The sequence below is a fragment of the Micromonospora sp. WMMC241 genome (assembly GCF_027460165.1).
Taxonomy (GTDB): Bacteria; Actinomycetota; Actinomycetes; order Mycobacteriales; family Micromonosporaceae; genus Micromonospora; species Micromonospora humi.
This window is the reverse complement of record NZ_JAPZBF010000001.1, coordinates 6,483,752-6,539,119: the sequence shown is the minus strand read 5'-3', so window position 1 is coordinate 6,539,119 and position 55,368 is coordinate 6,483,752. Positions and strand designations below refer to the sequence as shown.

Here is a 55,368-nt window from a genome sequence, read left to right as displayed (position 1 = left end):
GTGCGGAAGTAGGCGCGTGCCGGGACCTCCGTCCCGTCCTCGGTGCGCACCCGCTCGATCACGAGGCCGTGGTCGCGTCCGCTGTGCGCCTCCGGCCCGCAGACCACCACGACTCCCTCACCCTCGGGGCAGAAGATCCGGCCGGGCGTACCGCCGTATCTCTTGCGGGAGACCGAGGCGGAGGTCACCCGTAGCCTCGTGGCGCCGTGGTACGCGAAGGCGTTCGGGTAGGGATCGCTCTGTGCGCGTACCAGGTTGGCCAGCCGGTCGGCCGGCCAGTGCCAGTTGATGCGACTGTCCTCGACGGACCGCTTGTGGAAGAAGGTCGCCTCGCTCGGATCCTGTCGGATCCAGGTGGTCGTTCCACCCTCGATGAGGTCGAGGGCGGCCAGGGTGATCTCGGGGAAGATCTCGATGGTCCGCGCGAACAGGTCGGTGACGGTGTCCTTCTCGCGAACCGGCACGCGCTGCTGCAGCACGATGTCCCCGAGGTCGAACTCGTCGTTCATGAAGTGGACGGTGACCCCCACCTCGCGCTCGCCGTTCAGCACCGCCCAGTTCAGCGGGGCGAAACCACCGTACCGGGGCAGCAGGGCGTCGTGGATGTTGATCGCGCCGTGTCGGGCCAGGCCGTACACCCGGGACGACAGCCAGGTGCGCCAGTCGGACGAGACGATGATGTCCGGAGCCAGCTCGTCCATCCGTTCGACGACCTCGTCGTCGTTGGCGTACTTACGGACGAGGAGGGGCAGTTGTCGTTCCGTCGCGAGACCCGCGACGGAGTCGCTCCAGATGGTCTCGTACGCGTGGTCGCTCTCCGGGTGGGTGATCACCTGGACGACCTCGTGCCGCGAGTTCAGCAGCGCCTGCAGGACCCGGTGTCCCCAGGTCTGGTAACCCATGAAGACCACTCGCATGTGCTTCTCCGTTCCTGTCGTCAGGCCGTCCGGCCACCGGTCAGGGGCAACGACCACACGTACGCGAAGGCGGCGCCCGCCCGGTGGTCGAACTCGTCCCCGGCTTCGTACGTGGCCAGGCCCCGGTTGTAGCGGGAGTACGGCGACTCGCGGCTGACCACTGTGCAACCGCCCTTGTAGAGGTCGAGGACCACCTCGCCGGTCACCGCCGGTTGCAGGGTCGCGACGAAGGCGTCCAACGCGCGGCGCAGGTCGCTGAACCAGTAGCCGTAGTAGACGAGCTCGGCGTAGCGCAGCGCGAGGCCCTGCTTCTGGTGCAGCGTCTCCCGGTCGAGCACGAGCGACTCCAACTCGGCGTGCGCGGTCATCAGCACGGTCGCCGCGGGCGCCTCGTAGATGCCCCGGGTCTTGAAGCCCACGATGCGGCTCTCGGTGATGTCGATCCGGCCGATACCGTGCGGCGCGGCCAGGTCGTTGAGCTGCCGGACCAGGTCCGCGAGCCGCAGCTCGACACCGTCCAGGCTGACCGGCACACCCTCGGCGAACCCGATGCGGACCCGGGCGGGCTCGTCCGGCGCGTCGCGGGGGTCACGGGTCAGCTGCCAGGCCTCCACGGGTGGCGGCAGCGTGATGTCGTCGAGCTCCCCGCACTCGATGCTGGTGCCCCAGACGTTGGTGTCGATGCTGTACGGCTTCTCCTTGCCGACCGGCACGGGAATCCCGTGCTTGTCGGCGTACGCCAGCTCGTCGTCCCGGCTGCCGAGTTCCCAGTCGATGACCGGTGCCAGCACCTTCAGCGTCGGATCGAGCGCGGTCACGCTGGTGAAGAAGCGGACCTGGTCGTTGCCCTTGCCGGTGGCGCCGTGCGCGACCGCGTCGGCACCCACCTCGTGGGCGAGTTCGACCATGCGCTGCGCGATGAGAGGCCGCGACAGCGGGGCGGCCAACAGGTACTTGTTCTCGTACCGGGCGTGCGCCTGGAGGGCGGGCAGCGCGAAGTCGGCCAGGAACCGGTCGGTCAGCGGTTCGGCGTGGACCGCCGAGGCGCCGGTCCGCAGGGCGCGGTCCCGCACGTCGGGGACGGACTCCAACTGGCCGATGTCGGCGCAGAAGGCGACCACCTCCGCGTCGTACCGGTCGCGCAGCCAGTGCAGTGCCACGGAGGTGTCGAGGCCGCCGGAGTAGGCCAGCACGATCTTCATCGCTGCTCCCTGTCGGTGTGGGCGGCGAGGGCGCCGTCGAGGGTGGCGGCGAGCGCCTTGTCCAGCGGTGCGCCGGCCGCCACCTCCGCGGCGCAGCGGAAGGTCGCGCTCCGGGCGGCGGCGATCGCGTCCCGGCGGGCGCCGGCCCAGGCGCGGTGACCGGCCGCGCCCTCCCGGATCTCCTCGGCGATGCCACGGACGCTGACCGCGGAGGTGCCGCCGGCGCTGGTGTAGCCGTTGACGGCGTTCCTCGGCGCCAGAAGGTCCCGCAGTACGGGGACCGGCACGGGGTGCCCCTCCTCGGCGACGAGCTGGGACACCAGCTCCACGTCGCGCAGGGTGGCGCCCCGGCCGATCAGCTGGCCGACCACCCGGCCGGCCACGTGGTGGGATTCGCGGAACGACAGGCCGACGTCGGACACCAGGTGGTTGGCGAGCTCGGTGGCGGTCGAGAAGTTGTCCCAGCACAGCTCCTCGCCGCGCTGCGGGTCGAAGCGCAGCGTCCGGGTCTGCGCCTCGACGATGCGGAGGGCGGAGAGGTACGTGTCGATGCTCTGCCAGAGGAAGGGCTTGTCCTCCTGGAGGTCGCAGCTGTATCCGAGCGTGACGCCCTTGACCGCGGTGAGCAGCTGCACCAGGACGCCGGCGGTCCGCCCGGCCCGGCCACGCACCAGCTCCGCGACCACCGGGTTCTTCTTCTGCGGCATGATGGAGCTGCCGGTGGTGAAGGCGTCCCCGACCTCGCAGAGCCGATACTCGTGGCCGCTCCACATGACGATCTCCTCGGCCATCCGGGAGAGGTTGTTGCCGCCGAGGGCGAACGCGGCCGCCGCCTCGATCATGTGGTCGCGGGCGCTTGTCGCGTCGAGGGCGTGGGTGAGCACCCGGTCGAAGCCGAGCAGTCGGGCCACGGCGTCCCGGGCGAGGTCGAACGAGGTGCCGGCGAGCGCGCAGGCGCCCAGCGGCGACTCGTTGACCCGGTCGAAGGTGTCCCGGAGCCGCCGTACGTCGCGCAGCAGGGCGCTGGCGTGGGCGGTGCGCCAGAAGGCCACGCTGACCGGTTGCGCGGCCTGGCTGTGGGTGTAGCCGGGCAGGACGGTGGCCAGGTCCTCGTCGTCGACGTCGGCGAGCAGGTCGATCAGGTCGAGGTTGGCGGTCACCGCCTCCAGCAGCACCTCGCGCAGGTACATGCGCGCGTCGGTGGAGACCTGGTCGTTGCGGGACCGCGCGGTGTGCATCCGCCCGCCGACGTCCAGGCCGAGCTTCTCGATCACCATCTGTTCGATGTTGAGGTGCACGTCCTCGTACTCCGGGCGGAGCGTGAGGGTGCCGTCGTGGTGTTGCCGGTCCAGGCTCGACAGGGTCTCCACGAGGGACCGTGCCGCCTCCTCGGGCACGATGCCCTGCCGGGCGAGCAGCAGCACGTGGGCGACGTTCTGCCAGAGATCGTGGGGGACCAGCCGCACGTCGATGTCCACGGTGAGGGTGTAGTCCAGCACCTCGGGTGTGATGTCCTCGGCGAAGCGACCGCCCCAGAGCTTCTGTGTCATTTTCGTGTTGCCTCTCCGGCCGTTTCCGGCCATGGTCAGGACCGAGTGAGGATTGTTTTTGCGCAGGCGTCATCGATTCCGTGCGGATTCCGCACAGAAGTGAGCCGGGAAAGGAGAGTGGCGGCGTTCGGTGAAAGTCAGGCAGCCATATACTAATGGCGTATATCGATCAGCTCCCGCATCGTGGGAGATGCGGACCAAGGTTCGTGCCGCGACTGCCGTGCAGGTTCTTTCGCATCAACACCCCGTGTGTCGCGCTCGTGCCCGCCGCCGCCGACGTCAGGGTCGGTCTCCTGGGGGCGGGCGGGCTTGATCACCTCATCGCTGATCGTAATGCCGCGGTGGCCTTCGGCAACCGCCCTCTCGGAGTGTGAGACGTCGGCATCTTTACTCGGAGTTCCAAATCACGCAGCTGAAAGCGTGAATATCCGGAATTGTGTAGCTCGTGGATCGCCGCTTCGTCGGGCTTCCCCATTGACAATTTCTGACCACGTGTCGAGCATGTGAGCGGCCCGTCCCAATCGGACCGGGTAATGGTGCCGTCGACGCTCACGAAGGGACCGGAGCCGGATGACGCTGACAGAGGACACCCGCACCCACTTCACCATCGACGTGTCCGCCGGGGTGGCGGTGGTGGAGTTCTCCGAGGGGCACCGCCACAACATGTGGTCGATGCCGCGGATGCGGGCGCTCACCGCCACGATGCGCGAGCTGGGTGACTCGGACGTCCGAGCGGTCGTGCTGTTCAGCGGCGCCGGCCGGTCGTTCGGGGTGGGCGGCGACTTCCACGAGACGTCCACCTTCCGCGGCGGCGCGGAGGTCGACGACTGGATCGACCACATCACCGACCTCTACGTCGCCTGCCTACGGGTGAACCGGCCGGTGGTGGCCGCTGTCGACGGCTACGCCATCGGCATCGGCCTGCAGATCGCGTTGACGGCCGACTACCGGCTGGGCAGCGACCGGAGCCTGCTCAAGATGCCGGAGTACCAGCTCGGCATCGCCTGCACCTTCGGCGGGTTCATGCTGGAACGGTCCGTCGGGCGGGCGGTGATGCAACAGATGCTCATGTCCTGCGAGGAGTGGCCGGCGGAGCGGAGCCTGCGCGACCACCTTCTGCACGAGGTGGCCCCGGTCAGGCGGCTTCGCGAGGTCGCGGTGGACCGGGCCCGCAGGTTCGCCGACTATCCGACCGCAGGCTTCCGCAGCACCAAGCCCTTCGTCAACGCCGAGTACGTCGCGGGCCTCGAACGGCTGCGGGTCATCGGCAAGGAGGCGCACCGCGCGGCGTTCGCCGCCGGGGAGGCACAACGCACCATGCGCCAGGTCATCGGCGCCGACCGCTGAACGACGGACGGGAGCAGGCCGGATGGCGACAAGCAGATGGATCGTGGTCGGCAACGTCGACCTTCCCGGGCTGGCACATCTGGCCGAGAGACATGAGGTCGGCGACCTCGCCGTCTACCGCGCCGGCGTCTCCGGCAGTTGGCCGAGCCACCCACCCGTGACGTGCGACGTCAGCACGATGTCGCTCGTCGCTGCGCCGGCTGCGCCGACGGCGCCGGCGGCCGGGGAGCCGCCCCGCATCCGCATCGACGAGGACGGCGTGACGGTCGGCGCCTCGGTGCTCAACGAGGACCCGGTGCACGTGGCGGTCAACCGGGCCCGTGGCCGCTTCGCCTACTTCACCGACCCGCTCCTCGCGCCGCTGATCCTGCCGGCCCTCGGGCTGCCCGTCGAGGTGCGCGACGACCCGCCGACGGTGGGCGGCGACGAGACGCCGCTGCGGCACGTCCACCGGGTCCCGTTCGGGGCGGTGCAGGAGACGCGGCGTCACCGCGACGGCTGGACGACCCGAACCACCACGCCCGACGATCCTCTCCGGCATCTGCGCCGCCCGACCCGGACCGACGGGCAGGCCGCCGGCCGGGCACAACTGGAGGCGCTGCGGGGCGAGATCCGGCGGATCGCCGCGGGCCGGCCGGCCACCGGGTTCGCCACGCTGCTCTCCGGCGGCATCGACTCCGGCAGCGTGACCATGCTGGCCGCGGCCGAAGGGCTGCCGGTCACGCCGTACAGCGCGGGAACGCCCTGGGGCGACGAGTTCGACGACGCCGCGGAGCTCTGCGACCACCTCGGTCTGCCGCTGAAACGGATCGACCTGTCCGAGGAGCGGATCCTCGCCGCCATCCCGCAGGCCGTCCGTGGGCTGTGCGTCACCACGCCGGAGGTGGTGGAGGTGGCGCTGACCGCCACCGCCCTGTACGGCGGCGCCGAGATCGCCGCGGGCGAGGTCGTGCTGACCGGGTACGGCAGCGATCTGATCAACGCGGGCCTCTACCGACCGTTCCGCGGCCCCGACGAGCTGATCGACCAGACGTTGGACTCGGTGCACCAGACCCGGTTCACCAACGAGCTGTCCAGCCGCCTGCCGCTGGCGTACGGGCGGGAGGTCCACCATCCCTTCTGGAGTTGGCCGGTCATGCGGGTGGCGCTGGACACCGCGCCCTCCGCCAAGGTGCACGGCGGGCGGGAGAAGCACCACCTCCGCCTGGCGATGAGCGAGCACGTGCCGCACCAGGTCGCGTGGCGACGCAAGACCGCCGTGCACCACGGCGGAGGCCTGCAGGCCGGGGTGACCAAGCTGCTGACGGCCGACGCTCCCGGAGTCGATCGGGAGGCCGTCTACCGGGCCTGTTTCCGGGAGCTGGTCGCGGCGGCGGCGGACGGCAGTCCGGACGGCTGGGACCCATTGCGCCTGTACGAGCGCGCCGTGGCCGCGGCCCGTCGCTGACCCGGCCGGCGGGCCGGAGCGCCGTCCGCAGACCTTCCACCCGCAGAGGAGACGATCATGAGCCTCACCCCGTCCGGGCTGGGCACCGTACTCGACCTCGGTCCCGGCGAGGAGCTAGCCGACGCCTGCCGGCGCGCGGCGACCGGCACCGGTGTCGCGCTGGTCCGCGGCCTCGACCTCGACGAGCGCCGCTTCCAACGGTTCGTCCACGACCTCGGCGACACCGTCGACCACAAGTTCGGCGAGGGGCGCGCGGACCTGCTCCAGCTGAACGCCTCCGCGGAGGACGGCAAGGTGGTGACCGGGCGGGGACCGCTGCCGCTGCACACCGACGGTCTGCTCGTCGGGGAGCGGACCGACCTGATCGTCCTGTACGCGTCGCGGTTCGCCGACCGGCCCGGATCCGGCGAGACCACCGTGTGCGACCAGCTCTCCGCCTGGCGGGAGATGCCGGACGACCTGCGGGAGGTCGTGGAGCGGACCGGGTTGGAGTATCTGGTCGAGGAGCGGGGCTACTTTCCCACCGTCCCGGCGGACTGGTACGAGATCCCCACCGTGCGCGACTACGGCCGGGTTCGCTCCCTCAACCTGACCCTGCGGTTCCCGCCGGGTGTCCCCCGGGGCTGGCAGGTGCGGGTCAAGGGCACCGACGAGGCCACCTCGGAGCGCTTCTTCGCCCGGCTCGGCGAGTTCCTGCACCGCCCCCGCTACCTCTACCAGCACTCGTGGCGGGTCGGTGACCTGCTCGTCATCGACAACCAACGGACCCTGCACGGGCGCACCGCGATCAGCGACGAGGGCGTACGTCTGCTGCTGCGGGGTCAGGTCACCCTCGCCGCGACCCGGGTCGGCCGATGAGCGTGCTGTACGACGCCGTCCGGCAGGTCGCGGCGGAACGCGGCGATCGTGTCGCGGTGCGTGCCGCCGACGGCCGGGAGATCTCGTACGCCGAGCTGATCCGGCTGGTCGACCGGCTGACCCACGGCCTGTTGACGGTCGGGGTGGCACCGGGCGACATGGTGGCCACCCGGCTGACGAACAGCCCCGGGTACGTGGGTCTGATCCTCGCCCTGGCCCGGTCGGGCGCGGTGCACGTGCCGATCAGCGTGTCCGCCGGGCCGGACTCGGTGGACTGGTCGGTCGGTCGCAGCACGCCGCGGCTGTTGGTCGCCGAGCCCGGCCACGTACCGCCGACCCGTCGGGTGGAGACGGTGGTGCTGGACGACCTGCTCGCCGGCGGCGCGGCACCGGGCGCGACGAGCGTGCCGAGCGGGCGCGCCGGGCTGTTCCGGCTGCTGGAGACCACCGGCTCCACCGGGTTCCCGAAGCTGGTCGGCTGGCGGCAGGACGACCTGCTGGCGGACCGGACGGCCTGGCTGTCGTACCTCGGGATCACCGCGGACGACGTGTTCCTGACCATGCATCCGTTGGACGTGGCGCACGGCGCCGACGTACACCTGTTCCCGGCGCTCCTGGCCGGTGCGCGGCTGGTGCTGTCCGACCCGGAGGCCCCGCCGCACCACCTCCTCGACGACCTCGACCGGTCGGGCGCCACGGTGTTCAGCGCGCTGCCCCGACACTACGAACTGCTCGCCGGGCACGGCCCCCGGGACCTGTCCCGGCTACGCCTGCCGCTCTGCGGCGGGGCGTACCTGAGCCCGGAGGTCGTCACGCGGGCCCGGGGCAGCCTCGGCATCCGGATCCGGCGGATCTACGGTTCGACGGAGTTCGGCATCGTCCTGGGCAACCTCGACGACGTGCCGCAGGAGGACCGCGGGATGCGTCCGCTGCCCGGGGTGGTGGTGACCCTGGAGCCGCTGGTCGCCGGCGTGCCCGAGGTCGGGGAGATCCTCGCCCGGTCACCGCACACGAGCACCGGCTACCACGGGGACGCGGCGGCGACCGCGCACGCCTTCCAGGACGGCTGGTACCGCACGGGTGACGTGGCCGAGCGCACTCCTTCGGGGGAGTTCCGGGTGCTCGGCCGTGCCGCCGACGCGCTTGCCGCCGACGGGGGCGGCTTGCGGTTCGCACCGCAGGTCGAGGCCGCGCTGCAGGCGTGCGGGCCGGTGGGTGAGGCCGCCGTGCTGCCGCCGCTGCCCGGATCGGAACCGTTCGTCGTGGTCACCGGCGTGTCCGGGGTCGACGCCGCGGCCGTGCGGTCGGCCGCGGAGGGCGTGCTGGGGGAGCAGGGGCTGGCGATGCCGGTTCGGGTGGTCGAGCGGATTCCGCACACCCCGGTCGGCAAGCTCGACAAGCCCCTCATCCGGCGGCGTCTCGGTTAGGGGTACGACCCGGCCGGGTGTTGTATGCAAGTCCGTACTTGCCTATTGTGGTGGGCGTGGGCGACGTCTACCAGGCACTGGCCGACCACACCCGCCGCCTGATCCTCGACGAGCTGACCGAACGCGACGGTCAGACGCTCTTCGAGATCTGCGGCCGGTTGGCGACCAGGCACCAGGTCGGCTCGTCCCGGCAGGCGATCTCCCAGCACCTCGACGTCCTGGAGGCCGCCGGCCTGATCGTCACGCGGCGGCAGGGTCGCTACAAGTTCCACCACCTCGACACCCGCCCGCTGCGGTCCATCGCCGAGCGATGGCTCAGGTCCGAACCCACCGAGGAGACGCCATGAGGATCAACCTGACGAGCGTGTACGTCGACGACCAGGAGAAGGCGCTGCGCTTCTACACCGAGGTGCTGGGCTTCCGGAAGAAGACGGACGTGCCGACCGGCGAGCACCGCTGGTTGACCGTCGTCTCGCCGGACGCGCCGGACGGCGTCGAGCTGCTGCTGGAGCCCGACGCGCACCCGGCCGCCAAGGCGTTCAAGGAGGCGCTGGCCGGCGACGGCATTCCGCTCACGCAGTTCGCGGTGGACGACGTCGCGGCCGAGCACGAACGGCTGCGCGGCCTCGGGGTGCTGTTCACCCAGGAGCCCGTCGACATGGGCCCGGTGGCGACCGCGGTGTTCGACGACACCTGCGGCAACCTGATCCAGATCGCGCAGTACAAGTAGCGGCGTCAGCCCAGCCGGTCGAGCAGGTCGCGGCTGCGGCTCACCACCAGCGCGGTCGCCTCCGCGTCGTACGACGGGAGCGAGCGGTCGGTGAACAGGTGCCGGTCGCCGGGATAGACGAACAGCTCACCCCGCTCGGGTCCGACGATGGACACCAGCTCGCGAGCGGCGTCGACGTCGCCCTCCAGCCCGAAGAACGGGTCCCGCTCCATGCCGTGGACCTGCACCGCCACGCCGTCGGGCCAGGGGCCGATCGCCCACTCCCCGGTGACCGGCAGGCAGGCCTCGTAGAGCAGGGCGGCGCGGGCGCCGGGCCGGGTCTGGGCGAGGCGCTGGGCGATGGCCGCGCCCCAGGAGACGCCGGCGTAGACCAGGTCGGGACGTAGCTCGGCGGCGATCCGGTCGGCGTGCTGGTCGAGGACGTCGGCGCCGATCCGCTTGGTGAGGGCGGAGCCCTCCTCGACGCTCCCCGGCAACTCGCCGTCGAAGAGGTCGGGGACGTGCACGGTGTGCCCGCCGGCGCCGAGCGCGTCGGCGAGGGCGCGGACGCCGTCGGTGCGCCCCTGCAGGTGGTGGAAGAGGAGGATCTCGGCCATCTCTAGACTCCTGACTGTCGGACCAGAATCATCGAACGAACCAGAATCTTAGAACGGTCGAGAAATGTCGGTCAATCAGCGGATCCCGGACTACGACCTCGACGACCTGCTCGTGGTGACCGCACCGGAGCAACTGCGCGCGCTCGCCGACCCCCTGCGCGGCACCATCCTGGAGTTGCTCCTGGAGCGCGCCGCCACGGTGAACGAACTGGCCGCCGCGGTCGACCGACCCAAGAGCAGCGTGGCCTACCACGTGAACCAACTGGTCGACGCCGGTCTGCTGCGGGTGGTGCGGACCCGCCGGGTCCGGGCCATCGAGGAAAGGTTCTACGGCCGGGCGGCCCGCACCTTCTACGTCGGCGCGCTCCACCGGCCGGAGGACAAGCAGGTCGTCGCGCGGATCAACGGACTCGCCGAAGCCGCGGCCGAGGCGGCCGCCGCGCACGCTGCCGACGAGCTGCGATGCACGCTGGTGCACGCGCGCATCCCGATCGAGGACGTGCGGGAGTTCTGGGCCGAGGTGCAGGCACTGGCCCGGCGGTTCGCGCAGATCCCCCGCGCCGGCGACCAGGTGTACGGCTTCGCCGCCGGGCTCTATCCGACCGACGCGCCCACCCTGCCCGATGCGGATCCCTCATCCGAGGCGCCGGCAGCCGGCGGGGGCGCGCCGGAGCGGGAACCGGGCGCAGGCTAGCGTCGGAGCGTGAGCACCGGATCCCCCCGCGTCCTGCCCGCCGGCAGCGGCATCGACGAGGCCGCCGCCGTCCTGCGCGCCGGCGGGCTGGTCGCGTTCCCCACCGAGACGGTCTACGGACTGGGCGCGAACGCGTTGGACGCCCGCGCCGCCGCGCGGATCTTCGAGGCGAAGGCCCGGCCCAGCTTCGACCCGCTGATCAGCCACCTGGCCGACGCCGCCGACCTGCCCGGGCTGGTCGGCGCGGTGCCGCCGGCCGTGGCCGCGCTGGTCGAGCGGTTCTGGCCCGGCCCGCTCACGCTGATCGTGGACCGGCCCGCCGCGATCCCGCCGATCGTCACCTCCGGGCTGGAGACGATGGCGGTGCGGGTGCCCGACGAACCGGCCGCCCGGGCACTGATCGCCGCCGCCGGGGTGCCGGTCGCCGCGCCGAGCGCCAACCGGTTCGGGCAGCTCAGCCCCACCCGGGCCGAGCACGTGGTGGCCGGGCTGGGCGGCGCGGTGGACGTGGTGCTCGACGGCGGACCCACCCGGTGCGGCATCGAGTCGACGATCGTGGACGCCCGGGGCGAGCGGCCCGTGGTGCTCCGGCTCGGCGCGCTGCCGGTCGAGGCGCTCGTCGAAGCGGTCGGCCCGGTCGAGGTACGCCAGGGCAGCTCCGGCCAGCCGGTCGCGCCCGGCACGCTGGCCGCGCACTACGCCCCGCGTACCCCGTTGCGGTTGGGCACGGCGGTCGACCGCGACGGCGGCCGGCGTGGGTTCCTGGCCTTCCGGGAAGCACCGGCGGACGGCGACTGGGCGGCGGTGGAGGTGCTCGCGCCCGACGGTGACCTGACCGCGGCGGCCGCGCGGCTCTTCGACGCGCTGCACCGGCTCGACGCGGCCGGGGTGGCCGGGATCGTGGCCGAGCCGGTGCCCGACGAAGGGGTCGGGCGGGCGATCAACGACCGGCTGCGAAGGGCCGCCGCGACCTGGCACTAGCGGGCCGGTCAGTGCGCACCGGGCTGTGGCAGGCGATCCACCAGCCGGGTCAACGCGCCGTTGGCGAACGTCGCACCGAGCGCCGAGCCGGTGGCGATGGTCCAGCCCACCGGGCCCAGCGGGGTGCAGCCGAAGAACTGGCTGACCCCGGGCGTCTGCACCACCAGGACCAGCACGCCGACCGACGCGGCGGTGGCGGCCAGCACGGTCGGGCTGGTGCCGCCGGCCAGCACGGTCTGGCCGAGCTGGGTGCCGATCAACGAGGCGAGCGCCACGGTGCCGGCCCGGCGTCGCGTACCTGTCCACCGGGCCAACGTCCAACCCGCTGTCGCGCCCAGCGTGGTCGCCGCGGCCCGCAACCCGATCTCCCGGGTCATGGTGGCGCCCAGCGACGAGTCCGGCCCCTCCCGCAGCAGATGGTCGGTGCGGTCCTCGGCGGGCGGGCGGACCGCGATGGCCAGCGCCGGCGCCAGGTCGGTGAGCAGGTTGACCAGCAGCAGTTGCCGGCCGGTGAGCGCGGACCGGCCGGTCGAGGCGGCGGTCAGCACGCTGAACGCGATCTCGCCGAGGTTGCCGCCGACCAGGATGCTCAACGCGTGCCGGACCGACGACCACATGGCCCGCCCCTCCACCAGCGTGGCGATGATCGTCTCCAGCCGGTCGTCGGTGACCACCAGGTCGGCGGCGGCGCGGGCGGCCGGGGTGCCGCGCTGGCCGAGCGCGATGCCGACGTCGGCCAGGCGGATCGCCGGGGCGTCGTTGGCGCCGTCACCGGTCATCGCCACGGTCCGGCCCCGGCGCTGCAACGCCTGGATGATCCGCACCTTGTGCGCGGGCGTGCAGCGAGCCACCACGTCGGTGGCCATCAGCCGCTCGGCGAGCGCGGCGTCGTCGAGCCGGTCCAGGTCGGTGGCGGTCACCACCCGCTGCTGCCCGTGGTCCGGGCTGATCGTCGCGGCGATCGCCTCGGCGGTGGCCGGATGGTCACCGGTGATCATGACGGTGTGCACGCCCGCCTTCCGGATCCGCTCCACCGCCGGCCGGGCGCTCTCCCGCACCCCGTCCGCGAGCGTCAGGAAACCCACGAAGACCAGGCCGTCCACCTGCTCGTCGGTGACCGCGTCGGTGGAGACACGGCACTCGGCCAGGGCGAGGATGCGGTGCCCGGCACCGGCCCGGGCAGCAAGCATCGCCTGCACCTCGTCCCGGCCGGCCGCGTCCAACGGCCGGTCGCCGGCGGCGGTACGCCGGGACGCGCAGCGCGGCAGCACCGACTCGGGTGCGCCCTTCACGCTGAGCAGCGACCCGTCCGCGGTGCGCCCGACCGTGGCGCTGTAACCCCGGGACGGCTCGAACGGCAGCCCACCGGTCGCGGTCCAGTCCGCCGCCCCGGTGCGCTCGGTCACCCCGGCCGCGTTCGCGCCCCGGCGTACCGCCCGGTCGGTCTGCTGCGGCAGCTCGTCCGGGTCGGCCGCGGCCGGGGTGGCCCGCAGCCCCGCCGCCAGCGTCGACCGGAGCGCGTCGTCCAGGCGGTCCGCCGGGGCGTACCTGTCGTCGCCGGTGCCCACGCCGGCCAGCAGCAGCTTCCCCTCGGTCAGCGTGCCGGTCTTGTCGAAGCAGAGCACGTCCACCCGACCCAGCGCCTCGATCGTGCGCGGGTTGCGCACCAGCGCGCCGTGCTCGGCCAGCCGCCGCGCGGCCGCCAGCTGCGCGGCGCTGACCAGGAACGGCAGCCCCTCCGGCACCGACGCCACGGCCAGGTTCGCGGCGGTCGCCGCCGTCTCGGCCAGGGGTACGCCCCGCAGCAGCCCCGCCCCGGCGACGGCGATCGCCGAGCCGGCCGCCAGCGGTACGGCGGTGCTGGTCAGCTTGCCGAGCCGGGCCTCCACCCCGCTGGCCGGCGGGGCCTGCCGGGCCAGGGCCAGGCTCCGGCCCGACTCCGTCTCCGCGCCGGTGGCCACCACCACGGCGGTGCCGTGCCCGGCGGCCACCGTGGTGCCCTCGAAGAGCATCGAGTGCCGCTCGGCGATCGCCGCCGCGACCACCGGTTCGGGGTTCTTCGCCACCGGCAGCGACTCGCCGGTCAGCGACGACTCGTCGGCCTCCAGACCGTCGCTGCTGAGCACGCGGCAGTCCGCCGGTACGGCGTCGCCGGAACCGACGCTGATCACGTCGCCGGGCACCAGGTCCTCGGCGGGCACCACCCGTTCCGCGCCGTCGCGCCGCACCCGGGCGGTCACCGCCGAGCGGGACAGCAGCTCGGCCAGGGAACGTTCGGTGTTGCGCTGGTGCACCGCGCCGATCAGCGCGGAACCGCCGACCAGGCCGCCCACCAGCGCCGCGTCGACGAGTGAGCCGAACGTGGCGGACAGCACCGCCCCGGCGGCCAGCACCGGGGTGAGCGGGTTGGACAACTCGTCGACGAACGCGCGGAGCAGCCCGGCCGGTCCGTGCCCGTCGCCGGTCTCCGCGCCCCGGCGGCGGCCGGCCTCCTCGCCGGTCAGCCCGGTCGGACGGGAGCCGAGCTGCGCCAGGACGGTCTCCACCGGCATCAGGTGCCAGGCGGTGAGCGCGGGCGTCGGGGTGCCGGTGCGGTCCGGCAGCCGGTGGGCCCGGAAGACGCCGTGCGCGAACGCGACCGCGGCGGCGCCGTTCACGGCTGCCATGGTCCGGCCGGGCAGCTGCCGCCGGTCGGCGGTGAACGCGCCGAGCGCGCCGAGCCCGCTGCCGGCCATGGCGATCCGGATGTTCTGCCCGGTCATCCGGCGCGCCACCCCGGCGGCGTCGACGAGCAGGGCCGGGATTCGCAGGTCGTCGCCGACCAGCAGGTGCGCGCCCCACGGGGGCAGGTCGTCCGGCCCGGACACGCCGACACCGCAGTCGGCGGCGGCGAGCGCCCGACGCTCCCCGGAGACCACCAGCACCACCGCGCCCTCGCGTTGCAGGTCACGGACCGCGTCGCCGAGCCCGGTCCCGCCCGGCACCCGCCGGTCGGCGAAGTCGTACCGGCCGTCCTCGGCACCGCCGATCACCAGCCGGAATCCGGCCTGACGGGCGGCGGACACCAGCGCGTCCACCCCGGGGGCGGGTTCCGGCTCGACCCGCAGCACGGCGACGAGCCGACCGTCCCGGGCCAGGCCGAGCAGCCGTCCCCCGCCGGCGCGCAACCGCTCGCTGTCCGGGCTGTCACCGGGGTCCTCCGCGTCGAGGCGGTCCAGGGGCCCGATCCGCCACCCGTCGTCGGCCCGTACGGCGTCCGGGTCGGCCGGGTCGAACAGCGCGAACGCGCGGGCGGCCACCTGCCCGGTGTCGGCGCCGGGCAACGGCGCCAGGTCGGCCAGCACACCCCGGTCGGAGCCGAGCACCGCGGCGTCCAGCAGCACGGTGTCGATCCGGTCCAGCTCGCGCAGCACGCTCCGGTCCATGGCGATCACGCCGCGCCGGGCCAGCATCCGGCCCAGCTGTGCCGCGTACCCCTCGCGACCGCTGCCCGGCGCCTTGGGCAGCGAGGAGAGCGCCAGTGCGGCAGCCCGCTTGCCGCCGGCCACCGGAACCGCCGCGGCCCCGGCCACCGCGCCGGCGGCGAGCATCCGCTGGACGTAGCGCTCGGCCGGCCCGTGCGGGACCGGGCAGGGCCGCTCACCGTCCGGCACCCGGGCGACCGCCCGGTCCGGGTCGCCGGTCAACCTCGGCTCGGCCCGGCTCCAGGCGGCGAGCTGGGCCCGCGCCTCGCCCCACTGCACCACCCGCTGCGCCCCGTCGAGCACGATGCCGGCCCAGCCGCCGGTGAGACCTTGCACCACCGCCTCGGCGAGCGGGAAGAGCACCTCGGCGCGGGGGTCGGCACGCAGGCCCCGATCGGCCAACGCGTGCAGCTTCGGGTGCAGGTCGACCGCGTTCAGCAGGCCTGCCACCTCACCGGGTACCGGGGTGAACGGCAGGATCCGGGTGGCCGCGGAGATGGTCAGGCCGAGCGCGTCGGAGGCGAGCGCGCCGAGCGTACGAGGGGTGCGGGGGCCCTCCTCGGGCGGATGCGGCGGCGGGATCTCCGGGTCCGGCTCGTACGGGCAGGTCCGCTCGGCGCGGGTCACCGTGTCGATGAGGTCGCGCAGCTTCGGTGCCGGCTCCCGGGTCGCCACCACCACCCGGCCGGACGGCGCGTTCACCCGGGCCCAGGCCACACCCGGCACGGCCTCCAGCGCCGCCTCGACCTGCCGGGCCAGCCCGTCGCCGCCGTCCTGGCAGACGCCGTGCACCTCGATGTGGTGCCGGCCGTCCCGCGACCACACCCGGCGCCGGGTCAGCCCGGTCAGCCGGGCCAGCCGGGCGGCGGCGGCGCCCACGCTCCCCGCCGCCTCGGTGACACCGGGCGGCACGGCGGCGCCGGGCAGGGCCGATCCGACGGTACGCGCGACCCGAGCCATGGCGTCCGGCACGGCGGCCGGCGACAGCAGGAGACCGGCGAAGCCGTACGCCATCTCGCCTCCCGGAGTCGTCCCGGCGGCCCGACTTCCCGGCGCGGCGTCCGTTATGCCCCCGGGGTGGGGGAAGTTTCCCCACTGACCGGGGCATGGACGCCGGGGGCGGTGGAATGCCGGTGGGGTCGATGCCGTCGTCGTTACCGGGGAGGCAGGGATGAGCACGTTGACGCGACACCTGAGCGGAGCGCGGGAGACGGTCCGGGCGTACAGCCGACGGGTGGACGTCCCGCTGCTGGGTGAGGTGGCCGTGCCTCCGCCGGACAAGCTGGCCTACTACGCCGGTGTCGGCGTGCTCGCCGCTCTGCAGGTGATCGAGTGGCCGCTCGCGCTGGTCATCACCGCCGGGCACGTCCTCGCCGACCAGCACGCCTCCGGCCTGGCGAAGGGCATCGGTGAGGCGTTGGAGACCGCCTGACGAGACCGGGCCCACAGTTGACCTCAACCGCGGTTGAGGTCACAGGCTGGAGCCCATGACGACCACCGCCACCGCGCCCGACGCATCTCCGGTCGACCTGTGGTCGCCGGGACTGCGGGCGATGACCGTGGGCAGCGTCGCCCTGGTGTCGCTGCTCGCGTTCGAGGCCCTGGCGGTCGGCACCGCCATGCCGACGGTCGCGCGCAGCCTGGGCGGGCTCGGCCTGTACGCGCTGGCCTTCGGTGGGCCGTTCGCCTCCGGGGTGGTGGCGATGGTGGCCTCCGGCATCTGGTGCGACGCGCGCGGTCCCCGCCCGGCCATGTGGCACGGCGTGGCCTGGTTCGTCGCCGGCCTGGCGCTGGCGGGTGCCGCCACCAGCATGGGTGTGCTGGTCGCCGGGCGGGTGGTGCAGGGCTTCGGCTCCGGTCTGCTCTCGGTGGCGCTCTACGTGATCGTCGGGCACGCGTACCCGGAGCGGTTGCGGCGGCGGATGTTCGCCGCATTCGCCGCCGCCTGGGTGGTGCCGTCGCTGGTCGGGCCGGCGTTGGCCGGCCTGATCGTGGAGCACCTGGGCTGGCGGTGGGTGTTCCTGGCGGTGCCGGCGGTGGCGGTGCCGGCGGTGTTGCTGGTCCAGCCGGGGCTGCGGTCGCTGGCCGGCACCGTACCGACCCGACCGTCGGCCGGGGCGCTGGCCCGGGTGGCCTGGGCCTGCGGGGCGGGGGCGAGCGCCGCACTGCTGCACCACGGGGGGCAGCAGCGCGGCGTGCTCGCCGCCGCGCTCATCACGGTGGCGTCGGCCGGGCTGCTCACCTGCGTACCCCGGTTGTTGCCGCCCGGGTTCCTGCGGGCGGCGCGCGGGTTGCCGACGGTGATCGGCCTGCGCGGCCTGGCCTCGGCGGCGTTCGTCGGCGCGGAGGTGGTGATCCCGTTGATGCTCTCCCGGGAGCGTGGCTTCTCGCCGACCGGCGCCGGGCTGGTGCTGACCGTGGGGGCGCTGTCCTGGTCGGTGGGTTCGTGGATCCAGGGCCGCATCGCCGCGCCCCGCTCCACCGCCACCCTGCCCCGGGCCGGGCTGGCCTGCATCGCCGTCGGCACGGCTGGCGTCGCGTCGGCGTTGCTGCCGGGGATCCCGGTGGCGCCGGCGGTGCTCGCCTGGGCGGTCGCCGGCCTGGGCATGGGGCTGCTCTATCCCTCGCTGTCGGTGCTCACCCTGGAGTTGTCCGCCCCGGCCGAGCAGGGCCGCAACTCCTCGGCGCTGCAACTGGGCGACTCGCTGGCGGCGGCCACCGTGCTGGCGCTGACCGGGGCGGTGCTGGCGAGCGGCTCGTCACCCGGCCCGGCGAGCTACGCGGCCACGCTGGCCGTCGCGGCCGGCTGCGGCCTGCTCGGCCTGCTGCTGGCCGGTCGCGTGACGCCCCGGCCGGCCGGCTGACGGGCGATGCGCGACGGCGGCGTGGCGTGCCAGGCGGCCGTCGTGTTCACGCAGCGTGACGCCATCGAAAGAAGGCATCACTTTTCGGCGTCATACCCCTCGGTCATATTTATGACTGATAGGTATGACGCGCAAAGGTAGACCCTTCTGCTGAGCGAACCCGGTCGTCGCAACGTGCGCGCCGGCGGCCCGCGCCGGCAGCCCGTTCCCCGCGGCCGGTCACGATCCTGCGCGGTGTTCCGTCCCCTGTCCGGCCGGAGTCGACAGGCTTGGACCGGCGGCGAAGCGGACCGCCGCGCGGCGATCGAGCGGGAGGATGGGGCGATGCGGGTGTTGGTGACCGGGGCGACCGGACGGCTCGGGCGGGTGGCGGTGCCCCGGCTGCGGAACGAGGGGTTCAGCCTCCGGGCGGTGAGCCGCCGGCCCGATGCCAATGCCGGTGACAGCGACGGCGGCGGGGACGGCGTCGAGTGGATGGCCGCCGACCTGGCCACCGGCGCCGGGCTGGCCGAGGCGGTCGCCGGGACGGACGCGGTGCTGCACCTGGCCTCGTCACCGAACCGGCGCACCTACGAGATCGACGTACTCGGCACCCGCCGGCTGACCGTGGCCGCCGGCCACGCCGGGGTGCGGCACCTGGTGTACGTGTCGATCGTCGGCGTCGACCGGGTGCCGCTCGGCTACTACCGGCACAAACTCGCGGCCGAGCAGGTGGTGGCCGCCGGGTCGGTGCCGTGGAGCGTGCTGCGGGCGACCCAGTTCCCCGGCTTCCTGGCGGAGCTGCTCGCCGGCGCCAGCCGGTTGGGCCCGGTGCTCGGGGACCCGGCCGTGCTCGCCCAGCCGGTCGACCCCGGCGAGGTGGCGGACCGGCTCGCGGTGCTGCTGCGCGCCGGGCCGTCGCACCGGGTGGAGGACTTCGGCGGCCCCGAGGTGCTCCGCTTCGACGAGGCCGCCCGGGCCTGGCTCGCGGCCCGCCGGTCCCGCCGGCCGCTGCTGCCGGTCCGGATCCCGGGGCGGCTCGGGCGGGAGTTGCGCGCCGGCGCCCTCACCACCACCGCCACGCCGACGGGCACCCGCACCTGGGCGGACCACCTCGCTCACACGTACGGGGGAACGGGTCGAAGATGAGCGCCGGTCGCGTCCCGGTCGGCCTAGCGTGGCCTTCATGCTGGTCTTCGTCGCCACCGTGGTGCTCTACGTCTTCGGCTTCGTCTTCCTCTACGGCGTGATCCGGGTCGGCGTCCGGCACGGGATCCAGGACGCCGAGGCGAACCGCCCCGAGGCGCCGCAGCGGCGCCAGCTCACCGGGGTGTAAGGCGGGGCCCCCTGTTAACGGATTCGGTAGAGGAGGGGGCCCCTCTTAACCGTGCCGAGCGGGCGGCCGGCGCAGGTGCGAGGATCGCCCCGTGATGGGAACGTTGAAGACCGAGCCGGCCCGTGCCCGGCTGGACCTGTTGGCGCCGCCGGTCGCCGCGGCGGTGGAACGGTGGCCGGACGAGGCGCCTGTCGACGTGGACGAGGTGCTGGTCGCCCCGATCGACGCCGAGCTGGCCGACACCGCGGCCTTCTGCGCGGCGTACGAGGTGGGGCTGGAGGAGTCGGCCAACTGCGTGGTGGTCGCCGGCAAGCGTGGCGGCGAGACCCGCTACGCCGCCTGCATCGTGCTCGCCACCACCCGCGCCGACGTGAACGGCGTGGTCCGCAAGCTGCTCGACGTCCGCAAGGCGAGCTTCGCGCCGATGGCCGAGGCGGTGGAGCTGACCGGCATGGAGTACGGCGGAATCACCCCCATCGGGTTGCCCGAGGAGTGGCCGATCCTGGTCGACGCGCGGGTCATCGCCACGCCGCACGTGATCATCGGATCGGGCGTACGGCACAGCAAGATCGCCCTGCCCGGGCCGGCGCTCGGCGCGCTGCCCGGGGCGAGGGTGGTGGAGGACCTGGCCAGGCCGGCCTAGGGCCTCACCCGCATCGATCTTGTTCCACGTGAAACATCACGCGGACGCCTCCCGCTGGGCCACCTCGCGCAGCGCCGCGAGCAGCGTCTCCGGCTCCTGGGCGCCGGTGACCGCGTACTTTCCGGCCAGCACGAAGGTCGGCACGCTGGAGACGCCGAGCTGGTGCGCGGCGCTCAGCTCGGCCGCCACCTCGCGACGGCCCAGGTTCGACTCCAGATAGCCGCGCGCCTCGCTCTCGTCCAGGCCCACCTCGGCGGCGAGTGCGACAAGCGCGTCGATCGAGCCGACGTCGAGCCCGTCGGAGAAGTGCGCCCGATAGAGGCGCTCGACCATCTCGGCGGCACGACCCCGCTCGGCGGCGAACCGCACCAGCCGGTGCGCGTCGAAGGTGTTCGCCGCCACCGCCCGGTCGAACCGTAGGTCGAGACCGGCGCCCGCGGCGATCCCGGACACGTGGGCGGCCATCTGATCGGCCTTGTCCCGGCCGCCGAACTTGTCGCCCAGTGCGTCGAGCAGCGGCCTCGGCTCGGCCACCGGCGTCGGGTCGAGCTGGAACGGCCGGAAACTGACGGTCACCTTGCCGTCGTACGACTCGATGGCCTGCTCCAGGCGGCGCTTGCCGATCCAGCACCAGGGGCAGGCGACGTCGGCGTAGATCTCGATCTCCATGACCAGCAACAACCCGCAGGTCAGGCGATCTGTTCCCGGACCTGCCGCTTGAGGCGGCCCAGGATGGCCGTGCCGCCGCGGACCCGCAGCGGGCTGATCGCCTGGGCCAGGCCCATCCGCTGGTAGAGGTCGTCCGGCACGGCCAGCACCTCCTCGGCGCTCGCGCCGGCCAACCCCTCGGCCAGGATGCCGGCGAACGCCCGGGTGGTCGGCGCCTCCGGCGGGCAGTCGAAGACCGTGCTCACCGTCTTGTCCGCGTTCACCTCGGCGCGCAGGAAGAACGCGGTCTGGCACTCGGGGACCTGCTCCAGTTCCTCCCGGTCGACTCCCTCGGGCAGGGGCGGGATCACGTCGGCGAACTCCAGCAGCATCTCCAGCACGACGTCGCGCGGGGCGGCGGCGAACTCGTCGACGATCTCGGCCAGCTTGGTCGGCATCTCGGGCATGCGTCGAGGCTATCCGGCCGCTGCCGGGCAGGAGCGGGGTGTTAAGCGGGGGCCCCTCCTCTACCAGAGGCGTTAAGAAGGGGCCCCGCCTTTCACGAGTTGGGGGCGGCCTGGCTGATGTCGCTCAGCGCGGAACTGGGGTCCAGCTGCATCGCCAGGTCACCCAGGGAGACGATGCCGACCAGCTTCCGCTCGTTGTCGCAGACCAGCACCCGCCGGATGTTGCGCTCGCGCATCAACGCGGCCGCCTCGCCCGCCGTGCAGTGCTGCTCGATCATGACGACCTCACGGGTGATGATCGACCCGATCGTGGTGGTGCCCGGGTCGGCCCGTTCGGCCACCGCCCGCACCACGATGTCGCGGTCGGTCAGCACCCCGGCGAGCGTGGCGCCGTCGGTCACCACCACGTCGCCGATGTCCGACTCCTTCATCACCCGGGCCGCCTCGTCCAACGGGGTCTCCGCCGGGAGATAGACCACCTGCTTCGTCATCACGTCACTGACGCGGTACATGAGAGCCTCCGAAACGCCTCGGTCGATCCTTCTGCGGTACCCGGTGGCGCAATCGCTACACCCCGTCGCGGCGCGTCGCGCCCACCTCGTCGAGCAGGCGCGCCACGACGTCCTCCACCGACAGTTCGGTCCGCTCGCCGCCGGCCCGGTCCCGCAGCTCGACGTACCCCTCGGTCAGGCGGCGGCCGACCACGACGGCGCGCGGGATGCCGATCAGTTCGACGTCGGTGAACTTCACCCCGGCGGAGACGTGGGCCCGGTCGTCGACAAGCACCCGCAGGCCGGCGGCGGCGAGGCGCGCGCCGAGCGCCAGCGCCGCGTCGAGCTGCGGCCCCTTCCCGGCCGACACCACGTGTACGTCGCACGGCGCGACAGCGGACGGCCAGACCAGCCCTCGGTCGTCGTGGTGCTGCTCGGCCACGGCGGCGACCGCCCGGGACACGCCGATGCCGTAGCAGCCCATGGTCGGCCGGACCGGCTTGCCCTCGGGGCCGAGCACGTCGACCGCGAACGCGTCGGTGAACCGGCGGCCGAGCTGGAAGATGTGCCCCACCTCGATGCCGCGCCGCAGGGTCAACTCGCCGTCGTCGCAGGCCGAGCAGCTGTCGCCCGGTCGGACCTCGGCCGCCTCGATGGTGCCGTCGGGCACGAAGTCGCGCCCGCACACCACGTCGGTGGCGTGCCGCCCCGGCTCGTTCGCCCCGGTCAGCCAGGTGGTGCCGGTGACGACCCGCGGGTCCACCAGGTAGCGGACGCCGTGCTTGGCCAGGATCTGCGGCCCGAGGTAGCCGCGGACCAGCTCCGGGTGGGCGGCCCAGTCGTCGAAGACGGCGACCGTGGACGGGTGCAGTGCCGCCTCGACCCGCTTCAGGTCCACCTCGCGGTCACCCGGCAGGCCGACGACCAGCAGCTCGGCTCGCTCGGCGCCGGGCCGGCGGACGGTCAGCACCACGTTCTTCAGGGTGTCGGCGGCGGTCCAGCCGGTGCGGCCGGCGAGCGCGCGGTCGTTCGCCAGGTCGACCAGGGACGCGATGGTCGGCGTCTCCGGGGTGTCGTGCACCTCGATCGGCGGGTGCGCGTCCGGGTCTCCGGCCGCCGGCGCGCGGGTCACCACCGCCTCGGTGTTGGCCGCGTAGTCGCAGCGGGTGCAGCCGACGTAGGTGTCCTCACCGACCGGCGTGGCGGCCAGGAACTCCTCCGACGCCGAGCCGCCCATCGCGCCGGACATCGCGTGCACCACGGTGAAGTCCAGCCCGAGCCGGGTGAAGATCCGCTGGTACGCCTCGCGGTGCCGGTCGTAGGCGGCCTGGAGCCCGGCGGCGTCCAGGTCGAACGAGTAGGCGTCCTTCATCAGGAACTCGCGCCCGCGCAGCAGCCCGGCCCGGGGACGGGCCTCGTCCCGGAACTTCGTCTGGATCTGGAACAGCGTCACCGGAAAGTCCCGGTACGACGTGAACAGGTCCTTCACCAGCAGCGCGGCCATCTCCTCGTGGGTCGGCGCGAGCAGGTGCTCGGCACCCCTGCGGTCGGCGAGCGTGAAGATGTCGTCGCCGTACTCGGTCCACCGCCCGCTGGTCCGGTAGGGCTCCGCCGGCAGCAGCGCCGGGAAGTGCACCTCCTGGTCGCCGATCGCGGTCATCTCGTCCCGGACGATCGCAGTGATCCGGTCCAGCACCAGCTTGCCCAGCGGCAGCCAGGTGTAGCCGCCCGGTGCGGCGCGGCGGACGTAGCCGGCGCGGAGCAGCAGCCGGTGGCTCGGGACCTCCGCGTCGGCCGGATCCTCGCGCAGGGTCCGGAGCAGCAGGGTGGACACGCGTAGCAACATGGCCGCAGCGTACGGCGACCAGGCGCGACCGGGCGATCTCATTCCGCCAGGTCCTGTCGCGCTGGTCGCCGGTTCGGGTGCACCCGTGGTCGTCGGGGCGACAACAAGTGCACCCGAAGTCGGGCGACCGTCGTAGTCGTCGGGTAAGAAGGTCGCATGGAAGATCGTCCCCGGTTCTCGTTGACGTCCACCGTCCTCGACGCGCCGTCCGCGCAGGAACTCGCCGTCTTCTACGAGCGGCTGCTCGACTGGCCCCGGCGCGAGGACGAGCACGACTGGGTGGTGCTGGCCCCGCCGGACGGCGGTGCCACGCTGGCGTTCCAGGACGAGCCGGCGTATGTGCGTCCGGTGTGGCCGGCGGGCCCGGGTGACCCGCCGATGATGCTCCACCTCGACATCAAGGTCGACGACCTCGACGTGGCCTCGGCGTACGCGGTGTCGCTCGGTGCCACGGTGGCCGACTACCAACCCCAGGACGACGTGCGGGTGCACCTCGACCCGGTCGGCCACCCGTTCTGCCTCTATCTCTGACCGATCAGCCGGACCTCACAACGGACACCGCCCACCTTGGCGAGTCGGGCGTCACCGGTCACCAGGGGGCAGGCTGCCAACTCCGCTGCCGCGACGTACGCCGCGTCGTAGGTGGAGACGTTTGCTCGGAGCTGCCACATCCGCTCGACCAGCGTGGCGGTCGGGATCTCGTCGATGACCAGCCATTGCAGGGCGTCGACCGCCTCCTGCGCACGTGCGGCTCCCAGCTTCCGCCCGAGGGCCTTGCCCCGGATGACCGACATGACCTCGATCAGCAGGTGCCCGGGTGATGCCCAGTGCGGGTCGGCGATCAGCTCGGATCGTGCGGCGTCGCCCATCGGACCGTCGTCCACGAGGGCGTCGGCAAGGGCGGACGCGTCCACCACGATCATGCAGCGTCGCCCCGGCTTTCGCGCCGGCTCCGCTCGCTTCCGCGCTGGCTGCGCTCGTCGGCCAGGTCGGCCGCGCTCTCCCCCGGCAACGACCGGGTGCCGTCGGACCGCCCGCCGAAGCCGTCCAGGATCGCGCCGTTGCGCAGCCGTCGGGCCTGGGTCTCCACCAACTCCAGCAGGTAGGCCTGGAGCGACTGACCACGCGCCCTGGCCTCGGCGGCGAGCGCGTTCCGAACGTCTTCCGGCACGTCTCGGATCTGTAGCGCAACCATGCATTCATTATGCATGCACGCGCGTTGCTCCGGGGCCCGGCAGTATTCTGCCGGGGTGACCGCCACACCGTCGGCTCGCGCGGTGAGCCAGTACGCGACGACGACAGGCAACCTCACCGCCCGCATCGCGTTGCACGCCTACGGCACCAATCCGCAGGGCTGGTTCGCCTGGCTCGGCGAGCGGCTTCCGCTGGCCGGGGACGTGCTGGAGGTGGGCGCCGGCACCGGCGAGCTGTGGCGTCGCGTGGGCAGACCCGAGACCGGCCTCCGGCTCACCCTGACCGACTTCTCACCAGCCATGTGCGACCGGCTGCGCGAGGTGCCCGGCGCTCGGGTGCAGCGTTGCGACGCCACCCACCTGCCGTACGCCGACGCCGCCTTCGACGCGGTGATCGCCAACCACATGCTCTACCACCTGGACGATCCCGACGCGGCGCTGGCGGAGTTCGCCCGGGTGCTGCGACCCGGTGGGCGGCTCGCCGTCGCCGTGAACGGTCGCGACCACCTCGCCGAGCTGGACGCGCTCGGCCTGGTCATCGACCGACCCGAGCTGGCCGTCGGCGCCCACCGGAACGACGTCACCGCCGAGACGACGCCGGCCCGGGTCGCGGCCCACCTCACCGACGTGACGGTCGAGCGCTACCCCGACGAGCTGGCGGTGCCCGCAGTGGAACCGGTCCTCGCCTACGTCGCCAGCATGATCGGGCCACTCACCGCCGCGCAGGAGTCGGCCGCCCGGGACGTGGTCCAGGCTCGCATCGACGCGGAGGGCGCCTTCCGGGTACGCAAGCACACGGTGCTGATCAGCGCGGTGCGCGACTCCCACTGACCCGCACGAAGGCGCGCCAGGCATCGGGGGTGAAGGTGAGGACCGGTCCGCTCGGGTCCTTGCTGTCGCGCACCCCGACCACGCCGACCAGGTCGTCCGCCACTTCGACGCAGTCGCCCTGCGTGCCGCTGCGGGTGGACTTCCGCCAGATCGCGCCCATCAGCTCCATGACGACATCACTTCCTTCATCAGCTCGGCCGACTGCTGGCGCGGAAGTGCCTCACTCCGCACGCTCTCCCACCTGGACAGCAGGGTAGCCACATCCTCGTCGTTGTCGACCACCACTCCACCGAGCTGGTTCTCCAGATGACCGACCCAGCCGCCGTCGATGCTGCGGGCCAGAGCGAAGGGACCGACGAGCCCGACGTGCATGGTGACCTGGGTCGGCACGATGTGAATATCGATGTGGGGGCGCTCGCTGCACTCGATGAGATGCGTGATCTGCTCGGCCATCAGCCCACGGAACGCCTCGTCGGCCCGGCGTAGGACGGACTCCTCGACAACCGCGATGTACTTCGGATGGTCCTGGCTGGAGAGGATCGACTGGCGGTCCAACCGCACCCCGAGTCGTCGTTCGACCTCGTCGTCGCTGATGAGGTCATCCGTGCGGATCATCGCCCGTGCGTAGTTCTCGGTCTGCAGCAGCCCGGGCACCAAGGTCGGCTGGTAGGTGCGCAACTGCTGGGCCTGGCGTTCGGCTTCCAGCCAGGGGCGGAACCAGCTCGGCTGGCCGTCCCGCTCGGCGAGCTTGAGCAGCGAGGTCAACAGCCCGCCGGTGCCCAGCACCTCGTCGGCCCGTTTCAGGAAGAACCGGTCCAGCGGCCGCTGGCCCAGCTCCACCGCCGACACCTGGGAGTTGGAGAAGTGCACCAGCTTCCCGAACTCCTCCTGGCTCAGCTCGGCCTTGAGCCGCAACCGTCGCAGTTGCGCGCGGATCAGCTCGGCGGTCGGCTCGTTCTCCACCCGGTCTCCTCGATCGCAGGCCGGTTTCTCGGCACCTTCCCGGACCGGCCCCGGCAACTTCCGAGCGTAGTGGCGATATCAGCAGACTGTCACGTATGAATCTTCCCGTGCCTCGGCTCGGGCCGTACCCGGACCGGCCGCGCCCCTATCCGCCCGACCACCCGGCGCACCTGCCGATCCGGCCACTGTGGCTCTGCCGCGCCTGCGGCGCACCGTGGCCCTGCGCCCAGGCCCGTCTGCTGCTCAAGGTCGAGTACGCCGACCAGCCGGTCGACCTGGCCGTCTACCTCTCCGGGCTCTACTACGAGGCCACCCACGACCTGTTCCGCCTCGACCCGCACGGCGGCCCGACCCCGCGCGACCTGTTCGACAGGTTCGTCGGCTGGGGCCCGTACCGGCGCGGGGTCGTCGGCCCGGCCTGAGGACCCGGTCCCCGTCGATAGGATCCACCGTCGTGGCAGCGCGTAGACACGTCGTGTCCGGGGACTTCGAGCTGACGATGGACGAGCTGCGCGTGGTGGCGCGTTTCGTGGTCGAGGACGCCGAGAGCGTGCTGCCGGTCTTCGAGCGGGCCGTGCCGGGCGATCCGCGTCCCCGTGCGGCGATCGAGGCGGCGCGGGTGTTCGTCGACGGCGCGGATCGGACGAAACTGCAACGGGTGGCGTCGGTCGACGCGCACCGGGCGGCCCGGTCCGCGCCCGACGAGGCGGCCCGCCTGGCCGCGCGATGCGCCGGTGACGCGGCCGCGGCGGCGTACCTGCATCCGCTCGCCCAGGCCAGCCAGGTCGGGCACATCCTGCGGGCCGCCGCGAGCGCGGCGCGGATCGGTGAGCTGGCGGCCGGCGGCGACCCGGCGGTCGGGGACGCCCTGCTGGACCGTGCGCGACGGCGGGCCACCCCGGTGCTCGTGGACGTGCTCCGCCGCTATCCACCGGTGACCGGTGGCGGCAGCCGGGTCGCCCGGCTGATGAGCACTCTGGACGATGCCCTGCGACGGACGCCGACCGGCGACGAGGACGAGGAGGACGACTCGTGATCCTGCCGAAGGTTCGGGATCCCCGCTTCACCACGATCCGTCGTGGCGGGACGCTCACCGACGACGACCACCGCCTGCTCGCGCTCTGGGCCGCCGACTGCGCGGAGCACGTCCTCGGCCTGTTCGAGGCGGTCCGGCCCGACGATCCACGGCCGCGTGCGGCGATCGCGCACATCCGGGCCTGGGTGCGGGGCGAGGTCACCATGATGGTGTCCCGCGCGGCGGGCGGTCATGCCATGGGCGCGGCCCGGGACCTGCGGGGAGCGGCACGCCACGCCGCGTACGCCGCCGGCCAGGCCGGGGCCGTCGCCCACGTGGCCGCGCACGAACTCGGCGCCGCCGCGTACGCGATCAAGGCGGTGCGGGCGGCGGCGCCCGAGGGCCGGGCGGACGCGGCGGGGCGTGCGGAGTGCCGGTGGCAGCGCGACCGGCTCCCGGCGGCGATCCGTGAGCTGGTTCTCGACGACCAGCGCCTGCGCAACGACATCTGCTGGTCGGTGTTCGACTGCTGAACCGAGGAAAAGCCGACACCCGGCGACGGCAACCATCGGGCGGCGGGGTGACGTCTGGAGGGCATCGACCGACGCACCACTGACCCGAAGGATCGGCTCGTGTGGACCCTCTCCTGAGTGAGTTCGACTCGTTCGTGCGCACCCGCACGCCGGCGCTCCTGCGCTCGGCCTACCTGCTCACCGGTGACCAGCACCTGGCCGAGGACCTCGTCCAGTCCGCCCTGGCCCGCACCCACCGCTCGTGGGGCCGGCTGCACGACAGCGGCAACGCCGAGGCGTACACCCGCAAGATCATGTATCACCTGCAGGTCTCCTGGTGGCGACGCCGTCGGGTGGCCGAGGCGATGCCGGGCGACCTGCCCGAGTCACGCGGAGGCGACTCGGGACCCGACCACGCCCAGCAGATCACGCTGCGGCTCACCCTCCGGGCCGCGCTGGCCCGGCTCTCCACCAAACAGCGGGCCGTGCTGGTGCTGCGGTTCTTCGAGGACCGCAGCGAGGTCGAGGCGGCGGAGATGCTCGGCGTCACGGTCGGCACGGTCAAGAGCCAGACCTCGAGGGCGCTGACCAAGTTGCGCACCGTCGCCCCGGAACTCGCCGACCTGTACGTCACGGAAGGATCCGCCCGATGAACCAGGACCGCCTGCGCCTCGACCTGGCCGACCTGGCCGACGAGGTCACCCCGGTCGACCTGCGGGACCGGGCCCTGCGTACCTCCCGCCGGCTCGGCATCCAGCGGGCCGTCGTCACCTCCGCCGCCGCGCTGGCGGTGCTGGCCGCCGCGACCGGGACCGCGCTCGCGATCCGGCCGGACGGCCAGGCACCCGCGCCGGCCGTGCCGTCGGTGACCAGCACCCCACCGCCGTCCGAGGCCAGCCCTCCGCCGAGCGTGGAGCCGTCCCGCACGGCGAGCGCAAGCCCGAGCACCACCACCACCGGCGGCGGCCCGGCCGCGGTCACCGTCGGGCGGCTCTTCTACGGCCCGACGCCGACCGGCGACGACACGTCGGCCGCCGGGTACCTCTGGTCCTACGAGCCCGGCTCACCGCCGACCCGGCTGGCGAAGCTCCCCCGTCTCGCCGCGATCCTCAACGCGGCCGTCTCGCCCGACGGCAGGCGCGTCGCCTGGGTCGACCCGGACGACAACCTCCGGGTGGCCGACGTCGACGGCGACAACCCCCGGAAGCTCACGCCGGGCGGCCACCGCCAGGTGGAACGGGACTGCTGGACTCCGGTGTGGTCCCCGGACTCCCGCCGGCTCACGATCTCGGTGGTCCTGCGGCCCGAGCCGGCTCCGGCGTGGGAGAAGGGCGTCGTCGAGCTGAACACGGGCAAGTACACCCGACTCGCCGAGATCAAGGGCTGCCACCCGCTGTGGTCGGCCGACGGCAAGGTGCTCGCCTACGCGGACGGGGAGGGCCGGGTCGCGGTGAACCGCCCGGACGGCTCGGCGGAGAAGCGGATCCCCGGCGTGGGCGGGTCGGGCGCCCGCTCGTCCTTCGACGTCGCGAGCATCTCCCCGGACGGCTCCCGGCTGGCGCTCCTGCTGCGCAAGCCGGACGAGCCGGCCGGAGACGTGGCACGGGAACTCGACGCCAACGCGGTGATCGACACCCGTACCGGACGACAGGTCGACCTGCCGCTCGGCGGCCGGACGCTGCACCAGGCCTGGTTCGGGGCCGACGGCAGGCTGGTGGCCCGGGTAGACGCCGGTGACCACAACGTGCTCGTGCTGATCGGCGCGGACGGCCGCAAGATCAGTGAGAGCCGGGAGCCGGCCGCGCTGAAGGACCAGCAGATCCTCCAGCTGGCCGACTGACGATCGGCGGTGGGGCGGGTCGCCGGGAGGTGGCCCGCCCCACCGCCGGTCAGCGCAGCACCGTGATCGCGGCGTCCGCGCCGACGTGCTTCCACGGCACCAGCACCACGGTCCCGTCCCGTTCCAGCACCGTCGCGTCGCTGCCTTCGGTGCCGGCCGACCTGGGGCCCTCGGCCAGCACCGACACCGTCCCGGAGGCCCGGTCGACCCGCACCAGACGCGGCGCGAGGTCCCGCCGGTCGCCCACCTCCCAGGCCAGCAGGCCCGCCTCGTCCAGGCGGATCAGCTCCACCTCGCTGTCGGTGTGCCCGGCCGAGACCCAGCGCCGCTTCCCGGTGGCCAGGTCGATCGCCACCACCTGGTTCGCCTGGCGCGCCTTGCCCGCCACGTTCGCCGCCTCGGTGGGCAGGTAGAGCGTGTCGGCGTCGGCCAGGTAGGGCCGCACGGCCGGGCCCTCGACCGAGTTGGAACGGTTGACCGGCAGGTCGCTGAACCGCGTACCGTCGACGGGGTTGCCGAACGTGGCCCGAGGCCGGCCGGCGGCGTCCCGGGCGGCGAACGTCGCGTCGTTCAGGCCGGGCAGGCTGACCAGCGGGTCGACGCTGAGCACGCCGGCGCTCGCGGTGGGCAGCCGCTGCTGCCAGCGCACCTTTCCGGTGGCCGGGTCCAGGCCGAGCAACGCGCCCCGGTCGCCGTCGCACCGCGCGGTGACCACGGCCAGGTCGCCCGCCGCCCGGGTGTCGGCGAGCCGGCAGTCCCGCCCCGGCAGCAGCCGGTCGGCGTCGCTGCGCCACAGCCGCCTGCCGTCGGCCAGCGAGTAGCCGAGGACCCGCTGGTCGGCGCGGACGACCACCTGACCGCCGGCCACCGACAGGTCCGGCGCGGCGAGCGTGTCGCGGCCCTCCCGGCGTTCGGCGGGGAACGCCGCCTGCCAGGCCCGGGCGCCGGTGGCGGCGTCGAAACCGACGAGCGTGTCGCAGGAGTCGGCGGAGCCGAGCGCCACCACGCCGCGCCCCCCGGCCAGGGTCTGCGCGGCGCCGCAGAGCGAGCTGCCCGGGGGCGCGGGCACGCCCCACGCCTGCCCGCCGTCGCCGAGCCGGTAGGCGATGACGCCGTCGGGTTGGGCCCGGACCACCGCGTCGCCGACCAGCCAGGCACCGAACATGTCCTGCCCGTCGAACGTCTTCAGGCCGTTGCGCTGCCGCTCGGGGAAGTCGAGCACCCAGGCGGCGCGCAGCGTGCGCCCGCCCTCGGCCGGGCCGCCGACCAGGCGGGACACGCCGTAGGCGGTGCCGGCGGCGACCGCCAGCACGGCCACCAGGCCACCGGCGAGGAGCAGCGCGAGACGCCCGCGCCGCCGTGGCGCCGCCGGCGGCACGCCCGCCGGCCCGGGCCAGCCCGGCGGCGGGTACGCGGGTGGCTGCTGCTGGTGCTGGTACGTCATCAGTCGTCTCCGATCCCGCTCAGCGCGCCTGGGCGCGGACGTCGTCGGCCCAGCCGGCCTGGAACTCGTCGAGCGACACGCCCAGCACGTCCCGGGCGGCCCGGTCGGTGGGGGTGCCCGCGTAGACGGCGTCGACGAAGCGGAACAGCTTCGGCTCGCCGTACTTCGCCGCGAGGTGGTTCATCGCCGTGTGCCCGAGCCAGTAGTGGAAGCTCAGCAGGTCCGGGTTGTCCCAGTCGCCGTTGTCCGGCAGCTTCCCGTTCCACCCGCGCAGCATCCGCCGGGCCGGTGCGGTGCGTTCGCTGTCGCCCAGCGGCCGGCCGTGGAACGCCACGTACTCGGCGAAGCCCTCCACCACCCACTCGTCGAGCGTGTCGAACGCGTCCACCTCGGCCAGGTTCGTCCGGGGCGACACCAGCGAATGCGCCACCTCGTGCCGGAACACCATGCCGGCGTCGTCGCCGCCGGTGCGGGTGAAGTAGGACGTGTCGGTGTCCACCACCACCCGGGTGCCGCCGACGGTGAACGTCCCGTCCTGGCGTTCGGCCGCCACCATGGGCATCGAGAAGCCGGCCTCGGTGGCCTTCTCGGTGCCGATCCGATAGAGCGAGCCCATCTCGGCGCGGCCCTTGGCGAGCGCGATGACGAAGCCGTTCGGCGCCGGGCCGGGCAGCCCACCGGCCCGCCACACCGCCAGGTCGTGGACGGCGGCGGCCTCGGCGGTCGGGGCGTACCGCTTCGCCAGCGCGGCCCGGGTGGAATCGGCGATGACCAAGGTGTGCGGCGTCCGCTCGACGTGGATCTCCGGCCACCTGTCCCACGGGCCGGGGTAGTGGACCGTCTTCGAGCTGCCGTTCGCGGCGGCCGGCGCGCCGGTGACCGCGGAGACCCGGATCGGCGCGTCCCTGGCGGGGCGGACCACCGTCCAGCGGTACCACTCGGTGACCGGAGCCAGGTCGAAGCCGTCGAGCTGGTGCACGAAGGAGACGTCGAGCTGGAACGTGACGCCCTGGCCGAACGCGTCGCCGGTCCGGCCCTGCTTCTCGACGGTCTCGTAGCGGGCCACCGACAGCGGCAGCTTGGCGAGGTTGCGGAAGAGCCGGGTCTGCGCGGCGACCAGGTCCTTGCGGGCCGGGTCGAAGGCGGCCAGCCAGCCGTCGAGGTCCCTGGCGGCCAGCGCCTTGCCGTGCCGGTCGAGCAGGGCGGTCAGCTCGGCGTCGGTGACCGTGACGCCGTTGGCCGCGGCCGCCGCCTTCCGCGCCGGGCCCTCCTCGTCGTCGTCGCGCAGCCCGAGCCCGACCCCGACGAGCGCGCCGGCGCAGACCGCCAACGCCAGCGCGCCGGCCGCGAGCCCGATCCAGAGCTTGCGGCGGGAGCGCGGCGGCGGTGGCGGTGGCGGGAACGCCGGCCACGGTTGCCCGGGTGCGGGAGGTGGGCCGGGGTGGGCGGGCGTGGGACCGGGGCCCGGCGGTGGCCAGCCCGGCGCCGGTGGCTGCGCCTGCGTCATGCGGATCCTCGCTCGTGCCGTACGCGGGACCGGGCGGGCCGCGCGCCCGACCGGATGACGGCTGACATCATCCCCGGTCCGGCCGGCGGATTCTGCCCCACCTGCACGTGCCGGGGGGTTTGTCCGCCCGGGCGGCTGTCGGGAACCGGACGTCGAGACGTCCGCCACGTCCGGCCCCGCGGGCGGGCGGGACCGGCACCGACGGTGGAAGACTGAGCGACGCATTTCCGCGGGGACGTCTGAGGGGAGGCGCCGTGCGCTGGCGCAGCTTCGTGGCGGTGGGCGACAGCTTCACCGAGGGCATGGATGACGCGTATCCGGACGGCAGCTACCGGGGTTGGGCCGATCTGGTCGCCACCCGGCTCGCCGCCGAGGCGGGTCCCGACTTCGGCTACGCCAACCTCGCCATCCGGGGTCGGTTGTTCCCGAACGTGGTGGCCGAGCAGGTGCCGTCCGCGCTGGCCATGAAGCCCGACCTGATCACGTTCGCGGCCGGCGGCAACGACGTGCTGCGCCGCAGCTTCGACCCGGACGTCTTCGTCCCGCGCTTCGACAAGGTGGTCGAGCGGCTGCGGGCCGGCGGCAGCGACGTGGTGCTGTTCCGGTTCGCCGACGTGATGGCCAGGCTGCCCGGGCAGCGGCTGGTGGCCCCCCGGGTGACGCTGCTCAACCAGGCGGTCGGCGAGGTCGCCGCGCGGCACGGGGCGATCCTGGTCGACCTCTACTCCGACGAGGCCTACCTCAACCCGATGCTCTGGAGCACCGACCGGCTGCACCTGTCGGCGGCCGGGCACCGGCGGGTCGCCGCCCAGGTGCTCGACGCGCTCGGCGTCGGCTGCGAGGAGGAGTGGCTGATGGTGCCGCCGCACCCGGCGCCCACCCCGTGGCTGGCCGCCCGCGCAGCCGACCTGCGCTGGGCCGGTCAACACCTGGCCCCGTGGATCAAGCGGCGGCTGACCGGCCGCTCCTCCGGCGACTTCGTCACCGCGAAGCGGCCGGTCCTCGGGCCGGTCGACGGCTGACCGGTGCGCACCGTCCACGCCGCCGACCTGTTGCGGCTCACCCTCGACGAGGAGCCCCGCGGCGGTCTGGCGGTGCTGGTCGGCGGCGACCGGGTCGAGGCGGTCGCGCCGCTGGCGGAGCTGACGGCCGCGTACCCCGGGGTGCGGGTGCGGCGGTGGGCCGGCACGCTCGGGCCGGCGCCGGTGCACGACGGCCCGCTGCCCCCGGCGCCCACGCCGCGCGAGCGGGTGCACGCGCTGTTCCGGCTCGGCGCCGCCGCGGTGCTCGACGCGCACCTCACCGACCCGGCGCTGCGGGCCGCCGCCGCCCGCAACGAGGTGGCGGTGCTGGGCGCCGCCCGGCCGGCGGCGCTTGTGGTCGGCGGCCGGGCCGACCTCGCGGTGTTCGACCCGGACGGCTCCTGCCGGGCGACAGTGGTCGCCGGCCGGCTGGTGCACCGCCGCGCCTGACCCGCCGCCGCGTCCCGGCGACCCGGCGTACCTTGGGGATCATGCCTGTGCCGAGCGATCCGCATCCCCAACTCCAGTCGTACGCCGACCCGCAGCGCCTGGTCACCACCGAGTGGCTGGCCGAGCACCTGGGCGACGAAGGGCTCGTGGTGGTCGAGTCCGACGAGGACGTGCTCCTCTACGACACCGGCCACCTCCCCGGCGCCGTCAAGGTCGACTGGCACACCGAACTCAACGACCAGGTCACCCGCGACTACCTGGACGCCGCGAGCTTCGCCGAGCTGTGCGCGGCCAAGGGCATCGGCCGCGGCGACACCGTGGTCTTCTACGGCGACAACTTCAACTGGTGGGCCGCGTACGCCCTCTGGGTCTTCTCCCTCTTCGGCCACGCCGACGTGCGGCTGCTCGACGGCGGCCGGCAGAAGTGGGTCGCCGAGGGTCGGGAGCTGACCCGCGACAAGGTGACCCGGCCGCGCGCCGACTATCCGGTGCCGGAGCGCAACGACGCGCCGATCCGGGCCTACCGGGAGCAGGTGATGGCGCACGTGGCGGCCGGTCGGCCGCTTGTCGACGTGCGCTCGCCCGGCGAGTACACCGGCGAGATGCTGCACATGCCGGACTATCCGCAGGAGGGCGCGCTGCGCGGCGGGCACATCCCGGGCGCGGTGAGCAAGCCGTGGAAGTCCGCCGCGAACGACGACGGCACGTTCAAGTCCGCCGACGAGCTGCGCGCCATCTACGCCGACCAGCTCGGGCTGAGCCCGGCCGACGACGTGGTGGCCTACTGCCGGATCGGCGAGCGGTCCAGCCACACCTGGTTCGTGCTGCACCACCTGCTCGGCTTCCCGCAGGTGCGCAACTACGACGGCTCGTGGACCGAGTGGGGCAACCTGGTCCGGGCGCCCGTCGTCAAGGGCGACCAGCCGGGCGGCCTGACCCGTTGAGCGTCCCGGCCGGTCCCCGCCGCGAGGCGCGGACCGGCCGGTCAGCGGGCGGGCAGCGACACCGGGCCGGTCACGTCGCGAGCCACCCGGTCGACCTCGCCGGTCTCCGGTCGCCAGCGGGCCAGGCCGGTGGGGTCGGAGCGGAACAGCACGGCACCGTCGGCCGACCATCCGAGCACCTCGCAACAGGCCTTGGCGCGGTCCTCGCGGCCCAGGTCGAGCAGGCGGGTCACCGCTCCGGTGCGGGCGTCCACCACGGCCACGCCCTCGGCCCCGCCCATGGTGCCGGTGGTGGTCCAGCCCGCCTGGGCGATCCGGTCGCCGCGCTGCCAGCCCCGGCCGTAGACCTCGTCCAGCCGGTAGCCGGGCGGCAGGTCCCCGGTGCCCACCGTCCGCTGCTCCGGCGCGCCGCCGTTGGCGGGGTACCGGCGTACGGACAGGCCGTCCTCCGCGCCGCCGAGGGCGAGCAGGTCGCCGGGGCGGAGCGGCTCGGGCACCACGAGTCCCCACGGGTCGACCGGCAGCTTCCGCGCCTGTCCGGTGCGCCGGTCCAGCTCGTACGCGGTGTCGTTGTCGCCGACGAGCAGCCGGTCGCCGGCCCAGACGACGTGTTCCAGGTAGCCGCCGAGCGGGTAGCGGCGGACGGCGGCCTCGGTCAGGTCGACCACGACCACCTCGCCGGTCTGCGCGAACGCGGCGGTCCGGCCGTCCGGGGCCAGGCTGCCCGGCTTGAGCGGCGCGGCCTCGTTGCCGCTGGCGTCCCGGGTGGGGGCGAGCGTCACCACGTCGAGTTCCCGGACCAGCCCGTCGTCGCCGAGCACCCGGATCGGGCCGGCCTCGCCGGTCTTCGGATCGACCGGCTGGCGAAGCGCCAGGGCCCGGTCGACCGGCCGGGCGGAGAGTGGCGCGGTGACCCGGTCGCCGAGCCGGCCCAGCGGGTCGTCGATCAGGTCGAGCACGAGCGGGGGTTGCTGCACCGGCGACGGGTTGGGGTCCGGGCGGGTCACCGGGGGCGTCGGTGCGGGCGGGCCGGCGCGGTGCAACAGCGTCGCCGTGCCGCCGACGGTCAGGGCGACCGCCACGGCGGCGACACCGGCGGCCCGGCGGGCGCGGCGGACCCGCCCGGCCCGCTCCCAGCCGGCGGTGGCCGGTCGGCTCGGCTGGACGTCCTCCGCCGCCCGGGTCAGCAACCGGGTCAGGTGCGGTTCGTTCACGGGTTCGCCTCCATCCCGGTGACCAGGCCGCCGTCGGTGCCGTCGAGGTCGGGCGCCACCTCGCGGAGCCGCCGCAGCGCCGCGTGGCACTGGCTCTTCACGGTGCCCACGGTGACGCCGAGCGCCTCGGCGGTGGCCACCTCGGTCAGGTCCTCGAAGTAGCGCAGCACCAGGACCGCCCGCTGGCGCGGGGGCAGCCGGTCGAGCGCGGCCCGCACGGTCAGGCGCAGCGCGTCGTCGGCGTCCGCGCCGGCCCGCTCCGGCGGGTACGCGCTGAGCCGTTCCCGCCGCCGGCGTCGCCACCAGGAGACCGCGTCGCGGTAGAGGATGGCCCGCACGTATGCGGCCGGGTCGCCGTCGCGCACTGTGGGCCAGCGCAGCGCCAGCTTCAGCAGCGCGTCCTGGAGCAGGTCCTCGGCCTGGTGGCGGTTGCCGCAGACCAGGTACGCGGCGCGCAGCAGCCGGTGCTGGTGCGCCTCGACGAAGGCGAGGTACTCCGCCCGCCCGTGCTCCGCGGTCCGCCCCATCCGGCTGCTCCCTCCGTCACCCGGCAGACGCCTGGGACGGTGGAAAAGGTTGGGTCAGATAGCGCTGGATCGTCGGGCCGACCCATTCGGCCAGCTCGTCGGGGGCGAGTTCGACCACGGGGGGCAGCCGGATGACGTACCGGGTGAGGGCGAGTCCGAGGATCTGGCTGGCGACCAGGCCGGCGCGGCGGGCGGCGGTCGTCGGGTCGGCCCCGGAGCGGGCCACCGCCGTGGCGAGTTGCCCGGCGAAGATGCCGCGCATCCGTTCGGCCGCGCCGGGGTTGGTGCTGGCGGCCCGGAGCAGGGCGACCAGGGTGCCGTCGGCCTCCCAGCGGCGCAGGAAGTGCCGGGCCAGCGTCTCGCCGAGCTGCTCGGCGGGCACCTGGGCCAGGTCGGGCAGGTGCAGGTCGAACTCGGCCGCCGCGGCGAAGAGCCCCTCCTTGCTGCCGTAGTAGCGCATCACCATGGACGGGTCGATCTGGGCGTCGGCGGCGACGGCCCGGATGGTGGCCCGGTCGTAGCCGTCGGCGGCGAAGCGTTCCCGCGCGGCGCGCAGGATGGCGGCCCGGGTGGCGTCGGAGCGGCGGGCGCGGGCGGGCGGTCCGGTCATGTGCACGACTGTAGGCCAACGAGCGTTGACATCGACGGTAATGTCAGCCAACAAGCGTTGGCAAACAGTTGTTGACCTCACTGGAGGTGGAGCGATGCTGCCCGAACACACAGACGTCCTGGTGGTCGGGGCCGGGCCCACCGGCCTGGCCGTGGCCGTCACCCTGGCCGGGCACGGGGTGGCCACGACGGTCGTCGACCGGCTGGCCGAGCCGCCGGTCACCTCCCGGGCCGCGGTCGTGCACGCCGGCACCCTGGAGGTGCTCGACCGGATCGGGATCGCCGAACCGATCGCCGGCCGGGGACTGCGCTCCGGCCGGTTCACCGTCCGCGACCGGGACCGCGTCCTCGCCACCGTCCCGTTCGACCGGCTGCCGTCCCGCTACCCGTACGCGCTGTTGATCTCGCAGGCCGAGACCGAGGCGGTCCTCGCCGAGCGCCTCACCGCGCTCGGCGGACGGGTGCTGCGGCCGTACGAGCTGACCGACCTCGACCTCGCCGGCGCCGGCGCCACCGCCCGGTTCGCCGGCGGCGACACGGTCCGGGCCCGCTGGGTGGTGGGGGCGGACGGCATGCACAGCCGGGTCCGCGAGTTGGCCGGCATCGGCTTCGGCGGCCCGGCCGACCCGGGCGAGTCGTTCCTCCTCGCCGACGTGCGGGTGGACAGCGTGCTCCCGCGCGACCAGGTAAACCTGTTCCTCTCGCGCGGCGGCCCGCTGGTCTGGGCGCCACTGCCCGACGGCACGGTCCGGCTGGTCGCCACCGTCGCCGACGCTCCCCGCGAGCCGCATCTGCGGCACTTCCAGGCGCTGCTCGACGAGCGGGGCCCGGCCCGGCGGCCGGACCGGGTCACCGGCATGGCCTGGGCGTCCCGGTTCCGGATCCACCACCGCATCGCCAGCAGCTACCGGGCCGGCCCGGTGCTGCTCGCCGGCGACGCGGCGCACGTGCACAGCCCGGCCGGTGGGCAGGGGATGAACCTCGGCCTGCGGGACGCGGTCGCCCTCGGCGACGCGCTCGCCGCCGGCCCCGAGGCCCTCGACCGGTACGCGGCGGACCGCCGCCCACTGGCCGAGGAGGTGCTCGGCTTCGCCGCCGGTCTCACCCGGCTCGCCGCCGCCCCGCCGCCCCTGCGCCCGCTGCGCAACCTTCTGCTCCGCACGGTCTCCGCGCTGCCCCCCGCCCGCCGCCGCCTGGCCGTCCGCCTGGCCGGCTTCGAGCCCACCCCGCCCTCGCCCTCGCCCTCGTCGCCGCCCTCGTCGATCTTGCAGTTGCGGCCCCCGTCTGGTCCGCTTCCTGCCGCTTTGCCCGGGCCGGAAGTGCAAGATCGACGAGGTGGGGGCGGGAGCGGTCCCCCCGAGGGCCTTGCGACTGGCGGGTAACCACGGCTCCCTCGCCTGGAAGTCGCGGTCTAGGCTGGCCCGGTGGCGGTGGAACAGCAGGCGCGGGGCGCGGCGGGCACGGCCCGGCGCCGGTCCCGGCGGGACGAGATCCTGGAGATCGCGGTCGGTCTCTTCGCGGCGCGGGGCTATCACGGCGTGTCGATGGATGACATCGGCGCGGCCGCCGGCGTCACCGGGCCGGCGCTCTACCACCACTTCGCCGGCAAGGAGGCGATGCTGGCCGCCGCGCTGATCCCGGTCAGCGAGGGGCTGCTCGCCGGCGGCCGGGAGCGTGCCGCCGATCACCCGGACGACCCGCGCGGCTCGCTGGAGTCGCTGATCGACTTCCACGTCGAGTTCGCGTTGGCCAATCCGGCCGTGATCGCGCTGCACCTGCACGAGCTGGACCGCCTCCCGGACGAGCCGCGCCGCCGCATCCGCCGGCTCCAGCGGATGTACGTCGAGGAGTGGGTCGCCGTGCTGACCGCGTTGCACCCCGGCCTGCCGGACGGTGCCGCACGCGTGCTCGCCCACGCGGCGTTCGGCCTGATGAACTCCACCCCGTTCCTCGGTGGCGAGGTGGACCGTCGACGCCGGGCCGAGTTGCTGCGCGGCGCGACCCTGGCGGCCCTGCTGGCCCCCACCGACCCACCTGACACGCCGCGCGCGCCTTAACGCATGTTAAGAAGGGGCCCCGGCTATACACCAGGCGTTAAGAAGGGGCCCTTCCTTGCCGAACATGTTTGATTCGCTGCTGGTGGCCAATCGTGGGGAGATCGCGCGCCGCGTCATTCGCACGGCTCGTCGGTTGGGCGTGCGGGCGATCGCGGTGCACTCGGAGGCCGACGCCGACCTGCCGTTCGTGACCGAGGCCGACGAGGCGGTCTGCGTCGGCCCGGCCAACCCGGCGCAGAGCTACCGGAACGTCGAGGCGATCCTCGCCGCCGCCCGGAGCACCGGCGCGCAGGCGATCCACCCCGGCTACGGCTTCCTGTCGGAGAACGCCGAGTTCGCCCGTACCGTCTCCGAAGCCGGCCTGATCTGGGTCGGACCCGGCGCGGACGCGATCACCGCGATGGGCGACAAGATCAACGCCCGCAACCTGATGGCGGCGGCCGGCGTGCCGGTCGCGCCCGGCACCACCGAGCCGGCGGCCGATCTGGACGCGGCGGTCACGGCCGCCGCCGGGATCGGCTACCCGGTGATGGTGAAGGCCGCGGCGGGCGGCGGCGGCATGGGCATGGGCGTGGCCGCCGACGAGGCCGGGCTGCGCACCGAGTACGACAAGGTCCGCGCGTTCGCCGAGCGCATGTTCGGGGACGGTTCGGTGCTGATCGAGCGCTACTTCCCCCGGGTACGCCACGTCGAGGTGCAGATCCTCGGCCTCGCCGACGGCCGGGTGGTGGCGCTCGGCGAGCGCGAGTGCTCGGTGCAGCGACGCAACCAGAAGCTGGTCGAGGAGTCGCCCTCCCCGGCGGTCTCGGCGGACCTGCGGGAGCGGTTCCTGGCCGCGGCGGTCCGCGCGGGCGAGGCGGTGAACTACCGCAACGCGGGCACGGTGGAGTGCTTGCTCGACCCTGCGACGCAGGAGTTCTTCTTCCTGGAGATGAACACGCGTCTCCAGGTCGAGCACCCGGTCACCGAGTACGTCTACGGCGTCGACCTGGTCGAGGAGCAGTTGCGGGTGGCGGCCGGCCTGGCGCCGACGTTCGACCCGGACGCGCTCACCCCGCGCGGGCACGCGATCGAACTGCGGGTCAACGCCGAGGACCCGAAGCGGTTCCTGCCCGGGCCCGGCGCGATCCGCACCTGGGTGGAGCCGACCGGCGAGGGCGTCCGGGTGGACTCCGGCTACGTCGAGGGCAACACCGTCACCCCGTTCTACGACAGCCTGCTGGCCAAGTTGATCGTCAGTGGCGCCACCCGGGAGGAGGCCGTCCAGCGCGCCCGGGCGGCGGTGGCCCAGTTCGAGATCGCCGGGCCGAAGAACAACCTGCCGTTCTTCGCCGAGCTGCTGGAGAACCCGGAGTTCCTCTCCGGCGACTACGACACCGGCATCGTCGCCCGGATGCGCTGAACCGCCGGCGCCGGACGGCCGGATGTCACCGGTCGTCCGGCACCGGAATGCGCGCCGGCCCGAGCTGGTCGCGGCGGCGGGTCAGGTAGGCCCGCTCGGCGGCGTTGCCGGCGAGGTCGATGGCCCGGTCGTACGCCACCCGTGCGCCGCCGTCGCGCCCGAGTCGTCGCAGGAGATCGGCGCGGGCGGCGTGCAGGGCGTGGTAGCCGTCGAGGGCCGGGGCGAGTCGCTCGATCTCGGCGAGCCCGGCCCCGGGGCCGTCGACCTCGGCGACCGCTACCGCGCGGTTGAGCCGCACGATCGGCGAGGGGTCGAGCAGCGCCAGCCGGTCGTAGAGGGCGACGATCGTGGACCAGTTGGTGTCCGACACGGACGGCGCCTCCACGTGCACCGCGTTGATCGCGGCCTGCACCTGGTATCGCCCGGGTGGGTCACCGCCGGCCGCCAGCGCCTCGATCCGCTCCCGGACCAGCGCCCGGCCCTCGGCGACGCGGGCCCGGTCCCAGGCGCCGCGGTCCTGCTCGGCGAGCGTCACCAGCTCCCCGGTGTCGGACACGCGGGCCGGCCGCCGGGCGTCGAGGAGGAGCATCAGGGCGAGCAGCCCGGCCACCTCGCCGTCGTCCGGGAGGAGGGTGCGGAGCAGGCGGCCGAGGTGGATCGCCTGGTCGCAGAGGTCGACGCGGACCGCATCGGCGCCTCCGCCCGCCAGGTAGCCCTCGTTGAAGATCAGATAGACGACCGCGAGCACCCCGGCGCGCCGCTCGCGGATGTCGGCCGCCGAGGGCACCCGGTAGGGGATACCCGCCGCGCTGATCTTCTCCTTGGCGCGGGTGATCCGGCGCGCCATCGTGGTCTCCTTGACCAGGAAGGCGCGGGCGATCTCGGCGACGGTGAGGCCACCGAGCAGGCGCAGGGTGAGCGCCACCCGGGCCTCCATCGCGAGGGCCGCATGGCAGCAGGTGAAGACCAGCCTGAGCCGGTCGTCCCCGATCGGGCCGGTCGGCTGGTGCGGGGTGTCGTCGTGGATCATCCGGGCCGCCCGGTGCTTGGCGTCGCGCTGCGCCTCACGACGGAGCCAGTCGATCGCCTTGCGGGTCGCGGTGGTGGCGAGCCAGCCACCGGGACTGGGCGGGACGCCCTCGTCCGGCCAGCGAGCCGCGGCGGCGGCGAACGCCTCGGCCGTGGCCTCCTCGGCGACGTGCAGGTCGCCGACGCGGCGGGCGAGGCCGGCGACCAGCCGCGCCCACTCCTCGCGGTGGGCCCGGACGATCGCCTCGTCGGCGGACATCAGGTGCCGCTGCGCCGGGTCTGTCCGGGGCCGCGGAACCGGTGCACCTCGTGGGGCCAGTCGAGCGCGGTCGTGAGCCGGCCGGCCCAGTGCCGCGCCGCCTCGTCGTCGGCCACGTCCACCACGACGAAGCCGCCGAGGTGCTCCTTGGTCTCGACGTACGGCCCGTCGGTGAAGACGGGCCGGCCGTCGACCGGTTCGACGCCGCACACCACGGTGGACCGGTCGAGCCCGCCGTTGGCGAAGACCAGCACGTCCTCGGCGAGCATCTCCTCGATCACCACCCGGACGGCGGTGTCCTTCTCCCGCACCTGCTCCGCCGCGTGCTCGGGCACCCATTCGTCGTTGAACGAGATCAGGTACTGCGTCATGTGTCGACTCCTCAAGGTCCCGATCGCCTGCGGCACACCGACTCCACGAACGGCTGCGTCCCGATACGACACCATCGGAGGATCTCCGGCAAGGCGACGCCCGGTCGTGGTGACACACTTCGTTCAGAAGGCACGAACGACGTCACAGCGAGGTGACCCCTTATGGCGGAACTGCCGGACCACGTCAGCATCCGTGAGGTCGGGCCCCGGGACGGGCTCCAGAACGAGGAGCCGATCCCGACCGACGCCAAGGTGCGGCTGCTCGACGCGCTGTCCCGGACCGGGGTGCGGCGGATCGAGGCCGTCTCCTTCGTGCACCCGAAGGCGATCCCGCAGATGGCCGACGCCGACGAGGTGTGGCAGCGGGCGGAGAAGGCCGACGGGGTGCGCTACTCGGCGCTGGTGCCGAACACCCGGGGCGCGCAGCGGGCGCTGGCCGCCGGCTTCACCGAGATCGAGGTGGTGGTGTCGGCCAGCGACACGCACAACCGGCGCAACGTGAACCGCTCGACCGACGAGTCGCTGGACGACATCGCCGAGCTGATCGACCTGCTGCACGGCGCGGGCGCGACCGCCGAGGTGATCGTGGCGACGAGCTTCGGCTGTCCGTACGAGGGCGACGTGGACCCGCGGCGGGTCGCCGGGATCGTCGACCGGGTCGCCCGCGACGGCGCGGACCGGGTCGCGTTCGGCGACACCACCGGCATGGGTACGCCCCGGCGGGTCCGTGAGCTGGTCACCGCGGTCCGGGACCGCAACGCCCAGCTGCCGGTGCTGCTGCACTTCCACAACACCCGGGGCACCGCGCTGGCCAACATGCTCACCGCGATGGAGTTGGGCGTGACCGAGTTCGACGCCAGCGTCGGTGGCCTCGGCGGCTGCCCGTACGCCCCGGGCGCCAGCGGCAACCTGGCGACCGAGGAGGCGGTGCACATGCTGCACGACATGGGCGTCGACACCGGCATCGACCTGGACGCCCTGATCGGGGCGGCCGAGCTGGCCGAGCGCCTGGTCGGCAAGAAGCTCCCCTCCGGCGTGCTGCGTGCCGGCCCTCGTACCCGGCTCACCTCGATGCCCGGCTGACCACGCCCCGTCCGTCCCCTCCGGGGTCGCCGGAGGGGACGGCGGTGCGGTAGCCTAACGATCGTTCAGGTCGGTGGGGTGGCGAGGGAGTCGGCGTGACGCTCGACGGTGAGGCTCTGGAGCAGTTGCGCAAGCGCGCGCGGGCCGGCGGTGCGGACAAATACCACGCGGCCAACGCCGCCAAGGGTAAACTCTTCGCCCGCGAGCGGGTGGCACACCTGGTCGACGAGGGCTCCTTCGTCGAGGACGGGCTCTACGCCAACGCGATGGCCGACGGGCTGCCCGCCGACGGGGTGGTGACCGGCACCGCGACCATCGACGGCCGACCGGTCTGCCTGATGGCGAACGACTCCACCGTCAAGGCCGGCAGCTGGGGCGCCCGCACCGTCGAGAAGATCATCCGGATCATCGAGCGGGCCTACACGACCAAGGTGCCGATGGTCTACCTGGTCGACTCCGCCGGCGCCCGGATCACCGACCAGGTCGACCTGTTCCCCGGTCGGCGCGGCGCCGGCAAGATCTTCTGGAACCAGGTCCGGGCCTCCGGCGCGATCCCGCAGGTCTGCGCGCTCTTCGGGCCCAGCGCGGCCGGCGGGGCGTACATTCCGGCGTTCTGCGACGTGGTGGCCATGGTCGACGGCAACGCCAGCATGTATCTCGGCTCCGACCGGATGGTCGAGATGGTCACCGGCGAGAAGACCACGCTGGAGGCGATGGGCGGGGCCAAGGTGCACTGCACCGAGTCCGGCGTGGGCCACTTCCTCTGCAAGACCGAGACCGACGCGCTCGACGTGGTGCGGACCTACCTGTCCTACCTGCCGGCCAACTGGACCGAGACGCCGCCGGCCGCCGAGGCGAAGCCCGCGCCCGAGAAGGCCGACCTGGCCGCGCTGGTCCCGGCCAGCGAGCGGCAGGCGTTCGACATGCGGCGGTACGTCAAGGGCCTGGTCGACGAGGGCAGCTTCTTCGAGATCCAGGCGCTCTGGGCCAAGGAGCTGACCATCGGCTTCGGCCGGCTCAACGGCGAGGTCGTCGGCGTGGTCGGCAACAACTCGATGTTCAAGGGCGGCGTGCTCTTCGTCGACTCGGCCGACAAGGCGACCCGGTTCGTGCAGCTCTGCGACGCGTTCAACGTGCCGCTGCTGTTCCTCAGCGACGTGCCCGGCTTCATGGTCGGCAGCGCGGTGGAGAAGCAGGGCATCATCCGGCACGGCGCGAAGATGATCACGGCGATCTCCGAGGCGACAGTGCCGAAGATCTGCGTGGTGGTCCGCAAGGCGTACGGCGCGGGTCTCTACGCGATGGCCGGTCCCGGCTTCGAGCCCGACGCCACCATCGCGCTGCCCACCGCGAAGATCGCGGTGATGGGCGCCGAGGCGGCGGTCAACGCCGTCTACGCCAACAAGATCGCCGCGATCTCCGACGAGACCGAGCGCGCCGCGTTCGTCGCCGCGAAGCGCGAGGAGTACGAGCGCGACATCGACGTCGTCCGGCTCGCCAGCGAACTGGTGGTGGACGCGATCGTCGAGCCGCACGAGCTGCGCGCCGAGCTGGTGCGCCGCTTCACCGCCGCCCGCACCAAGAACCGCGATTTCTCCCACCGCCGACACGGCGTAACCCCCGTCTGACCGGTAAGGAGGGGCCCCCGCTTAACGCCTGGCGTAGAGGAAGGGGCCCCTGTTAACGCTTCAGCCGCTCCCGGCGTCACGAGCGTCCGGCGGCCCGCCCCTTCCAGGAGGATCGACATGGACTTCCGGCTCGACGAGGAGCAGCAGGCGCTGCGGGAGAGCGTCCGGGACTTCGCCCGCGAGGTGGTCGCCCCGGTGATCGGCGAGCACTACGAGAACCACACCTTTCCGTACGAGGTGATCCGGCAGATGGGCAAGATGGGCCTGTTCGGCCTGCCCTTCGCCGAGGAGCACGGCGGCATGGGCGGCGACTACTTCGCGCTCTGCCTGGCGCTGGAGGAGCTGGCCCGGGTCGACTCCAGCGTGGCGATCACCCTGGAGGCGGCGGTGTCGCTGGGCGCGATGCCGATCTACCGCTTCGGCACCGACGAGCAGAAGGCGCAGTGGTTGCCGAAGCTGCTCAGCGGTGAGGCGCTCGCCGGCTTCGGGCTGACCGAGCCGGGCACCGGCTCCGACGCCGGCGGCACCCAGACCCGGGCGGTGCTCGACGAGGCGACCGACGAGTGGGTGATCAACGGTTCGAAGGCGTTCATCACGAACTCCGGCACCGACATCACCGCGATGGTCACCGTCACCGCGGTCACCGGCACCCGGCCGGACGGCGGCAAGGAGCTGTCCACGATCATCGTGCCGTCCGGCACGCCCGGCTTCACGGTCGCGCCCGGCTACTCCAAGGTCGGCTGGACCGCCTCGGACACCCACGAGCTGACCTTCGACGACTGCCGGGTGCCGGCGGCCAACCTGCTCGGCGAGCGCGGTCGGGGCTTCGCCCAGTTCCTGCGCATCCTGGACGAGGGCCGGATCGCCATCGCGGCGCTCGCGGTAGGCCTGGCCCAGGGCTGCGTCGACGAGTCGATCAAGTACGCCAAGGAGCGTCAGGCGTTCGGCCAGCCGATCGGCAACTACCAGGCCATCCAGTTCAAGATCGCGGACATGGAGATGAAGGCGCACACCGCCCGGCTGGCCTACTACGACGCGGCCGCCCGGATGCTGGCCGGTGAGCCGTTCAAGCGGCAGGCCGCGATCGCCAAGTTGCACGCCAGCACCGTCGCGGTGGACAACGCCCGCGAGGCGACCCAGATCCACGGCGGGTACGGCTTCATGAACGAGTATCCGGTCGCGCGCTTCTGGCGCGACTCCAAGATCCTGGAGATCGGCGAGGGCACCAGCGAGGTGCAGCGCATGATCATCGCGCGCGACCTCGGCATGTGACCGCCGCCCGCCTCGGCCGTCTGTCGGATATCGGCGTCGTACGGTCGGGTGGTTGACGATCGGCTGTGGAGCGTCGGATCCCATCCGTACTCTTCGTGCCCATGACTCCCGATCATGATCGTTCGTGGAGCCCGGGTAGCCGGACGCCGCTGTCCGATCTGTTGCGCGGGCACCGGCTCGTCGCCGGCCTGACCCAGGCCGAGCTGGCCGACCGGGCGGGCGTGGGGGTGCGGACCGTCCGCGATCTGGAGCGGGGCCGGGCGACCCGGCCCCAACGCACCACAGTCGATCTGCTCGCCGACGCGCTCGGCCTGACCGGGGCCTCCCGGCGGGAGTTCGTCGCCACCGCCCGGCCGGTGCCGGCCGCCGCGCCGGTCGAGGTCGAACCCGATCCGGGTACGCCGATGGCGCTGCCCCAGCCCGTGCCGCTGCTCGGCCGGGATCGCGACGTCGCCGAGGTGTCCGCCCTGATCTACGCGCATCCGGTGGTGAGCCTGGTCGGGCTGGCCGGCGTCGGCAAGACCGCGCTTGCGCTCACGGTCGCCCACGCGGTCGCGGCCCGGCACCCGGCCGGCGTGGCCGGGGTGCTCGTCGGCGAGGGTTCGGACGCCGCCGACGTGCTCGCCGCCTCGACGTCGGTGTTCGGCGTGAACCGGCTCGCCGACCTCTCCTGCCGGTTCGCCGGCCGGCCGGCGCTGCTGCTGGTCGACGCCGTCGACCGGGCACCCGGGCCGGTGGCCGAGGCGCTGCGGTCGCTGACCGGGGCCGCGCCGGGCCTGCGGGTGCTGGTGACCGGCCGTCGGCCGGTCGGGCTTCCCGGTGAGCTGATCCGGCCGGTGGCGCCGCTCGACGTGCCGCCGGTCGGCGTGGAGCCGGCGGACCGGGCCGAGCTGGACCGCTGGCCGGCCGCGGCGCTCTTCGCCGCCCGGTTCACCCAGGCCCGGCACGCGCCGCCCACCCGGGCCGAGCTGCCGGCGCTCGCCGCGCTGGTCCGCCGCCTCGGCGGGCTGCCCCTGGCCGTCGAGCTGATGGCCGCGCGGGGCCGGATCCTCGACGTCACCGAGCTGCTCGACCGGTACGGCGACCGCGTCCTCGACCTGGCCGGCGTGCGTCCCGGCTGGGAGCCGGCCGATCCGGTCGCCGGCACGGTGACGTTGCGCGAGGCGGTGGCGACCAGCTACCACCTGCTCGCCTCCGCCGACCGTGCCGCGCTGCGCCGGCTGTCCGCGTTCCGCAACCGCTGGTCGGTCGAGCTGGCCGAGGAGCTGCTCGCCGACGGCGGCCACCGGTGGGACGCGGTCCCGCTGCTGGACCGGCTGCGCGAGCTGGGCCTGCTCAGCGTGCGGGGCACCGGCCCGTTCCGGTTCCGGCTGCTGGACGCGGTCCGCGACTTCGCGGCCGAGCGGGCCGATCTGGAGTTCGAGACGGCGGCCATCCGGCTGCGACACGCCTCGGTGATCGCCGGGCTGGTCCGGCGCACCGCGCCCGGCCTGGTCGGTGCCGAGCTGCCCGGCACCGTGCACCTGCTCGACGAGGCGAGCGGCGACATCAGCGCCGCGCTGGCGTACGCCGCCGAGGACGCGCCGGCGATCGCGCTGCTGCTGGCCGCCGCGCTGCCCCGGTGGTGGCGGCTGCGGGGGCGGGACGTCTCGGGGCGGCGGTGGCTGCGTCGGTTGCTGGCCGACCCGCGTACCGCCGGCGCGCCGCCGGTGCTACGGGCCTGGGCGTTGCTCGGTTCGGCCCGGCTGGCCGCCGAGCACGGGGCGGGGCCGGAGGAGCTACCGGCGGCACGGGCGGCGCTGGCGGTCTTCGCCGAGGCCGGCGACGTGACCGGCGAGCTGTCCGCCCGGTCGGTGCTCTGCGCGGTGCTGCGCGGTCTCGGCGCGCACGACGAGGCCCGGGAGCAGGCCGACGCCGCGCTGGCGCTGGCCACCCGGCACGGCCGGGTACGCGAAATGGCGGTCGCCCAGCATCACCTGACCTGGCACGACGTACGCGTGGGGGAGCTGGCCGGTGGCCGGCGGCGGCTGGCCACTGTCGACCGGTTGGCCGCGCAGTGCGGCGACCAGCGGCTCCGGCTGCTGGCGCGGGCCGACTTGGCCGAGCTGACCCGACTGGAGGGTCGCTACGCCGAGGCGGTCGAGCAGGGGCGGCGGGCGGCGGCCGCGCTCGTCGAGCTGGGCGATCCGGGTCGACGCCGCCGGACGATCGGCGGCGTCGGGCTGGCCCTCGCGCTCCAGGGGCGGGACGACGAGGCGCTGGCGGTGGTGGCCGAGCTCTGGCCCTCGAACGTGGTGCCCGGTCCACGCCGCCCCTCGGCGGCCGAGCGGTGGGAGCCCTCCGGGCCGGGCCGGGACGCCCGCACCGAGGACGCGCTCCGCGCGTTGATCGAGGGTCAGGTGGCGTTGAACCGGGGTGACCGGGAGTTGGCGGCGGAGTGGTTCGCCGCGGCGGCCGAGGCGGCGGCCGGTGGCGCGGACCGGCGGGACCTGGTCGAGGCGCTGGTGGGGTTGGCGGCCAGCACGGGGGACGCGGCCGTGTTGGATCGGCTGGAGCGGGCGCGGCAGGTCACCGGCGTCAGCCTGCTGCCCCGGGAGGAGGAACTGCTCTACTCGCTGGCGGCGCGGCGGGAGCGCGCGCGGCGGGCCTGAGGGAGCCGGTGGGCTCCAGGGAGGGCGCGGGGGTGGCGCGAGCGAAGTAGCCCCCTGGTGCTGCCCCTCGCTCCACGCTCGCGCCAGCACCCCCCGGTGCCCCCCGCTTTCGGCAGCCTATCCAGGCGCGCCGAGTGGTTCATTAGTCTTTGTCGCCTTTGCTCCCCCAGCGGGGCGGTTCTGCCGGTCCTTCTGCCGGTGACCGGCGGGTAGCGGCGGCTCAGCAGGCGGTGCTTCCGGCCGGTTCGGTGCTGCCGGCGGTGGCGCCCGGGTGGACCGCGTCCCGCACCCGACGCAGCCCGTCCAGGAGCCCGTCGAGCTGGGCCGGCGCGAGCTGCCCGGTGAACCACTGCTCGATGATCTTCAGGTGGCCGGGGAGGATCTCGTCCAGTCGACCCAGGCCCGCGGCTGTGACCACGGCGAAGGAGCTGCGCCGGTCCGACGGGCAGGCCCGGCGGCGGATCAGGCCGTCGCGTTCCATCCGGTCGACCACCCGGGTGACGCCGCTGGTGGAGAGCGAGGTCTGCGACGCGAGGTCGGTCATCCGCAGCTGGTTGTTGGGCGAGCGGGCGAGGCGGGTGAGCACCTCGAACTCGACCGGGGAGAGCCCGTGCTCCTCGAACTGGGCGGCGAACCGGGCGGAGAGCCCGGCGTGCGCCTCGTAGAGGAGGCCGACGGCGGTGATCCGGGGGTCGTCGAACACGTTCTGGTCCACGCCACCATCCTAGCAGCACTTGACACGGGGAATATTGCTGTAGTTATAGTTGCTCAGTCAGCCGTTGGGCTACTAAACAATCTTCTCCGGAGGAGAGCATCATGACCAGCAGCACCGAGGCGACTACCCGCGACTGGGAGGGCCTCACGATCCCGGCCCCCGGCACCTACGTTCTGGACGCCGCGCACAAGCGGGTCGGCTTCGTCGCGCGGCACATGATGGTCAGCAAGGTACGCGGCGAGTTCGCCGAGGCCACCGCCACCATCACCGTCACCGACGACCCGCTGCAGTCCGCGGTCACGGCCAGCATCCAGGCCGCCAGCATCAACACCGCGCAGGCGGACCGCGACGGGCACCTGCGCAGCCCGGAGTTCCTCGACGCCGAACAGTTCCCGACGCTGGAGTTCCGTAGCACCGGTGTGAAGTCCCGCGAGGGCAACGAGTTCGTGCTCGCCGGTGAGCTGACCGTCAAGGGCGTGACCCGCCCGGTGGACCTCGAGGTCGAGTTCGAGGGCGTCGGCCGCAGCCCGTTCGGGCAGGACATCTTCGGCTTCTCCGCGCACACCGAGATCGACCGGGAGGACTTCGGCCTGACCTGGAACGTCGCCCTGGAGACCGGTGGCGTCCTGGTCGGCCGCAAGGTCAAGATCGAGATCGAGGGCGAGGCCATCCGCCAGGGCTGAGCCGTCGCCAGGCCCACGGGCCCACACCGTCGAAACCGACGGCGTGGGCCCGTCCCGTATTCGGGGCCGTGCGGATTGTCACGTGATGTTCGCTGGTTACATGCGCTGCGCGAGGCGGTGGCGGGGTACAGGTGCAGACCTGCACCCGACCCGCGCTTCCACCAGGGCCGGAGGCACTTACGCAGATCACGTGGATGGTTCACAATGCGTTGCGGAACGCCAACGGTTCCGCCGCGCCGGCGCCGGGAGGACACATGGGCAGGGACGTCGAGCAGGGCGCCTTCTCCCGCGAGGATCGGGTCCGCTACCGGCAGAAGGTCCGACGGTGCCTGGACGTCTTCGCGTTGATGCTCGACGACTTCGGCTTCGACGCAGACCGGCCGATGACCGGGCTGGAGATCGAGCTGAACCTGGTCGACGCCGCCGCCGAGCCCGCCATGCGCAACGACCAGATCCTGGCCGACATCGCCGACCCGCTCTTCCAGACCGAACTGGGCCAGTTCAACCTCGAACTGAACGCGTCGCCCCGGCTGATCGAGGGCAGCGGGTTCACCGACTACGAACAGGACCTGCGCAGCAGCCTCAGCCGCGCCGACGAGCGGGCCGCCAAGTCCGACGCCACCATCGTGATGGTCGGCATCCTGCCCACCCTCACCGAGCGGCACCTGGTCGCCGACAACCTCTCCACGGACGAGCGCTACCGGGTGCTCAACGACCAGATCGTCGGTGCCCGGGGCGAGGACATCGAGCTGGACATCAACGGCGTCGAGCGGCTCCGTACGCACACCGACTCGATCGCGCCGGAGGCCGCCTGCACCAGCCTCCAGTTCCATCTCCAGGTCGCGCCGGACAGCTTCGCCGACCACTGGAACGCCTCCCAGGCGATCGCCGGCGTCCAGGTCGCCATCGGCGCCAACTCGCCGTTCCTCTACGGCCGGCAGCTCTGGGCGGAGACCCGGATCGCCCTGTTCGAGCAGGCCACCGACACCCGGCCGGACGAGTTGAAGGCCCAGGGCGTACGCCCGCGGGTCTGGTTCGGTGAGCGCTGGATCACCTCGATCTTCGACCTGTTCGAGGAGAACGTCCGCTACTTCCCGCCGCTGCTGCCGATCTGCGAGGAGGAGGACCCGGTCGAGGTGCTGCACGCCGGCGGGGTGCCCAAACTCGGTGAGCTGCGGCTGCACAACGGCACCGTCTACCGCTGGAACCGCCCGGTCTACGACATCATGAACGACCGCCCCCACCTCCGGGTGGAGAACCGGGTGCTGCCCGCCGGCCCGACCGTGGTGGACATGCTCGCCAACGCCGCGCTCTACTTCGGCCTCGCCCGTGGCCTCGCCGAGGCGGAACGTCCCATCTGGAGCCAGCTCACGTTCAGCTCGGCCGAGGAGAACTTCCACGCCGCCGCGCGGCGCGGCATCGACGCGGTGCTGCACTGGCCCCGGCTCGGCGACGTGCCGGTCACCACGCTCGTCCTCGACACGCTGCTGCCGGTGGCCGCGCAGGGGCTGGACGGGTTCGGCGTCGCCCCGGCCGAGCGCGACCGCCTTCTCGGCGTGATCGAGGGACGCTGTCGTACCGGCCGCAACGGCGCGGTCTGGCAGACCGAGACGGTGTGGGCGGCCGAGCGGCACCGTGGCATGGACCGGAAGGCCGCCCTGCACCACATGGTCCAGCGCTACGCCGAGTTGCAGCGCACCAACGAGCCCGTCCACACCTGGCCCGTCGACTGAGGTGTAAGGAGGGGCCCCCGCTTAACGTTTTCGGTAGAGGCGGGGCCCCCGCTTAACACCTGCCCACGGCAGTGCCGGCCTCAGCGGGTACGGCGGCGAGCCTTCGGTTCGGCGGCCGGCGACGGCGGTGTGACCGTGCCGTCCGGGGCCTCCGGTTCGTCGACCCCGGGCCGGTCGGTGGTGGTGATCCGCGGAGCGTCGTCGGGCTGCCGCTGCTGGGGTAGCGCCCGGCTCCGGCGAGCGCCGGTCGTCCGCGCGGGGCCACCCGACGGCCCGGCCGCTCCACCGCCCGCCGGTCCGCTGCGGCCCGCCCGCGCGTCCTGCTCCGCCGCCACGGCGTCGCGCCTTGAGGCCGCCGTCTCGCCGCCTGAACCGGCCCCCGCGTCGTGCCCCGACGCCGCCTCGCTGCCTGAACCGACTGTTGCCTCGCGACCTGAGGCCGCCGTCGTCTCGCGGCCCGCGCCGGTCACCGTCTCGCGGCCGGCGCCGGTCACCGTCTCGCGGCCGGCGCCGGTCACCGTCTCGCGGCCGGCGCCGGTCACCGTCTCGCGGCCGGCGCCGGTCACCGTCTCGCGGCCGGCGCCGGTCACCGTCTCGCGGGCTGAGCCCGGCGTCGTCTCCCGGGCGTGGCCGGTTGCCCGCGCCGGTCCGGCGGGCGGGCCTGACACCTCCGTCGACGTCCGTCCACCGTCCGGGCGGGTCCCGGCGGACGCGGCGACGTCGGTCGTTCCGGTCCCGTCGGACGCAGCGGACCCGTCGCCCGGCAGGTTCCGGAGTGCCGGCGCGGTGCGGGAGGCAGCGCGACGACGGAAGAACCGCCCCGCCGGCTTCACCCCGGCCGGCGATCCGTCGCCCACCTGCGGCTCGTCCACCACCGGCTGTCCGTCGTCCACCGGCTCCTTGCCGACCACCCGCTCCTCGCCGGTCGGCTCCGGCAGCCCTTCGGCGCGCTGGTCGGGCATGGTTGCCGCCGCGCGGTCCGCGGCCCGCCGGTCGGCCCGCTGGGCCAGCGCGGCCACCAGGACCGAGCCGCCCACGCCGGCGATCACAGCGTACGGGGCGATCAGGTGGGCCGACAGCTGCTCGGCGGCGATCCCGGCCAGCCGCGGCACGGCCAGCAGGTAGGCCAACGCGACCAGCAGCGGGCCGGCGGCACCGGAGGCGGTGGCGCCGACGCGTGCCTGGGGCGACCGGGTCGCGCGTCGGGCGGCCAGCACTCCGATCAGCAGGGCGGAGCCCAGCGAGAGCAGCGCCCCCGGCCAGTAGAAGTAGTCACGGATCCAGAATCCGGCGCGGTCCGCGCTGATCTGCCAGATGCCGAGCTGGGCGGTGGTCAGACCGCGGCCGGAGAGCACCCCGTCGACCACCGACACCACGGCGAGCAGCCAGAGCCAGCCGGTGGTGGCGAGCAGGTTGGTGGCGGCGGCGCGGGTGTGCAGCGCCCAGATGGCCAGCAGTACGCCGAGCACCAGCCCGGCGGTCGCGTACGCGGCGGCGACGGTCTGCGGCGTGGTGGTGTCCGGCACCCGTGCCGCTCGGGCCGGCACCGCCACCAGCAGCACGGTGACCAGCGCGCCGACACCGGCGGCGAGCGCGAGCCCGAGCCGGGGCAGCGCGCCCACCGGCTCGTCACCGCCGCGCAGGCGCTGGGCGCAGACCGCGCCGACGACGACCGAGGTCGCGGCGATCCAGGTGGCCCAGGCGAGGCTCGCCACCCACGCCGATTCGACCCGTACGGTGCCGGTGGGCGTCCAGTTGATGATGCCGAGCCCGTAGCCGAAGCCGAGCTGCGCGGCACCCGCGCCGGCAGCCACGCCGAGCGCGGCGGCGGTCGATCCTCCCCAGCCCCGTCTGGCCATGCGGGGCAGCGTAGCGTCCCGAGGTCGGCCCGGCGAGTCGTGGGAACCGCCGGCCGGGCGTGAGTGGCTTGGCGGCACCGGCTACGGTCGCCGATGACTGAGGCGGTGGACGCGATGACGGACGATCAGCAGCCGGTGCGCGAGGAGACCGGCCCGGGTCGGAGCCGACTCCTGGTCGGCGGCGGCCTGGCGGTGGCGCTGCTGGCGGTGATCGGCGGCAGCGTGGGTTGGGTGCTGGCCGGTGAGCCGGACCGACCGACCGCGTCGTCGGAGGCCGCGCCACCGCCGGCCGCCCCGTCGTCCCCGCCCACCGCGGTGACGCCCAGCGCCGACCGGCCCGGCGAGGACCGCCCGACCGGTACGCGGTCGACCACCCCGGCCGGGCTCACGGTGCCGGAGCTGGTGGGCACCGACTTCGAGCAGGCCCGACAGGAGTTGCGGGACCGCCGGCTCGGCTGGCGGCTGGTGTTCGGTAGCGGCTCGGGCCGGGACGTGGAACGGACGTCACCGCGGCCCGGCGCGCCGGTCAAACGCGGCGTCACCGTCACCGTCTGGGTCGCCGGGCCGGCGCCGGCCGTCACCGTGCCCGACCTGGGTGGCCGGTCCTGTTCCGACGCGGCCGACGCCCTGGTGGAGGCGGGGCTCTATCCCCGCTACCGCACTGGTCGCCAGGGGGCGGTCACCGCACAGGAACCGGTCGCCGGGGGCGCCGCCCGCTGGAACGACCAGGTCACGTTGACATGCGGCACCGCGCCCGCCGACCCGCCGACCGCCGTCGAGTCGCCGACCCCCTGACGGTACGGCCGACGGGCCGGGCCGGCGCGCTGATCCCGGCCGGCGTGGTCGTGGCCCGCTACCGTGGACGTTCGAGGGCCGTGTGCCCCGTCCCGGGTGGGGAAGGACGTGTGTCATGAGCGACGACCGTCGGGAGCCACCGGCCGGCGACGCGGACCCGACCGGGGCGCTGCCGCCGGATCGGAGTGCCGACCCCACCCGACCCACGTTGCCCGACCGTGCCGCCGACCCGGACGCCACCCGGGCCATGCCCGGCAACGTCGCCGCCGGCGG

The 55,368-nt window shown here is 73.8% G+C and carries 55 protein-coding genes and 1 pseudogene (2 of these 56 only partly in view); 34 read left to right on the top strand and 22 right to left on the bottom strand.

Annotation, left to right across the window (positions count from 1 at the left end; translation table 11 throughout):
- The 3 genes in view from O7598_RS29860 to argH are tightly spaced (at most 20 nt apart) and all read right to left on the bottom strand, a layout consistent with a single transcriptional unit that may run on beyond the window.
- A protein-coding gene (locus tag O7598_RS29860; protein WP_269694504.1) for a methionyl-tRNA formyltransferase crosses the window boundary here: on the bottom strand, positions 1-917 show its 5' portion. Its footprint begins 31 nt before the window's first position; the window shows 917 of its 948 coding nt (coding positions 1-917); its start codon is at positions 915-917; the stop codon falls past the left edge of the window.
- A 20-nt stretch (positions 918-937) separates the two neighbouring features.
- A complete protein-coding gene (locus O7598_RS29855; RefSeq protein ID WP_269694503.1) occupies positions 938-2,119 on the bottom strand; it encodes an argininosuccinate synthase in 1,182 nt (393 codons plus the stop codon).
- Complete coding sequence (argH, locus tag O7598_RS29850) at positions 2,116-3,669, bottom strand: argininosuccinate lyase (RefSeq protein WP_269694502.1); 1,554 nt, start codon at positions 3,667-3,669, stop codon at positions 2,116-2,118. The genes O7598_RS29855 and argH overlap by 4 nt, the downstream gene beginning before the upstream one ends.
- Before the next feature lie 570 nt (positions 3,670-4,239).
- Here argH and O7598_RS29845 point away from each other — a divergent pair.
- Genes O7598_RS29845 through O7598_RS29820 form a run of 6 tightly spaced genes read left to right on the top strand, consistent with a single transcriptional unit; the run spans position 4,240 to position 9,478 of the window.
- Entirely contained in the window at positions 4,240-5,016 is a 777-nt protein-coding gene (locus tag O7598_RS29845) for an enoyl-CoA hydratase/isomerase family protein (RefSeq protein WP_269694501.1), read from the top strand.
- 22 nt (positions 5,017-5,038) lie between these two features.
- On the top strand, positions 5,039-6,463 hold the full coding sequence (locus O7598_RS29840; protein ID WP_269694500.1) for an asparagine synthase C-terminal domain-containing protein: 1,425 nt from the start codon (positions 5,039-5,041) through the stop codon (positions 6,461-6,463).
- Between the two features lie 57 nt (positions 6,464-6,520).
- Complete coding sequence (locus O7598_RS29835; protein WP_269694499.1) at positions 6,521-7,321, top strand: TauD/TfdA family dioxygenase; 801 nt, start codon at positions 6,521-6,523, stop codon at positions 7,319-7,321.
- On the top strand, positions 7,318-8,748 hold the full coding sequence (locus tag O7598_RS29830) for a class I adenylate-forming enzyme family protein (RefSeq protein ID WP_269694498.1): 1,431 nt from the start codon (positions 7,318-7,320) through the stop codon (positions 8,746-8,748). The genes O7598_RS29835 and O7598_RS29830 overlap by 4 nt, the downstream gene beginning before the upstream one ends.
- A 44-nt stretch (positions 8,749-8,792) precedes the next feature.
- On the top strand, positions 8,793-9,095 hold the full coding sequence (locus O7598_RS29825) for an ArsR/SmtB family transcription factor (protein WP_269695031.1): 303 nt from the start codon (positions 8,793-8,795) through the stop codon (positions 9,093-9,095).
- Positions 9,092-9,478 (top strand): VOC family protein, encoded by a 387-nt coding sequence (locus O7598_RS29820; RefSeq protein WP_269694497.1) that lies wholly within the window; start codon positions 9,092-9,094, stop codon positions 9,476-9,478. Before O7598_RS29825 ends, O7598_RS29820 begins: the two co-directional genes overlap by 4 nt.
- A gap of 5 nt (positions 9,479-9,483) precedes the next feature.
- Here O7598_RS29820 and O7598_RS29815 read toward each other — a convergent pair whose 3' ends face one another.
- Positions 9,484-10,074, bottom strand: coding sequence for a dienelactone hydrolase family protein (locus O7598_RS29815; protein ID WP_269694496.1), 591 nt, complete (start codon positions 10,072-10,074; stop codon positions 9,484-9,486).
- A gap of 64 nt (positions 10,075-10,138) precedes the next feature.
- Between O7598_RS29815 and O7598_RS29810 the strand changes: the two genes are divergently transcribed.
- Together O7598_RS29810 and O7598_RS29805 are read left to right on the top strand one after the other, a co-directional pair.
- A complete protein-coding gene (locus O7598_RS29810) occupies positions 10,139-10,768 on the top strand; it encodes an ArsR/SmtB family transcription factor (protein WP_269694495.1) in 630 nt (209 codons plus the stop codon).
- A gap of 33 nt (positions 10,769-10,801) precedes the next feature.
- Positions 10,802-11,749, top strand: a complete 948-nt coding sequence (locus O7598_RS29805) for an L-threonylcarbamoyladenylate synthase (protein WP_269695030.1) — start codon at positions 10,802-10,804, stop codon at positions 11,747-11,749.
- A gap of 8 nt (positions 11,750-11,757) precedes the next feature.
- On the opposite strand, the gene O7598_RS29800 is transcribed toward O7598_RS29805, so the two are convergent.
- Positions 11,758-16,173, bottom strand: coding sequence for a cation-translocating P-type ATPase (locus tag O7598_RS29800; RefSeq protein ID WP_269695029.1), 4,416 nt, complete (start codon positions 16,171-16,173; stop codon positions 11,758-11,760).
- Positions 16,174-16,384: 211 nt separating this feature from the next.
- On the opposite strand from O7598_RS29800, the gene O7598_RS29795 reads away from it, so the two are divergent.
- The 5 genes from O7598_RS29795 (at position 16,385) to O7598_RS29775 (ending at position 20,035) form a co-directional block, all read left to right on the top strand.
- A complete protein-coding gene (locus O7598_RS29795) occupies positions 16,385-16,645 on the top strand; it encodes a hypothetical protein (RefSeq protein WP_091061923.1) in 261 nt (86 codons plus the stop codon).
- Between the two features lie 55 nt (positions 16,646-16,700).
- On the top strand, positions 16,701-18,077 hold the full coding sequence (locus O7598_RS29790; RefSeq protein ID WP_269694494.1) for an MFS transporter: 1,377 nt from the start codon (positions 16,701-16,703) through the stop codon (positions 18,075-18,077).
- A gap of 324 nt (positions 18,078-18,401) precedes the next feature.
- The gene (locus O7598_RS29785; protein WP_269694493.1) at positions 18,402-19,205 is read left to right on the top strand and encodes an SDR family oxidoreductase; all 804 of its coding nucleotides are present in this window, start codon (positions 18,402-18,404) and stop codon (positions 19,203-19,205) included.
- A gap of 37 nt (positions 19,206-19,242) precedes the next feature.
- Positions 19,243-19,392 carry a hypothetical protein gene (locus O7598_RS29780; protein ID WP_175441303.1) on the top strand — a complete coding sequence of 50 codons (150 nt, stop codon included), beginning with the start codon at positions 19,243-19,245 and terminating at the stop codon, positions 19,390-19,392.
- A gap of 94 nt (positions 19,393-19,486) precedes the next feature.
- Positions 19,487-20,035, top strand: coding sequence for a YbaK/EbsC family protein (locus O7598_RS29775; RefSeq protein ID WP_269695028.1), 549 nt, complete (start codon positions 19,487-19,489; stop codon positions 20,033-20,035).
- A gap of 36 nt (positions 20,036-20,071) precedes the next feature.
- Here O7598_RS29775 and O7598_RS29770 read toward each other — a convergent pair whose 3' ends face one another.
- The 4 genes from O7598_RS29770 to O7598_RS29755 all read right to left on the bottom strand — a co-directional run bounded on the left by O7598_RS29770 (position 20,072) and on the right by O7598_RS29755 (position 23,487).
- Positions 20,072-20,704, bottom strand: a complete 633-nt coding sequence (locus O7598_RS29770) for a DsbA family oxidoreductase (protein ID WP_269694492.1) — start codon at positions 20,702-20,704, stop codon at positions 20,072-20,074.
- A 20-nt stretch (positions 20,705-20,724) separates the two neighbouring features.
- The gene (locus O7598_RS29765; RefSeq protein ID WP_269694491.1) at positions 20,725-21,150 is read right to left on the bottom strand and encodes a SufE family protein; all 426 of its coding nucleotides are present in this window, start codon (positions 21,148-21,150) and stop codon (positions 20,725-20,727) included.
- A gap of 92 nt (positions 21,151-21,242) precedes the next feature.
- Positions 21,243-21,662: a CBS domain-containing protein gene (locus tag O7598_RS29760; protein ID WP_269694490.1), complete on the bottom strand. Its 420-nt coding sequence runs from the start codon at positions 21,660-21,662 to the stop codon at positions 21,243-21,245.
- Positions 21,663-21,717: 55 nt separating this feature from the next.
- Complete coding sequence (locus O7598_RS29755) at positions 21,718-23,487, bottom strand: proline--tRNA ligase (RefSeq protein ID WP_269694489.1); 1,770 nt, start codon at positions 23,485-23,487, stop codon at positions 21,718-21,720.
- 156 nt (positions 23,488-23,643) lie between these two features.
- On the opposite strand from O7598_RS29755, the gene O7598_RS29750 reads away from it, so the two are divergent.
- Positions 23,644-24,018 (top strand): VOC family protein, encoded by a 375-nt coding sequence (locus tag O7598_RS29750; protein ID WP_091061939.1) that lies wholly within the window; start codon positions 23,644-23,646, stop codon positions 24,016-24,018.
- Here O7598_RS29750 and O7598_RS29745 read toward each other — a convergent pair.
- Both O7598_RS29745 and O7598_RS29740 read right to left on the bottom strand, forming a co-directional pair.
- Positions 24,009-24,410: a type II toxin-antitoxin system VapC family toxin gene (locus O7598_RS29745; protein ID WP_269694488.1), complete on the bottom strand. Its 402-nt coding sequence runs from the start codon at positions 24,408-24,410 to the stop codon at positions 24,009-24,011. The two genes, O7598_RS29750 and O7598_RS29745, sit on opposite strands and share 10 nt — an antisense overlap.
- A complete protein-coding gene (locus tag O7598_RS29740) occupies positions 24,407-24,682 on the bottom strand; it encodes a FitA-like ribbon-helix-helix domain-containing protein (RefSeq protein ID WP_269694487.1) in 276 nt (91 codons plus the stop codon). The genes O7598_RS29745 and O7598_RS29740 overlap by 4 nt, the downstream gene beginning before the upstream one ends.
- 55 nt (positions 24,683-24,737) lie before the next feature.
- On the opposite strand from O7598_RS29740, the gene O7598_RS29735 reads away from it, so the two are divergent.
- A complete protein-coding gene (locus tag O7598_RS29735) occupies positions 24,738-25,511 on the top strand; it encodes a class I SAM-dependent methyltransferase (RefSeq protein ID WP_269694486.1) in 774 nt (257 codons plus the stop codon).
- Here O7598_RS29735 and O7598_RS29730 read toward each other — a convergent pair.
- Complete coding sequence (locus tag O7598_RS29730) at positions 25,486-25,680, bottom strand: DUF397 domain-containing protein (protein WP_269694485.1); 195 nt, start codon at positions 25,678-25,680, stop codon at positions 25,486-25,488. The two genes, O7598_RS29735 and O7598_RS29730, sit on opposite strands and share 26 nt — an antisense overlap.
- Complete coding sequence (locus O7598_RS29725; protein WP_269694484.1) at positions 25,671-26,474, bottom strand: helix-turn-helix domain-containing protein; 804 nt, start codon at positions 26,472-26,474, stop codon at positions 25,671-25,673. Before O7598_RS29725 ends, O7598_RS29730 begins: the two co-directional genes overlap by 10 nt.
- Before the next feature lie 95 nt (positions 26,475-26,569).
- Here O7598_RS29725 and O7598_RS29720 point away from each other — a divergent pair, with 95 nt between their 5' ends.
- The 5 genes from O7598_RS29720 to O7598_RS29700 all read left to right on the top strand — a co-directional run bounded on the left by O7598_RS29720 (position 26,570) and on the right by O7598_RS29700 (position 29,841).
- Positions 26,570-26,896 (top strand): hypothetical protein, encoded by a 327-nt coding sequence (locus tag O7598_RS29720; protein ID WP_269694483.1) that lies wholly within the window; start codon positions 26,570-26,572, stop codon positions 26,894-26,896.
- A gap of 32 nt (positions 26,897-26,928) precedes the next feature.
- Positions 26,929-27,510, top strand: a complete 582-nt coding sequence (locus tag O7598_RS29715) for a putative immunity protein (protein WP_269694482.1) — start codon at positions 26,929-26,931, stop codon at positions 27,508-27,510.
- Positions 27,507-28,022 (top strand): putative immunity protein, encoded by a 516-nt coding sequence (locus O7598_RS29710; protein ID WP_091061955.1) that lies wholly within the window; start codon positions 27,507-27,509, stop codon positions 28,020-28,022. Before O7598_RS29715 ends, O7598_RS29710 begins: the two co-directional genes overlap by 4 nt.
- Positions 28,023-28,123: 101 nt before the next feature.
- Positions 28,124-28,654: a SigE family RNA polymerase sigma factor gene (locus O7598_RS29705; protein WP_269694481.1), complete on the top strand. Its 531-nt coding sequence runs from the start codon at positions 28,124-28,126 to the stop codon at positions 28,652-28,654.
- Positions 28,651-29,841, top strand: coding sequence for a TolB family protein (locus tag O7598_RS29700; protein WP_269694480.1), 1,191 nt, complete (start codon positions 28,651-28,653; stop codon positions 29,839-29,841). The genes O7598_RS29705 and O7598_RS29700 overlap by 4 nt, the downstream gene beginning before the upstream one ends.
- A 49-nt stretch (positions 29,842-29,890) precedes the next feature.
- On the opposite strand, the gene O7598_RS29695 is transcribed toward O7598_RS29700, so the two are convergent.
- The gene (locus O7598_RS29695; protein ID WP_269694479.1) at positions 29,891-31,285 is read right to left on the bottom strand and encodes a PQQ-binding-like beta-propeller repeat protein; all 1,395 of its coding nucleotides are present in this window, start codon (positions 31,283-31,285) and stop codon (positions 29,891-29,893) included.
- Between the two features lie 19 nt (positions 31,286-31,304).
- The gene (locus O7598_RS29690; RefSeq protein WP_269694478.1) at positions 31,305-32,792 is read right to left on the bottom strand and encodes a hypothetical protein; all 1,488 of its coding nucleotides are present in this window, start codon (positions 32,790-32,792) and stop codon (positions 31,305-31,307) included.
- Positions 32,793-33,046: 254 nt separating this feature from the next.
- Here O7598_RS29690 and O7598_RS29685 point away from each other — a divergent pair, with 254 nt between their 5' ends.
- From O7598_RS29685 to O7598_RS29675, 3 genes are read left to right on the top strand one after another with little or no spacing between them, the layout of a single operon-like run.
- Positions 33,047-33,814 (top strand): SGNH/GDSL hydrolase family protein, encoded by a 768-nt coding sequence (locus tag O7598_RS29685; RefSeq protein ID WP_269694477.1) that lies wholly within the window; start codon positions 33,047-33,049, stop codon positions 33,812-33,814.
- 3 nt (positions 33,815-33,817) lie between these two features.
- A complete protein-coding gene (locus O7598_RS29680; protein WP_269694476.1) occupies positions 33,818-34,264 on the top strand; it encodes an imidazolonepropionase-like domain-containing protein in 447 nt (148 codons plus the stop codon).
- Between the two features lie 41 nt (positions 34,265-34,305).
- The gene (locus tag O7598_RS29675; RefSeq protein ID WP_269694475.1) at positions 34,306-35,208 is read left to right on the top strand and encodes a sulfurtransferase; all 903 of its coding nucleotides are present in this window, start codon (positions 34,306-34,308) and stop codon (positions 35,206-35,208) included.
- 41 nt (positions 35,209-35,249) lie between these two features.
- Here O7598_RS29675 and O7598_RS29670 read toward each other — a convergent pair whose 3' ends face one another.
- From O7598_RS29670 to O7598_RS29660, 3 genes are read right to left on the bottom strand one after another with little or no spacing between them, the layout of a single operon-like run.
- Entirely contained in the window at positions 35,250-36,422 is a 1,173-nt protein-coding gene (locus O7598_RS29670) for a hypothetical protein (protein ID WP_269694474.1), read from the bottom strand.
- The gene (locus O7598_RS29665) at positions 36,419-36,949 is read right to left on the bottom strand and encodes a SigE family RNA polymerase sigma factor (RefSeq protein ID WP_269694473.1); all 531 of its coding nucleotides are present in this window, start codon (positions 36,947-36,949) and stop codon (positions 36,419-36,421) included. The genes O7598_RS29670 and O7598_RS29665 overlap by 4 nt, the downstream gene beginning before the upstream one ends.
- Before the next feature lie 16 nt (positions 36,950-36,965).
- Positions 36,966-37,559 (bottom strand): TetR/AcrR family transcriptional regulator, encoded by a 594-nt coding sequence (locus O7598_RS29660; RefSeq protein WP_269694472.1) that lies wholly within the window; start codon positions 37,557-37,559, stop codon positions 36,966-36,968.
- Positions 37,560-37,653: 94 nt separating this feature from the next.
- Between O7598_RS29660 and O7598_RS29655 the strand changes: the two genes are divergently transcribed.
- The 3 genes from O7598_RS29655 to O7598_RS29645 all read left to right on the top strand — a co-directional run bounded on the left by O7598_RS29655 (position 37,654) and on the right by O7598_RS29645 (position 41,017).
- Positions 37,654-38,940, top strand: a complete 1,287-nt coding sequence (locus tag O7598_RS29655) for an FAD-dependent monooxygenase (RefSeq protein ID WP_269694471.1) — start codon at positions 37,654-37,656, stop codon at positions 38,938-38,940.
- Between the two features lie 42 nt (positions 38,941-38,982).
- On the top strand, positions 38,983-39,615 hold the full coding sequence (locus O7598_RS29650) for a TetR/AcrR family transcriptional regulator (protein WP_269694470.1): 633 nt from the start codon (positions 38,983-38,985) through the stop codon (positions 39,613-39,615).
- Between the two features lie 64 nt (positions 39,616-39,679).
- The gene (locus O7598_RS29645; RefSeq protein WP_269694469.1) at positions 39,680-41,017 is read left to right on the top strand and encodes an acetyl-CoA carboxylase biotin carboxylase subunit; all 1,338 of its coding nucleotides are present in this window, start codon (positions 39,680-39,682) and stop codon (positions 41,015-41,017) included.
- 25 nt (positions 41,018-41,042) lie between these two features.
- Here the strand turns inward: O7598_RS29645 and O7598_RS29640 are convergent, their stop codons facing one another.
- Positions 41,043-42,308 carry an RNA polymerase sigma factor gene (locus tag O7598_RS29640; protein WP_442929946.1) on the bottom strand — a complete coding sequence of 422 codons (1,266 nt, stop codon included), beginning with the start codon at positions 42,306-42,308 and terminating at the stop codon, positions 41,043-41,045.
- Positions 42,305-42,676, bottom strand: coding sequence for a YciI family protein (locus O7598_RS29635; protein WP_269694467.1), 372 nt, complete (start codon positions 42,674-42,676; stop codon positions 42,305-42,307). Before O7598_RS29635 ends, O7598_RS29640 begins: the two co-directional genes overlap by 4 nt.
- 171 nt (positions 42,677-42,847) lie before the next feature.
- On the opposite strand from O7598_RS29635, the gene O7598_RS29630 reads away from it, so the two are divergent.
- From O7598_RS29630 to O7598_RS29615, 4 genes are all read left to right on the top strand, one after another.
- Complete coding sequence (locus O7598_RS29630; protein ID WP_269695027.1) at positions 42,848-43,759, top strand: hydroxymethylglutaryl-CoA lyase; 912 nt, start codon at positions 42,848-42,850, stop codon at positions 43,757-43,759.
- A gap of 95 nt (positions 43,760-43,854) precedes the next feature.
- Positions 43,855-45,387 (top strand): acyl-CoA carboxylase subunit beta, encoded by a 1,533-nt coding sequence (locus tag O7598_RS29625; protein WP_091061993.1) that lies wholly within the window; start codon positions 43,855-43,857, stop codon positions 45,385-45,387.
- A 117-nt stretch (positions 45,388-45,504) separates the two neighbouring features.
- Positions 45,505-46,659, top strand: a complete 1,155-nt coding sequence (locus O7598_RS29620) for an acyl-CoA dehydrogenase family protein (protein ID WP_269694466.1) — start codon at positions 45,505-45,507, stop codon at positions 46,657-46,659.
- A 101-nt stretch (positions 46,660-46,760) separates the two neighbouring features.
- The gene (locus tag O7598_RS29615) at positions 46,761-49,310 is read left to right on the top strand and encodes an ATP-binding protein (protein ID WP_269694465.1); all 2,550 of its coding nucleotides are present in this window, start codon (positions 46,761-46,763) and stop codon (positions 49,308-49,310) included.
- 220 nt (positions 49,311-49,530) lie between these two features.
- Here the strand turns inward: O7598_RS29615 and O7598_RS29610 are convergent, their stop codons facing one another.
- The gene (locus O7598_RS29610; protein WP_269694464.1) at positions 49,531-50,025 is read right to left on the bottom strand and encodes a MarR family winged helix-turn-helix transcriptional regulator; all 495 of its coding nucleotides are present in this window, start codon (positions 50,023-50,025) and stop codon (positions 49,531-49,533) included.
- A 101-nt stretch (positions 50,026-50,126) separates the two neighbouring features.
- Here O7598_RS29610 and O7598_RS29605 point away from each other — a divergent pair, with 101 nt between their 5' ends.
- Together O7598_RS29605 and O7598_RS29600 are read left to right on the top strand one after the other, a co-directional pair.
- The gene (locus O7598_RS29605) at positions 50,127-50,708 is read left to right on the top strand and encodes a YceI family protein (RefSeq protein ID WP_269694463.1); all 582 of its coding nucleotides are present in this window, start codon (positions 50,127-50,129) and stop codon (positions 50,706-50,708) included.
- A 254-nt stretch (positions 50,709-50,962) separates the two neighbouring features.
- Positions 50,963-52,441, top strand: a complete 1,479-nt coding sequence (locus tag O7598_RS29600; RefSeq protein ID WP_269694462.1) for a glutamate--cysteine ligase — start codon at positions 50,963-50,965, stop codon at positions 52,439-52,441.
- Positions 52,442-53,037: 596 nt separating this feature from the next.
- Here O7598_RS29600 and O7598_RS29595 read toward each other — a convergent pair.
- A pseudogene (locus O7598_RS29595) lies at positions 53,038-54,300 on the bottom strand (hypothetical protein); the annotation flags it as partial.
- A 93-nt stretch (positions 54,301-54,393) separates the two neighbouring features.
- Here O7598_RS29595 and O7598_RS29590 point away from each other — a divergent pair.
- Together O7598_RS29590 and O7598_RS29585 are read left to right on the top strand one after the other, a co-directional pair.
- Positions 54,394-55,095 carry a PASTA domain-containing protein gene (locus O7598_RS29590; protein WP_269694461.1) on the top strand — a complete coding sequence of 234 codons (702 nt, stop codon included), beginning with the start codon at positions 54,394-54,396 and terminating at the stop codon, positions 55,093-55,095.
- A gap of 115 nt (positions 55,096-55,210) precedes the next feature.
- On the top strand, positions 55,211-55,368 hold the 5' portion of the coding sequence (locus O7598_RS29585; RefSeq protein WP_269694460.1) for a PASTA domain-containing protein. It continues 907 nt past the right edge of the window; 158 of the gene's 1,065 nt are visible here — the first part of the coding sequence; the start codon lies at positions 55,211-55,213; its stop codon lies beyond the right edge, outside the window.

Bases quoted from the DNA above. Each gene is read 5' to 3' on its own strand.
- O7598_RS29655 (WP_269694471.1), top strand. From the start codon at position 37,654: ATGCTGCCCGAACACACAGACGTCCTGGTGGTCGGGGCCGGGCCCACC.
- O7598_RS29730 (WP_269694485.1), bottom strand. From the start codon at position 25,680: ATGGAGCTGATGGGCGCGATCTGGCGGAAGTCCACCCGCAGCGGCACG.
- O7598_RS29795 (WP_091061923.1), top strand. From the start codon at position 16,385: ATGAGCACGTTGACGCGACACCTGAGCGGAGCGCGGGAGACGGTCCGG.
- O7598_RS29765 (WP_269694491.1), bottom strand. From the start codon at position 21,150: ATGCCCGAGATGCCGACCAAGCTGGCCGAGATCGTCGACGAGTTCGCC.
- O7598_RS29840 (WP_269694500.1), top strand. From the start codon at position 5,039: ATGGCGACAAGCAGATGGATCGTGGTCGGCAACGTCGACCTTCCCGGG.
- O7598_RS29830 (WP_269694498.1), top strand. From the start codon at position 7,318: ATGAGCGTGCTGTACGACGCCGTCCGGCAGGTCGCGGCGGAACGCGGC.
- O7598_RS29615 (WP_269694465.1), top strand. From the start codon at position 46,761: ATGACTCCCGATCATGATCGTTCGTGGAGCCCGGGTAGCCGGACGCCG.
- O7598_RS29645 (WP_269694469.1), top strand. From the start codon at position 39,680: ATGTTTGATTCGCTGCTGGTGGCCAATCGTGGGGAGATCGCGCGCCGC.
- O7598_RS29720 (WP_269694483.1), top strand. From the start codon at position 26,570: ATGAATCTTCCCGTGCCTCGGCTCGGGCCGTACCCGGACCGGCCGCGC.
- O7598_RS29755 (WP_269694489.1), bottom strand. From the start codon at position 23,487: ATGTTGCTACGCGTGTCCACCCTGCTGCTCCGGACCCTGCGCGAGGAT.
- O7598_RS29600 (WP_269694462.1), top strand. From the start codon at position 50,963: ATGGGCAGGGACGTCGAGCAGGGCGCCTTCTCCCGCGAGGATCGGGTC.
- O7598_RS29665 (WP_269694473.1), bottom strand. From the start codon at position 36,949: ATGGGGCGGACCGCGGAGCACGGGCGGGCGGAGTACCTCGCCTTCGTC.
- O7598_RS29690 (WP_269694478.1), bottom strand. From the start codon at position 32,792: ATGACGCAGGCGCAGCCACCGGCGCCGGGCTGGCCACCGCCGGGCCCC.
- O7598_RS29770 (WP_269694492.1), bottom strand. From the start codon at position 20,704: ATGGAGATCGAGATCTACGCCGACGTCGCCTGCCCCTGGTGCTGGATC.
- O7598_RS29745 (WP_269694488.1), bottom strand. From the start codon at position 24,410: ATGATCGTGGTGGACGCGTCCGCCCTTGCCGACGCCCTCGTGGACGAC.
- O7598_RS29635 (WP_269694467.1), bottom strand. From the start codon at position 42,676: ATGACGCAGTACCTGATCTCGTTCAACGACGAATGGGTGCCCGAGCAC.
- O7598_RS29855 (WP_269694503.1), bottom strand. From the start codon at position 2,119: ATGAAGATCGTGCTGGCCTACTCCGGCGGCCTCGACACCTCCGTGGCA.
- O7598_RS29700 (WP_269694480.1), top strand. From the start codon at position 28,651: ATGAACCAGGACCGCCTGCGCCTCGACCTGGCCGACCTGGCCGACGAG.
- argH (WP_269694502.1), bottom strand. From the start codon at position 3,669: ATGACACAGAAGCTCTGGGGCGGTCGCTTCGCCGAGGACATCACACCC.
- O7598_RS29845 (WP_269694501.1), top strand. From the start codon at position 4,240: ATGACGCTGACAGAGGACACCCGCACCCACTTCACCATCGACGTGTCC.
- O7598_RS29660 (WP_269694472.1), bottom strand. From the start codon at position 37,559: ATGACCGGACCGCCCGCCCGCGCCCGCCGCTCCGACGCCACCCGGGCC.
- O7598_RS29800 (WP_269695029.1), bottom strand. From the start codon at position 16,173: ATGGCTCGGGTCGCGCGTACCGTCGGATCGGCCCTGCCCGGCGCCGCC.
- O7598_RS29790 (WP_269694494.1), top strand. From the start codon at position 16,701: ATGACGACCACCGCCACCGCGCCCGACGCATCTCCGGTCGACCTGTGG.
- O7598_RS29835 (WP_269694499.1), top strand. From the start codon at position 6,521: ATGAGCCTCACCCCGTCCGGGCTGGGCACCGTACTCGACCTCGGTCCC.
- O7598_RS29810 (WP_269694495.1), top strand. From the start codon at position 10,139: ATGTCGGTCAATCAGCGGATCCCGGACTACGACCTCGACGACCTGCTC.
- O7598_RS29785 (WP_269694493.1), top strand. From the start codon at position 18,402: ATGCGGGTGTTGGTGACCGGGGCGACCGGACGGCTCGGGCGGGTGGCG.
- O7598_RS29775 (WP_269695028.1), top strand. From the start codon at position 19,487: ATGGGAACGTTGAAGACCGAGCCGGCCCGTGCCCGGCTGGACCTGTTG.
- O7598_RS29605 (WP_269694463.1), top strand. From the start codon at position 50,127: ATGACCAGCAGCACCGAGGCGACTACCCGCGACTGGGAGGGCCTCACG.
- O7598_RS29590 (WP_269694461.1), top strand. From the start codon at position 54,394: ATGACTGAGGCGGTGGACGCGATGACGGACGATCAGCAGCCGGTGCGC.
- O7598_RS29675 (WP_269694475.1), top strand. From the start codon at position 34,306: ATGCCTGTGCCGAGCGATCCGCATCCCCAACTCCAGTCGTACGCCGAC.
- O7598_RS29780 (WP_175441303.1), top strand. From the start codon at position 19,243: ATGCTGGTCTTCGTCGCCACCGTGGTGCTCTACGTCTTCGGCTTCGTC.
- O7598_RS29695 (WP_269694479.1), bottom strand. From the start codon at position 31,285: ATGACGTACCAGCACCAGCAGCAGCCACCCGCGTACCCGCCGCCGGGC.
- O7598_RS29740 (WP_269694487.1), bottom strand. From the start codon at position 24,682: ATGGTTGCGCTACAGATCCGAGACGTGCCGGAAGACGTTCGGAACGCG.
- O7598_RS29620 (WP_269694466.1), top strand. From the start codon at position 45,505: ATGGACTTCCGGCTCGACGAGGAGCAGCAGGCGCTGCGGGAGAGCGTC.
- O7598_RS29820 (WP_269694497.1), top strand. From the start codon at position 9,092: ATGAGGATCAACCTGACGAGCGTGTACGTCGACGACCAGGAGAAGGCG.
- O7598_RS29750 (WP_091061939.1), top strand. From the start codon at position 23,644: ATGGAAGATCGTCCCCGGTTCTCGTTGACGTCCACCGTCCTCGACGCG.
- O7598_RS29760 (WP_269694490.1), bottom strand. From the start codon at position 21,662: ATGTACCGCGTCAGTGACGTGATGACGAAGCAGGTGGTCTATCTCCCG.
- O7598_RS29815 (WP_269694496.1), bottom strand. From the start codon at position 10,074: ATGGCCGAGATCCTCCTCTTCCACCACCTGCAGGGGCGCACCGACGGC.